Genomic DNA, 56627 nt, shown 5'->3' with positions numbered 1-56627 from the left:
CCCATCTCCTTCATGCCCTCGACGATGTCCGCCGGGTAGGCGTCCGCGTGCTCCAGCTCCTGGGCGTGCGGGATGATCTCCTTGTCCACGAACGAACGGACCGTGGACAGGATCTCTTGCTGCACGTCGGTGAGACCGGCGGTCCGAGCCAGACGGGCCATCTCAACTCCTCACTTTCGCCATGGCGCGGGCGAAATCCCGCATGGCTGGTTCCGGCACCGTGAAGTACGTGAAGCCGTACTTCTCCCGGTGCTGCTCAAGGGTGTCCGCCATCGCGCCCGGTGGCCCGGACAGGATGGTCGGCACGTCCGACACCTCACGGTGGTCCTCGAACCGGCGGGCCCCAGCGGCCGCGCGCCGACGGTCGCCGTCGGGGGCGACGGCGTGGAGGAGCAGGTTGAGCTCGAGGTCGGCGAACCGCTCCCCCGCGGCGTGCCGAACCTGGGCGACCCGCTCCCCCAGCGCGTCCGGCCCGAGAAAACGCAGACTGCCGGGGTTCGTGCCCGAAGTGGCGCCGCTGAACGCGACGATATCGGCACGCTGGGCCGCCAGCCGCAGCACCCGGTCGCCGTTGCCCGCGATGGCCAGCGGCGGCATCGGCTCCTGCACCGGCCGCGGCTCGTGCCCCGGGTCGGTGAGCAGCCGGCACAGCTCGCCCACTGTCCGTTCGAGATGGTCGACCCGCTGCCGCGCGCCGGACCACGGCAGCCCGGCGGCGTCGAACTCGGCCTTGACGTAGCCGGTTCCCAGCGCGACTTCCAGCCGTCCGTCGACGAGCCGGTCCGTTCCGGCGAGATCACGCGCGAGGAGCGCGGGACTGTAGAAGCCGGTGTTGAGCACGAACACGGCCAGCCGCGGGCGGGTCGTGGCCTCGGCAGCCGACACGAGCGCCGGGAACGGGGCGGGGAGGCCGAGGTGATCGGGCACGGCGATGACGTCGTACCCGAGGTCTTCGGCTTCCCGGCACCGGGCCTGCCATCCTGCCCGCGACGACGGCGTCAGCAGGTTGACGCCGAACCGGAAGGCGCGCTGGGTCATCAGCCCGCCTTCCGAATCGCGTACAGGGAATTCTCCCGGTCGGCGGTCACGTAAACGGTCCCGTCCGCGCCGACCGCCACGCCCCCGGAGCGGGCGTAGGGCTGGGTCAGGTACCCGACCGCGAGATCGTCGGCCAGGACCTGCTGCGCGCCGCCCGTGGTCACCGAGACCACGCGACGGCCACCGGCGTCGAGGACGATCGCCGCCCCGTCGGGCGCGACGGCGACCGCCCGGGGCGCGCCGAGTCCGCGGGCGATCTCGGTGACCGCCCCGGACGCCGGGTCGATCTCGAGTAGCCGCCCGCCGGTGGCATCGGCCGCCACGACCGTGCCCCGCGCGCTGAGGGCCAGACCTGTTGGCGCACCGAGGTTTTCCGCGAGAGGACGCAGTTGTCCGTCGACGATGTGCAGGAGCCGGCCGTGCGCGGGCTCGGAGACGACAAGACTGCCGTCGGCCAGTTCCACCGCGTCGGCGGGGCTGTCGAGCCCGTGCACCTCGCCGACCGGTTCGCCGGTCGCGCGGTCGAGGACCTGGACCGTGCCGATCAGTTCCGAGGTGAGCACGACGTGCCGGGCGGTGACGCTGATGCCCGACGGGAACTCCAGTTCGGAGGACAGCCTGCGGGCGAGTTCGGTGACCTTGCCGGTGCCGGGGTCGACGGTGCGCAACGCCGTGCTGTCCGCGACGTAGAGGGTGTTCCCGTCGAGGGCGATGTCCTGGGGGAAGGCGAGCGGGCTCGACGTCAGCGTCGTGGCGGCGCCGGTGCGCAGGTCGACCTCGGTGACCGAGCTGTCGGCCATGTTGCTGACGAAAGCGTGGTCCTGGGGCCCGATCACCATGTTGTCGGCGGCGGCGGGCAGGGTGGCGACGGTTTCCCGCGCGCCGCCCGCGGGGTCGATGCGCACGAGCTGCCCGGTCGCCCCGTCGAGCGCGTAGAGACGGCCACGGGAGTCGAACCGGACCGACACCGGTTGGCGGAACCCGGCGGCGACCGTGCTGCTCGCGCCGGTCTCCGGGTCGATGCGGGCCACCTCGCCGCGCTTGCCGAGCGGGCCGTAGATCATCCCGTCCGGCCCGAACGCGAACGCGTTCAACGAGCCGAGATCGCGGGCGACGAGCCGCGGCGCGGCACCGCCCCCGGGGTCGATTTCCCAGAGCCCGTCGGCGAAGAAGGTCTGCCCGACGTACAGGTGCTGCCGGGACCGGTCGAAGGCGATCGAGTTGACCCCGGGCAGGTCCTGCGCGACGGTCCGGATCCGGCCGTCGCGGTCGCGGCCCTTGACGGTGCCGGCGAGCGGGTCGGTCCAGAAGATCTCCCCGGAGGGGGCGACCACGAGATCATCGGAGCGGCCGTCCCGCTGGGGCACCAGGCCGGTGATCTTTCCGGTGGCGGGGTCGAGCGTGGACACGGTTTCCCCGGCGAGGTTGGCGGCGAGGATGGTGCCGTCGGGCGCGAGAGCCAGCCCGTTGATGGTGTGCAGGGCCGAGCCGGTGACGAGCCGTTCGAGGTGGTAGCCGGTCGTGCTGTCGGCGGTCGCGCAGGCGGTGGTCAGGACGAGTGCGGCGAGGAACGCGGCGGTGGTCACGCGTCGGTGGGTGAACAGGGCTCCTCCTCGCGAGTTCAGCGGGCGAGCCGGCCGGCGCCGGCGTAGATGGACTGGAACTCCAGGTAGTTGCCGAGCGCCTCGGGGCCGAGTTCCCGGCCGATGCCGCTGCTCTTCATGCCGCCGAAGGGCGCACCGAGGTCCTGCAGGTAGTAGTTCACGCCGATCGTGCCGGTGCGGACGCGCCGGGCGACGGCGATGCCGCGGTCCTCGTCCGAGGTCCACACCGAACCGCCGAGCCCGTACTCGCTGTCGTTGGCGAGGCGGACGGCCTCGTCGTCGCCGTCATAGGGCGTGATGGTGACGACCGGGCCGAAGATCTCCTCCTGGGCGATCCGCTCGCGGTTGTCGACGTCGGCGAACACCGTGGGCTCGACGAACCAGCCGCGCACGAGCCCGGCGGGACGGCCGCCGCCGGCCACGAGCCGGGCGTCGGACCGCAGGCCGAGGTCGATGTAGCCGCGCACGCGGTCGAGCTGCGCCTCGCTGGCCAGGGGGCCGCAGCCGACGTCCGGGTCGAGCGGATCGCCGACGGTCACGTTCCGCGCGTACTCCGCGACGGCCTCCACCACCTCGTCGTAGCGCGAGCGGGGAGCGAGGATTCGCGATTGGACGGTGCAGGTCTGGCCGTTGTTCTGGAAGCAGGCGTTGTCCAGCCCGGCGACGAAGGTGTCCAGGTCGGCGTCGTCGAGCACGATCGCAGCGGACTTACCGCCCAGTTCCAGGGTGCAGCGGCGGATCAGCCTGCCGCACTCGGCGCCGATGATCCGGCCGGCCGCGGTGGAGCCGGTGAAGGCGATCTTGTCCACCAGCGGGTGCGACACGAGCGCGGCACCGGCTTCGCGGCCCGCGACGACGATGTTGAGCACGCCCGGCGGCAGCCCGGCTTCGGCGGCGGCATCGCCGAGGACGTACCCGTCGAGCGCGGTTTCCGGCGGGGGCTTGAGCACGACGGTGCAGCCCGCGGCGAGCGCCGGGGCGATCTTCATCATCGCCAACACCTGTGGGTAGTTCCACGGCGTGATCGCCCCGACCACACCCACCGGCTCACGACGGACCACAGTGGACCCGGACGGGCTCGGCCGCACCTCTTCCAGCGGCAGCGTCTCGATCAGGTCGGCGTACATGTGCAGCAGACCGGCCGGCGCGTCGCCGTTGAAGGCGTTCGACAACCCGATCGGCATGCCGTTCTCGCGGCTGACCAGCACCGCGGTCTCGCCGGCGCGCGCGGCCAGCGCGTCGGCGAACCGGCGCATCACCGTCGCGCGTTCGGCGGCCGTGGTGCGGCCCCACGGGCCTTCGTCGAGGGCGCGGCGGGCGGCCCGGACGGCGGCGTCGATGTCGGCGTCCGTGCCGAGGGAGGCGACGCCGAGTGGCTGCTCGGTGGCCGCCTCCAGCGCGATCTGGGTCTCGGTTCCCCTCGGCGCGACCCACTGGCCGTCGATGAAGAACCGGGTCCGGTCCAGGCCGGTCGTCGATGCTGCCGTGACGCTCATCGTGTCTTCCTTTCCTCGGTGGTCGAACTTCCCGGGGGCGCGATGACCCGCCGGTCGTACAGGGCGCCGATCTCCGCGGCGGTCAGGCCGAGGACCTCGGCGAGGACGGCTTCGGTGTCCCGGCCCAGCTCGGCGCACTCGCCCGCGGGCCCGTGCTCGCCGTCGAACCGCAGGGGCGACCGCGCGGTGACCGCGGTGCCCCCGCGCGGCAGGGTCAGGTCGGCGAGCACGTCGTGCGCCCGCTCGCGGTGGTCGGTGACGAGATCCGCCATACCGCGGTAGCGACCCCAGAGCACCCGCGCGGCGTCCAGCTCCTTGGCGACCTCGTCGAGGTCACGCGCGGCGAACCACGGCCGGAGGATCGCCGCGAGGGTCTCGCGCAGCCGGTAGCGTTCGGACTCGTCGCGCAGGTCGGCGCTCAGAGCACCCTCGAGCGCCCCGAACACTGCGGCAGTTCCGGTCGCGGCCTGCAACGCCCGCCATTGGCCCCCGGTGAGGGCCACGACCATCACGCGCGCGCCGTCCCGGCAGGCGAAGTCGACGCCGAAGCTGCCGTAAACGTGGTTGCCGTGCCGGGGGCGGTCCCCTCCCCGGTCCGCGGCCTCGGACAACCAGCCGAGGTTGGCCACCCCCGCGAGCGCGACGTCGGACAGGGCGAGCTCGACGAACGTGCCCGCACCGGTGTGAGCCCGTCGGTGCAGGGCGGCGAGCACGCCCGTGGCGACGCTGAGACCGGCGACCAGGTCCCAGGCGGGCAGCACGTGGTTGACCGGGCCGGCCTGGTTCTCGGCGCCGGTGATCGACGGGACGCCGACCTCGGCGTTGACGGTGTAGTCGACCGCCGGCCTGCCGTCGGGATGGCCCTGCACCCGGACGTGGATCAGGTCCGGCCGCCGCGCAGCCAGCCGCTCGTGGGCCAGCCACGGCCGCCCGACGACATTGTCGATCAGCACGCCGCGGTCGGGCCCGGGCGCGGTGGCCAGCGCCAGGACCAGCTCCTGCCCTTCCGCGCTGCGCAGGTCGAGGGCGACCGAGCGCTTGCCCTTGTTGAGCGAGGCCCAGTAGTAGCTCTCCCCGCTGGGCGCCACCGGACGGCGGAGGTGGTCGCTGCCGCCGCCGACCGGGTCGATGCGGACGACGTCGGCGCCGAGCTGGGCCAGCGTCAGGCCGCCGGTGGGGCCGGCGACGAAGCTGGCGCACTCGACGACGTGCAGCCCGGCCAACGGTCTGGTCATGGTTCTCCTCGGCTCCGGCCGGGCACGACGACCGCCCGGCCCACGACGCGGCCCGCGTCGATGTCGGCGAAGGCGTGGGCGATGTCGTCGAGCGGGTAGGCGGTGACGACGGCCTTGACCCGGCCGTCGGCCAGCAGGTCTAGTGCTTCGGCGAAGGTGGACATCGCGGTGGAGCCGGAGCCGGTGATCACGGCCTCCTTCGCGAAGACGAAAGCCGGGTGGACCCGCAGCGGCTCCCCGGCGACCTGACCGGTCAGGACGTACCGGCCCGTGTGGGCCAGCGAGCGGAACGCCTGCCGGAACACGGCCGGGTGCCCGGTGTTGTCCAGCACGACGTCAGCGCCGTGCCCGCCGGTGGCGTCGCACACCCGCTGCCAGGCCGTGTCTCCCAGGGTCACCACGTGGTCGGCACCCAGGGAGCGCAGACGTCCTGCCGCGCGGCCATTTCCGGTGAGGGCGACGACCCGGGCACCCAGCGCGTGCGCGACCTGGACCGCGTGCAGTCCCAGGCCGCCGCCCGCGCCGGTGACCAGTACGGTCTCCCCCGCCCGGACCCGCGCGATGCGGCGCAGCGCCTGCAGACCGGTTCCGACGGCACACGCGGCCACGGCGGCCTCGGCCGGGTGCACGCCCGGCGGGACCGGCAGCAGCGACGATTCCCGGAGCACGGCGTACTCCGCGAACCCGCCGTAGGTGAACGCCCGTTGCGCGCACCGCAGCTCGTTGCCGCTCGCGCACGGCTCGCAACGCCCGCAGGTGCGGAACTGTTTCGCCGCAACGCGATCCCCGACGGCGAAGCGGGTCACGGCCGGTCCGGTGTCCACCACGGTGCCCGCGATCTCGTGTCCGAGCACGGCGGGCATCGGGAGTTTCAGCAGTCCGGCGCGGTCGGCCTGGTCGTGTCCGCACACGCCGCAGGCGGCGACCTCGACGAGGACTTCGTCGGCGGCGGGCACCGGCTGGTCGAGGTCGGTGACTTCGACGGCTCCCGGGGCGGTCAGCACTGCGGCGCGCACGCGGCGATCACCTTGCCCGGGTTGAGGATTCCGTGCGGGTCGAGCGCCAGTTTCACCGCGCGGTGCAGGTCCAGCACCGGTGCCGGCAACTCGCGCCGGAGCCCGTCGCGTTTGAGCAGTCCCACGCCGTGCTCGCCGGTGACGGTGCCCCCGAGGGCGATCGCCTCGTCGAGGATCTCCTCGAACGCGGCCTCCGCCCTGGCCCGTGCCGCCGCATCGCCCGCGGGTACGAGCAGCAGCGGATGCAGGTTGCCGTCTCCGGCGTGCGCGACGTTGGCGATGTGCACGTCGTGCCGCTGTCCGATGTGCTCGATCCTCGCGAGCATGTCCGGCACCGCGGCGCGGGGCACGCAGACGTCCTCGGTCAGCACCCGCCCGAGGCGTTCGAGCGCCGGGTAGGCCAGCCGCCGCGCGGTGAACAGGGCCTCGGCTTCGTCCACATCAGACGAGACAGCGGCCCAGGTGGCTCCGGCGCCGGTGAAACAGGCGAGCATCGTGTCGGCTTCCTGGTCACCGGTCTCGCCCGGCGCGTCGGTGCGACCGAGCAGCACGGCGCCGGCTTCGGCCGACAAACCCATGTTCTTCCAGGCGTCGACGGCCGCGAGGGTGTGCCGGTCGATCAGTTCGAGCGCCGACGGGACCAGGCCGGCAGCACTGACGGCGGCGACAGCGCGGCCGGCGTCGGTGAGGGAGGCGAAGAAGCCGGCGACCGTGCGTTCGGGCTCGCGCGCGGGACGCAGCCGCACGGTGACCTCGGTGATCACGCCGAGGGTGCCCTCGGAGCCCACCACCAGCCCGGCCAGGTCGTAGCCGGCGACGCCCTTCGCGGTGCGGCGGCCGAGGCGCACGAGTTCCCCGGTACCCGTGACCACCTGCAGACCGAGCACGTAGTCGCGGGTCACCCCGTACTTGACGCAACAGAGCCCGCCCGCGTTGGTGGCGACGTTGCCGCCGAGGGTCGACCAGGGCGCGCTCGCCGGATCGGGCGGGTACCACAGCCCGTGCTCCGCGCAGGCCGCCCGCAGGTGGTCGTTGACCACGCCGGGTTCGACGACCGCGAGCCGCTCGGCGACGTCGATCTCCCGGATCGCGGTCATCTTCTCCGTGGACAGCACGATCCCGCCGTCGACCGCGTTCGCGCCGCCCGACAGGCCGGTGCCCGCGCCGCGCGGCACGACGGGAACGCGATGCCGCACGCACGCGCGCACCACCTGCTGGACTTCTTCGGCGGTGTGGGGACGCACGACCGCCACCGGCTTGCCGTGCGCAGCCCACACGGCCTCGTCGTGCAGGTACCCGGCGGGGTCCTCGAGCAGCCGACCCGCGGGTAGCGTCCGGGTCAGCTCCGCCAGCACGCTCACGAGGCACCCCCGCTCGCCGCACGGAACTTGGCCATCCGCTCCCCGAGCTCGGCGCGGTACTGCTCGACGGTGGCGAGTTTGACGTGCTCGTAGCCGCGGACGAGGTCGGGCAGCCCGGCGATGTCGACCGCGAGGGCGTGGGTGTCCAGCCGGAGGGACGACGCGAGTTCCGCGGTGACGCGCTCGTACTCGGCGGCCAGTTCGCGTTCCAGTCTGCGCATCGCGGTGTGGCCGAAGGGATCGAGCCAGGTCCCGCGGAGCCGCCGGGCGGCCACCAGCATCCGGAAGACCGGCCGGAACCACGGGCCCAGCTCCAGCTTGCGGCGCATGCCCAGCGCCCGCAGCACCGGTGGGTGCAGGCGGTAGGAAACCCGGGCGTCGTCGCCGAACGTGGCGCGGACGAGGCGCTCCTGCGCGGGGTCGAGCGAGAGCCGCGCGACCTCGTACTCGTCCTTGTAGGCCATCAGCTTGTACAGGTTGCGCGCGACCGCCTCGGTCAACGCGGTGGCGCCCGGCACCGCCGCGGCTTCCGCGCGGCGCACCCGCTCGACGTGCTCGACGTAGCGGCGGGCGTAGGCGGTGTTCTGGTAGGCGATCAGGTCCGGCACGCGGATGCGCAGGAGTCGCGCGAGTTCCCCGTCCTCGTCGGCGCCGACGGTGGCCAGCAGTGCCCGCGCCGCGGTGCCGGGCACGCGCGGTGGTTCGGGCTCACCGCGCAGGGCGCGCAGCGTCGCGTCGAATCCCGCGCGGTCGGCCACGAACTGCCGCCCGCGCCGGAACGCCTGGAGGTTCGTCTCCACCTTCGTGCCGTTGAGCGTGATCGCTTCCTCGATCGCCTCGGCCGGGATCGGCAGCCCGCCGAGCTGGTAGGCGACGCCGGTCAGCAGGAGGTTCGCGTACTGGTCCTGGCCGAAGAGCGACTCGGAGAGGTCGCGCGCGTCCAGTGCGGTCATCGTCGCGGCGTCGGTCGTCTCGCGGATGCGGTCGAGCAGCGCGTCCTCGTCGGGGAACGCGACGCTCGTGTCGGTGACCATCGCCCCCGTCGGCACCCGCGCCGTGGAGACCACGGCGACCGTCCGCTGGGGATCGGCGACCGCCAGGTAGCGGGGGTCGGCGGCGACGAGTACATCCGCGCCGAGGTACAGGTCGCACTCCCCCGCGGCGGCCTTGTTGGCCTCGGCCTCGCCGATCTTGACATCGGAGACCACGGCACCGCCCTTCTGCGCGAGCCCGGTCTGGTCCAGCGAGCGGACGGGCAGGCCCGCGACGGTCGCGGCCGTGCCGAGGATCTGGGACAGGGTCACCACACCCGAACCGCCGACGCCGGTGATCCGCACGGTGAACCGGTCGGCCGAGGCGATCCGCGACGGCTCAGGCAGCTCGGCCGGGATCGGGTCCGCGACCGGTCGCCGCGCACCGCCCTTGCCGGGAACCACGGTGAGGAACGACGGGCAGTCTCCGGCCAGGCAGGAGAAGTCCTTGTTGCACGAGGACTGGTCGATGCGGGTCTTGCGGCCGAACTCGGTGGGCACGGGCTGGACGGACAGGCAGTTCGACTTCTCCCCGCAGTCGCCGCAGCCCTCGCACACCCGCTCGTTGATGACCACGCGTTCCGCGGGGTCCGGGGCGAGGCCACGCTTGCGCTTGCGGCGCAGTTCGGTGGCGCATTCCTGGTCGTGGATCAGCAGGGTGACGCCGTCGACGCGGGCGAGGGTTTCCTGGGCCTCGGTGAGCCGGTCGCGGTGCCACACCTGGACGCCCGGCGCGAGCCGGACCCGCCGGTAGCGGCGCGGATCCTCGGTCGTGACGATGATCCGCCGCACGCCTTCGGCCCGCATGACCTGGGTGATCCGCGGGATCGTGAGCACACCCGCCGGCTGCTGGCCGCCGGTCATGGCCACGGCCGAGTTGTACAGCAGCTTGTAGGTGATGTTGATGCCCGCGGCGACAGCGGCGCGGATGGCCAGGCTGCCGGAGTGGTGGAACGTGCCGTCACCCAGGTTCTGCAGCAGGTGGTCCCGGGTGACGAACGGGCTCATGCCCACCCACTGCGCGCCCTCGCCGCCCATCTGCGTCAGGCCGGTGATCTCCCCGCTCTGCTGCGGGCTGGTCATCAGCACGAGGCTGTGGCAGCCGATGCCGGCGCCGACCAGCGACCCGTCCGGTGTCTTCGTGGAGGTGTTGTGCGGGCAGCCGGAGCAGAAGTACGGCGTGCGGGTGGCCAGCGGGAGGGCAACGGTGCGCCGCGGCGGCCGCCACGCTTCGACCGACGGGAAGTCGCCGTGCGCGCGGAGCCGCACCGCCAGTGCCCCGGCGATGGTGTCGGGGTCCAGCTCGCCGTCCGCCGGGACGAGGGCGGCGCCGTCCGGGCCGCGTTTGCCGCTGACCGCGGGCGTGTCCGGGCGGCCGTAGAGCAGGTCCTTCAACGCGGCCTCGACGAAGGACCGCTTCCCCTCCACGACGATGATTTCGCGCAGCCCCGTGGCGAAGCGCTCGATGACCGTGGGCTCCAGTGGGTGCACCATCGCCAGGTGCAGCAACCGCACGCCGCGGCGGGCGAGCTCGGCGTCGTCGAGTCCGAGGATGCGCAGCGCCTGCCGCAGGTCGTGGAAGGTCTTGCCGGGCGCGACGATCCCGATCCTGGCGTCGCCGCGGCCGGTGATCGTGTCGAGGCGGTTGGCCGCGGCGTAGCGGCGCGCGAGTTCGAGCCGGGCGCCGTCCCGGGTGCGTTCGAGCCGGCCGAGGTCCGGTTGCAGCATCCGGGCGGTCATCTCGTGCGTGAACGGCCTGCCGTCCACGACCGGATCCGGTGCCACCGGGCGGATGCGGTCGGGATGGACCTGCACCGGACCAGCGCCGTCCGCGACGTTTGTAGCGATCTTGAAGCCGACCCACAGCCCGCACGCGCGGGACAGGGCGACAGCGTGCAGCCCGAGATCGAGCACGTCCTGCGGGTCGGCCGGGTAGAGCGTGGGCATGCCCAGGTCGGCCAGCAGCGGCTCGGAGCTGCCGGGCACGGTCGAGGACTTCGCCGCCGGGTCGTCGCCGACGAGAGCCAGTGCGCCACCGGACGGGTGGGTGCCCATCAAGTTGTTGTGCCTGAGGGCATCCGAGGCGCGGTCGAGGCCCGGGGACTTGCCGTACCAGTACCCGGTCACGCCGTCGACGCGGCGGTGCGGTGAGGCCGCCGCCAGCTGAGCCCCCTGCACCGCGGTCGCGGCGAGCTCCTCGTTGACCCCCGGCCGGAACACCACCTCGTGCTCGGCCAGCAGGCCGGCCTGCCTGCCCAGTTCGAGGTCGTAACCGCCGAGCGGCGATCCTTCGTAGCCGGACACGAAGGCCGCGGTGCGGAGTCCGGCCCGGCGGTCGGCGCGGCGCGCGTCGACCGGCAACCGGGCCAGCGCCTGCACACCGGTCAGGTGGAGGACGCCGTCGGTCACCAGGTAGCGGTCCTGCAGACGTGCGGTCATGGGGTGGTTCCTCCGTGCGGCAGGGACAGTGCGGGGGCGAGGTTTCGGAGCTGGCCGAGGACGGGTGCGAGGCCCTCGCCCCGCGCGGTCAGGGGGTGGATCGCGACGTGGTCGGCGCCCGCGTCGAGGTGCGCGCGGATCCGCCCGGCGACGGTGTCCGCGTCACCCCACGAGATGAGCGCGTCGACGAGCCGGTCGCTGCCACCGCCGGCGAGGTCGTCGTCGGTGAAGCCGAGGACACGCAGGTGGTTGACGTAGTTGCGCAAGGCGAGCCGGGTGGCCACGTGTTCGCGGGCGAGGGCGCGAGCGCGTGTCGCGTCACTGTCGACGACCACCGCTTGCTCGGGCACGAGCAGCGGGCCGGGGCCGAGGCGCTCGCGCGCAGCCGAGGTGTGCGAGGGCGGGACGAAGAACGAGTGCACGCCGTCCGCCCGGCCTCGGGCCAGATCCTGCATCCGTGGCCGCAGCGCCGCCAGGACCCGGGGCACGGACACGGCCGGCCGCAGTCCCCGGTAGCCGGCGGCGTCCAGCGCGTCGAGGTACTCCGCCAGCGCGGTGCGGGGCCGATCGTGCCCCTGCCCGCGCCCGGCCTCGGCGTGGCTGACGCCCAGGCCCAGCACGAACCGGCCTGGGAAGGCCTCGCCAAGGGTGTGCGCGGCCGCGCCGGCGGCGATCGCGTCCCGGGCCCAGATGGTGGCGACACCGGTGGCGACCGTGATCCGGGCGGTGGCGCCGAGCAGGAGTGCGGCGTGGGTGAAGACCTCCTTGTGCACCGGCGATTCCCCGATCCACAGGGCGCCGTAGCCGAGCTCCTCGATGGCGGCGGCCGCAGAAGCACCCTGCGCCGCGGGGACCTCGCCGAGCACCGACAGCCACACCCCGGCCGGCCCGATCCGGGCCGCCGCCTCCCGCGCGGTGGTCACGCCGGGCCTCCGGGCCCGAACTCCGGCAGGAACACCGAGTCCCCGACCTCGCGGAAGGACACCACGACCGGTTCGCCGATCACCGGATCGGCCCGGCCCGTCCACGTAGTGGTCAGGTTCGGGCCGCTGTCCAGGCGGACCTGCACCACGACGTAGGGCACCTCGTCGCCGGCGAAGTACCGCTTGTGGAACCGGACCCACGTGTGGACGCGGCCGGTCCCGGTATCGGTCACCCAGCCGATGTCGGTGCCGAAATCGCGGGGGCAGACGGGTCCCGGCGGCCAGAAGCGCTGCCCGCAGGCGCGGCATTCGGGGATGCGCAGCTCGCCCCGGGCCGCGCCGTCGAGGTGCTCGACGTCTTCGGGGTAGCGGATGGGCAGTGGTCGTGCAGCGGTCATGGCGGTCACCGGTCCTTGCAGAAGATGAGCGAGTCGCCGAACGGGGTCGCCCACTGGACGACCTCGCAGCCGGGCACCTGCCGCGGCCCGGCCTGGCCCCGCAGCTGGCGGGTGGCTTCGATCAGGTGCCCCCACCCGCAGATGTGGGCCTCGGAGAGCAACCCGCCGGCGGTGTTGGTCGGCAGGTCGCCACCCAGCTCGATCCGGCCGTTCTGCAGCCACTCGAGCGCTTCGCCTTCGCCGGTGAAGCCGAAGCGTTCGAGCACGAACACGACGTTGGGCGAGAAGGCGTCGTAGAGCTGGAGCGAGTCGACGTCGCCCGGTCCGCTGAGGCCGGCCATCGCGTAGACGGGGTTGGTCTCGGCGCGGCGGGTGTCGCCCTGGGAGAAGACTCCCAGCCCGGGTGGGGCGAAGATGAACTCGTCGCGTCCGGCGTGCAGTCCCTGCATCCCGCCGACGATCACCGCGGGCTGGCGCAGATCCCGCGCGCGCTCGACCGTGGTCACCAGGAGACAGCCACCGCCGTCGCTGAGCAGCGCGAAATCAGGACGGCGCAAGGGTTCCACCACGTATGGCTGAGCCACGTAGTCCGCCGGCTCGAGCGGTTTGGTCAGCTGCGCGTTCGGGTTCAGCCGGGCGTGGCGTCGGAAGGCCATGGGCACCGCGGAGATCAGCTCGGGGTCCTGGCCGTAGCGGGCGCAGTACCGGCGCAGCGCCATCGCCGCACCCGCGCCGGGTGCCGTCATCCCGTAGTGCGGCAGTTCGCCGTGGGACCCGCCGCCCTGGCGCAGCCCTTCGAGGTCGTCGGCGCCGCCCACGACGCCGAGCCCGGAGAACGCCACCCCGGCCGCGCAGGCGGCGACCTCCGCAGTGCCGAGCGCCACCGCCTGCACGGCGGCCTGCAACGCGGGACCGACGAACCGGCCGTGCGTCCAGGTCTGCAGGGCGGCGCGGATGCGCAGGCCGAACGCCTCCGCCATTCGGTCGTAGTCGACGGCCAGCGGGTAGCCGACGTTGGTGAACAGGCCGTCGACGTCGTCCGGGCCGAGGCCGGCGTCGTCGAGCGCGAGCCGGAGTGCCTCGGCGGCGAGGTCCAGGCCGCTGCGCTCCGACGCCCGCGACAGTTCCGTGATCCCGATTCCGACGATGGCCACCTGGCGCAAGGGCCCGAGGGGCATGATGTGTCCTTTCGCGACGACACGCTCAGACGAGCGCGTGGGCGTTGGCCGGGCTGCCGACTCCACGCGGCAGCGGCAGAACGCCGGAGAAGAGCAGGAAGTCGTAGCGGCCGCGCTCCGCGCACGCCCGGGCCAGGCGGGGCAGGTGCCACAACTCGCCCAGCGGCATGCCCTGCAGCGCGATCAGCCTGCGGTGCAGGAAGCCCTTGGCGCGGTCGACCGGGAACACCTCGACGCCGACGTTGTCCACCGCGACGGCCGCGAACTCGTTGTCCCACAGGTGAGCCGCCATGTCCTTCGACGACTCCAGCCCAGGGCAGGCGAATCCCGAACCTATCGTGCCGCGCAGGCGGGCCCGGTGTTCCGCCGGCAACGCCCGGTACCACTCGGTCCACCCGGTGCGGACCACCAGGATGTCGCCCGAGCGGAACTCGGTGCCCTGGGCCGCGGCGACCTCGTCGAGCATCGCCGCGGTGATCTCGACCGGCTGGTCCGGCGCGAGCGGGGTGCCGCGCGCGGCGAGGTGACCCGCGACGTCGACGAGGACACCCCGGCCGCCGAAGCCGTGTCGCGCCCACCGGTCGATCCCCAGCACGTCGCTGGTCGCCAGGTCCTCCTCCGACCGGCCGCCCCAGTAGCCGTGCCGCCCGGCCTTGATGTGCCGCAAGCCGTCCCACTGCGAAGACCCCTGCAGGTAGAAGGCATCGAGCTTGTCGTCGTGCCCGGCGGCGGTGTCCTCGACGACGTGGCGGTAGGTGCCCCGGTCGTCGAACAGGCCGGGATCCGGCTCGTTCAACGGCAGGGTCAGCGGGATCATCTCCCCGGTGCGGACGGCTTCGACGGCCGCCAGCCGCTGCTCGCGCCCGATCAGGTTCAGCGTCCCGATCTCGTCGGCTCGCCCCCACACGTCCCAGGCGTGGTGCTCGTCGCGGCCGGCGAGGGTGGGCAGGTCGGTGAAGGCGGGTGTGCGACGCACCCGCGTCCCGGTCATCGGGCGGTCTCCAGCATCTCGCGCAGCTTCACCTTGCTGACCTTGCCCGTGTCGGTCTGCGGCACCGACCGCGGATCCATGACCACGAACCGCGCGGGCACCTTGTAGCTGGCGGCCCGGCCGCGGATGTAGGCGTCCAGCCGCCGCACGAGCTCGTCCCCGCCCGCCGACCAGCCGGCGTCCGGCACCACCACGCAGGCCATCTCCTGATCTCCGTCCGGAGTGGACAAGCCGATCACGTAGGCCTGGTCGACGTGGTCGTGCTCGCTGACGATGCCCTCGATCTCCAGGGGCGCGACGTTGATGCCCTTGATCTTGAGCATTTCCTTCCACCGGCCGCCGAACGCGAGCCGGCCGTCCTCGTCGATCGACCCGAGGTCGCCGGTGCGGAACCAGCCGTCCGCCGAGCGGGTGCCGGCGTTGATCTCCGCCGAGCCGAGGTAGGCGTCCATGACGCACCCGCGCACCTCGATCTCGCCGGTCACGCCGGGCGGGCACGCGGCGCCCGTGGCGTCGACGATGCGGATCCGCTGGGTGTCCAGCACGGTGCCCTGGGTGTGCAGCTTGATGTCCAGCGCGTCGTGGGCGTCGGTCATCGTGACGAAGCCGTAGGACTCGGTCAGCCCGTAGGCGCTGCACGCTTCGGTGATGCCGAGGCCCTCGATCGCGAGCCGCTTGTCCTCGGCGTTGAACCCCACGGGCCCGGTGCGCAGCGACGAGATGTCCCTGGTGCCGAAGCTCGGGGCGGCGAGCAGCGCGCGCACCGCCGTGGCCAGGCCGTAGCTGACCGTGCAGCGCTCCCGCTCGATGAACTCCAGCGCCGCGTCCCCCTCGACCTTTTCCTGGACGCACAACGCGGCGCCGTGGCTCAACGCCACCGGAAGCGCGTTGCATGCGCCGTAACCGAAGAACAGCGGCATGGCGAACCAGATCCGGTCGCCCGGCCGCACGTGCATCCGCTCCCCCATGGCGCGGCCGTTGCGCAGCAGCTTCCCGTGTTCGAGCGGCACCGGTTTGGGCAGCGCCGTGCTCCCGCTGGTGTAGAGGATCATCGCGAGGTCGTCCGGGGTCGCGACGTCGGCGGGCGGCGGTCCCGGCTCCGCGCCGGGCGGGAGCGGTTCGGAAGCGGGCCACAGCAGCGCACCGAGGTACCCGCGGGTGCGACGGCCGGGAGTGAACACCTCGCCGTGCCCCGCGGCCGCGAGCTCGGCCGGCATGTTCTTGCCGAAGACCTCCTCGTCGGTCACGACCAGCCGGAGTTCCGCGGTGCCCATCAGGTGCGCCAGCTCCGCCGAGCGGTACCAGGTGTTGATCGGGACCGCGACCAGCCCGGCGCGGTGGGCGCCGAGCATGGCCACCAGCCACCGCAGCCCGTTGGGCAGCAGGATCCCGACCCGCTCCCCCGGCCGCAGCCCGGCGGCGGCGAAAGCCCCGGCGAGTTCGTCGCAGCGCCGGGCGAACTCGGCGAACGTGATCCGCCCCTCCGGTGCCACCACGGCTTCCTGGTCGCCGAAGCGTTCCGCCAGCGCCGCAAGCGCTCGCGGGAACGTGCCGGGCCACCCACCGTCGTGTTCGGTCACAGTGCTCATGTCCGTCCTCGTGTCGTCGATACGGGTCATCACTCACCGGTCCGCACGACCACGTCGGCGCGGACCAGCGCGCCGGTGTCGGGGTCGGCGTACTCGACGAGCTGGACTCCTGGCCGGGCGTGGCACCACTGCCCGCGTTCGGCCAGCCGCTCGTGGGCCGCGCTCCGGCGCACCACCAGTCCGTCCTCGCGGGCCCAGCCCCGACGCAACCCGCGGATCCGCTCACGCTCGGCGCTCGTGGCGGCGTGATCGGGACGCCCTGCGTCGTCGAGCACGACTCCGTAGGAGACCCGCGCCGCATCGGCGGTCACCACACCTGATCGCACGTCCGCCGCCACCAGGGCGGGGTCTCGCTCGAGCGGATCGCCGAACCCGCCACCACCACCGACGCGCAGGACGACCACGTCACCCGCGCCCACGGTCAGCCCGAACTGCTTGCCCTGCAACGGTGTCGCCGGCGCCGCCAGGTCGCCAACCGCGCGCGGGATGCGGCCCTGGGCGAGCGCCTCGTCCGCGCGAGCCCCGCTCACCAGGGCCGAGCCGCTCGTCGAACCCGGGTAGCCGCCGAACACCCCGGACGGCGGGACCTGCCAGCACGCCGCCATCACGTGCTCCTGACCGCCCGGCGTGTACCAGGGCATGAACGCCAGGTCGATCCCCGCCCCGCCACGGGTGCGGCCCGGTCCGCCGGAGTTCGGGTTGATCCGCCGCCAGAGGTACAGCGCCGGGTAGACGAGCTCGTTGATCTCGATGTCGGGGATGCTGTTCTGGGGCTGCGCGAGAACACCGCTGACGTCCATGCCGTCGGCGACGGCCTGCGCACCCGCCCCGCTGCCGCCGCCGTTCATGTCCGGGAACGGGACCAGGCGGCCGTCCTCGTCGGGCGCGTAGAAGAAGCTGGCGCTCCACGAGTCCTGCCACGGCGCCATCACGTGGTCGCGGACGAAGGCGTTGTCGCTGCCGGCCTGCAGGTCGGCGAGCAGCCGGGTGACCAGCTTGCCGATCCGGAAGCCGGTCTCGATGTGCCCGGCGCCCATCGGCGCCGGCATCCGCGCGTCGCAGATGGTGCCCGGCTTGGTGACGACCTCGATCGGGCGCAGCGTGCCCTGGTTGATGGGCAGGTCCGGCAGCAACGTGATCAGCAGCGGGGACACCACCGCGCCGAGCGTGGTCGCGGCGCTGACGTTGATGAAGCCGTCGGTCTGCGGCGCGGATCCGGTCAGGTCGAACCGCAGCTTGTCGCCGGTGACCGTCAGCGTGCACCGAACCGGGTACAGCTCGTCGGTGTGCCCGTTGTGTTCGGCGAACTCCTCGCCCGTGTAGGTCCCGTCGGGCAGGTCCGCGATCCGGCGGCGGACGGCTTGCTCGGCGAGGTCCTTCGCCGCCTCGACGTAGGTGCGGAACGTGCCGGGGCCGTACTGCCCGATGAGCGCCTGCAGCCGCTCGTCGCAGCGGTGGCAGGCGGCGATGAAGCAGCGGATGTCGTTGAGGACCAGTTCCGGGACGCGGATGTTCGTCTCGATGATCCGCCACACGTCCTCGACGAGCCGGCCCTGGTCGACGATCTTGACGCCGGGCAGCCGCAGCGCCTCGCCGTAGGCCTCGGTGGCGATCGGGTTCATCCCGCCCGGCGCGAACCCGCCGAAGTCGTTCACGTGCGCCTCGGCCCAGCACCACGCCATCAGCTCGTCACCGAAGAAGATCGGGCGCACCACGCCGACGTCGACGGCGTGCGCGTTGCCGGTGGTGAAGGGGTCGTTGCACAGGAACATGTCCCCCGCGCGGATCTCCGAGCGCGGGTAGGTGGCGAGGATGTGCCGCACGGCCTGGCGCGCGGCCCCCAGGTACATGGTGATGTACCCGGCGTAGCTGATGATGTCGCCCTCGGCGTCGGCGATGAAGGTGGAGAAGTCGACCGCCTCGGCGATCGCCGGGCTACCCGAGGCGCGCATCATCACCGTGCCCATCTCGGCGGCGACGTTGTCCAGTGCCTTGGCGAGGATGTCGACGTCGACCGGGTCGAGCCGGATGTCGTTGCCCGCGGTCATGCCGCAACCTCCGTGTCGGTGAGCAGGTAGTTGCCCCAGCCGTCGACCCGCAGCTCCCAGCCGGCGGGGAGCAGGATGGTGGTCAGCGGGTGCTCGAGCAGTGCCGGGCCGGGCACGACGGCGCCGGACGGCACCGCCGCGTGGACGTCGACCTCGGTCTCCCCGCCGTCAGGGAGGTGGACCCGTCGGCGCGCGACCGGCCGGAGCACCGCCCCGGTTTCCGGCTCCTGCCGGGCGAGGTCGACGGGGTCGACGCGGCCGGTGGCCGTGACCCGCACCGCCATCAGCACCACCGGGCTGCCGACCCACGCAGTGCCACTGCCGTATTCCTCTTCGTACTTCGCGGGGAAGCCCACCTGGATCGCGGTGAGGTCCGCCTCGGCGAGGTCGTCTCGGCGCGGGATCGGGATCCGCAGTTCCCACTGCTGCCCGGCGAACTTGAACTCCCCCTCCCAGCGGACCTCGATCCGGTCGTCGGGATACCCTGCAGCCCGCAGCGCCGCGACCAGTTCCGCGTCGAGCTCGCGCAGCGCGTCGACGACCGCGCTCGCGTCGCCGCCCTGCCACATGGCCGACCGCGCCCTGGTGCGGACGTCGTCGCTGGAAAGCAGGCCACGGGCGGAGAACACGGCGGCGTCGGCCGGGACCACGACCCTCCGGATGCCGACCGATCGAGCGATGGCGGCCGCGAAGAGGCCCAGCGCGCCACCGAAGGCCACCATGGCGAACTCGCGCGGGTCGTGACCGCGTTCCACGGTCACCCCGCGCACGGCGTTGCCCATGTCGGCGACCACCATCCGGTGCACGGCCACGGCCGCCTGCACGGCGTCGACGCCGAGCGGTTTGCCGATCTCCCGCGCCAGGGCCTCCCGCGCGCCGTCGACGTCGAGCGCCCGGCGTCCGTCCAAGAAGGACATGGGATCGAGGAGCCCGAGCACGGCGGACGCGTCGGTCACCGTCGGCTCCGTGCCGCCCTTGCCGTAGCAGATCGGTCCCGGTTCGGCACCCGCGCTGCGCGGGCCGACCTGCGGCACGCCGCGCGCGTCGAGCCAGGCGACGCTGCCGCCGCCGGTGCCGATTGGCAGGACGTCGATTTTGGACAGAGCGGTCAGGAAGCGCCCGCCCAGTGTGACCCGCTGGGTGACCTGGGGCGTCGCGTCCCGCAGCACCGACACGTCGAAGGACGTGCCGCCCATGTCCGCGGTGACGATGTCGCGGATGCCCAGCCGGCGCGCGAGCGCCCGTGCGCCGATGACGCCGCCCGCGGGTCCCGAGTCGATCAGTGTGATCGGCCGCTCCCGGGCCTCCGCGGCGCTCACCGTGCCCCCGAAACCCTGCATGAACGCGATGGGCACGCGCAGCCCGCGCGCGGCGAGCTCCCGCTCGATCCGCGCCGTGTACTCCGCGACCCGGATGCCGGTGAACGAGTTGAGCACCGTGGTCATCGTGCGCTCGTACTCGCGGATGACCGGGTGCAGCCGGGAGGAGACGCTCAGGAAGAGTTCCGGGTGTTCGGCCTCGATGATCGAGGCGAGCAGGTCCTCGTGCACGGGATTGGCGAAACCCCACAGCAGCGAGACGGCGATCGAGTCGACGCCGGCGGCGACCAGCCCGGCGATCGCGCGTCGCGCCTCCGCCTCGGCCAGCGGCACGATCACCCGGCCCTTGCGGTCCACCCGCTCGGCCACCTCGGCGACGTGCTCGCGGGCGACGATCTGGGGGATGTTCAGCTGCTTGTGGTGGTCGCGGTGCGCGTTGCGAGCGGAGCGCGCGATGAGCAGGTTGTCCCCGAAGCCCTGCGTGGTGATGAGGCCGACCGTGGCGCCGCGCAGCTCGGCGACCGCGTTGGTGACCACGGTCGTGCCGTTGACGAAGCGCGTGGTGGCGGCGAGCAGCTCGGACAACGGCAGGCCGATCCTGGCGGCGAGGTTGTCCAGCGCCGCGAGGAGGCCGATCGTGAGGTCGCCGGGGGTGGTGTCGGACTTGTCCGCATAGGACCGACCAGTCGAGTCGATCGCGGCCACGTCGGTGAACGTGCCACCGATGTCACAGCCGATCTGGAACGTGACTGAGGAACGCAACGTCATTGTCCTTCCTGGGCCGGGCGCGGGAGGAATCGGCGCACCGCCTGCGCCTGACATTAGAGACGACATGGCGTCGAGTCAAGCAACAGTATGTTGTCTATTTCGCGCGGACCGCGGGTGTCAGCGCAGCCGCGCCACGAGATCCGCGGTGTCCGGGCAGGATCCGGGTTCCCGCACGGTCCGGACGACGCCGGCCGCCGCGGAACCGAGCACCGGGTCCGCGTAGGTGCGGAACTTCTCCCCCACCTCCGCCGCGGTCAGGTTCACGGTGTCGCGGCTGGTCGCCGAAGCGATACCGCCGCCGGCCAGCCGGACGGTCACCCGCGCGTCCCTGCGCACGGGAAAGGCCCGGTCGGCGACCGGATCGACGCCCACCTCGATCCGGGCGGCCAGGTCCGCGAGCGCGGGGTCGAGCGGACCGGAGTACCGGTGGGGCCGCAGTGCGCCATCGGTCAACGCGGCGGCCACCGCGAACTGGAGGCTCATCTGGCGGGAGATCGTCGTCGCCAGGGAAGTTCCGTTGTCACACCCGGGATAGCGCGCCGCGGCACCGGAGGTGTGGATCGTCGCGCCGGCCACCGCGCCAGGCTCGATCCCTTGCGCGGCCAGCTGTCGCGCGGCGTCGATCGCCTCCTGGGTGAGGGCGCAGGAGGGATGGGCTTTGAAGAACGTCGCCGAGATCGCCATGCGGTCCGGCCGGACGCGTGGCTGTCCGGCCGGATCGCGGGCACCGCCGAACGCTTGGCGCAGACCGAACACGCCCTCGACGGCCGATGCCGCACCCGTCGCCCCCTCGCGCGCCAGGAGGGCAGCGACCAGCCCGGCACGGCAGGCGTTCGCGTTCTGGAAGAACACTTCCGTGGTCCCGTCCGGCGCCCACTGGCAGATCCCGGCCGACGAACTGGCGGCCATCCCGAGCGCGTGCACTGTGGTGGCCCGGTCCAGCCCGAGCAGGTGCGCCGCGGCGGTCGCGGCGCCGAACGGGCCGAACACGCTGCTGGCGCGCCATCCCCGCGCGACGAAGTCCTCGGTCAGCACCGCCGCCGCGACCTGGGCGATGGTCTCGTACCCGAGGACGATCGCCCGGAGCACGTCCAGCAGCGGTGTCCGGAGCCGCTCCCCGACGGCCAGTGCCGCGGGGATCACCACGGTTCCCGGATGCACCCGGCTCTCGGCGTGGGTGTCCTCGTGCAGAAGTGCATGGCAGGCCACCGAATTGGCGAAAACGGCGTCCGCCGGACCGCTCCGCTGCCCGCCGGCCGCCCAGATCGTGCTGTCGTCACCACTGCCCGCGATCGCCCTGGCCTGCTTGACCCACGGCATCTCCCGTCCGCCGTAGACGCAGGCGAGGGCGTCGAGCAGGCAGGTGCCGGCCTGCTCGACCACCTCGGGCGCGAGCTGGGGCGCGACCTCGTCGAGCTGCGCGGCGAGGTCGGCGAGGAACACGGTCACACCCCTTCGGGCGAGCGCTTCCCGGTGGCCACCGCAACGTCCGGTGCGAGGAGTTGCGGGCGCCGCCGGCGCACGACGAGGGCCGCCACGACGCTCAGCAGCGCGCCGAACATCAGGAACAGCGCCGGCGACCGGTTGTCACCGGTCACCCGCACGAGGGTCTGGCTGATGTAGAGGGCTGGGCCACCGAGCAGGGCCGCGGCCAGCGCGAACCCGACCGCGAACACCGTGGCGCGCACCCGCGCCGGGACGACCTCGATGTAGGTGGCGGGCGCGACCGAGGTGTACAACGCCGGCATCACGCCGAGCAGCACGGTGACCAGGATCGCCGTGCCCAGGCTCGACGCCGAAGACAGGGCCAGGAACAGCGGGTACGCCGCCACCAGCGTCGTCGCGGAGACGCCGAGCAGGATCGGCCAGCGCCCCCACCGGTCCGACAGCGGGCCGCCCACGGCGACGAGCACCACCGCCACGGCGATGCTGACAACCGTGGCCAGCGTCGCCTCCTTCTGCGTGAAACCGAGCTGGATGAGGTAGGACTGCGCGTAGGTGAACGCGACGTAGTAGCCGATCTGCTGGAACGCGGCGACGCCGAAGATCAGCACGATCAGACGCCAGTGCTTGGTGAACGACTCCTTGGCGGGTGACGTGGTGACCTGCGCCTGGTGCTCGAGCGCGCGGAACTCCGGCGATTCCTCGAGCCGGGAGCGGATGTAGAGGCCGACGAGCCCGAGCGGCAGGGCCAGGAGGAACGGGATCCGCCAGCCCCACGACGCCAGCGCCGCCGGTGTCAGCGTCGCGCTCAACAGCAGCACGACACCCGCGGCCAGCAGCAGGCTCGCCACACTGCCGATCTGCACGCGGCTCGTCATCGCGCCACGTTTGCGCTGCGGGGTGAACTCCGCGGCGTAGGTCATGGCGGTGCTGTACTCGCCACCGGCGGCCAGCCCCTGCAGCAACCTGCAGACCACCAGCAGGATCGGCGCCCACAGGCCGACGGAGGCCGCCGTGGGCAGCAAGCCGATGACCGTGGTGGCGCCGGCCATCAGGACCAGGGTCGCCACCAGGGAGGGTTTGCGCCCGATCCGGTCGGCGATCGAGCCGAAGATCAGCGAGCCCAGGGGCCGCACCACGAAGGCGACCCCGAAGACCGCGAACGCCGACAGCAGGGCGACGCCGGGCTGCGCGCCGGGGAAGAACAGTTTCGAGATCAGGACCGTCAGAAAGCCGTAGACCGCGTAATCGTAGGTCTCGACGGTGTTGCCGACGGCGGCCGCGAAGGTCACGCGCCGCATCAGGCCGGGAGGCGGGGCGGCGGGGGTGGTGGACATGCGAGGCTCCCAAGTCGTCGTTGACGTGAAGAACGAGACCGGCGAACCGGCGCGCCTTCCCTGGCGACGCCCCGGCGGCCGACGACGAATGCAAGCCGGACCGCACAGGGTTGCGGGCCGCTCGCGTGACCTGCCCGCACGAGTGAGTCAGGCCACGCAAGGAGCGTAAAGACGACATCCTGTCGAGTCAAGCGTCAGCTTGATGTCCGAGTGTTCTTCCGTCCGGCGCCGGCGAGGCCGAGCGCGTCCACCCACATCCCGGTCACGACGTCCAGCAGCTCCTCCCGTTCGATCACGAACACCTTCTGCACGATCGCACGGAAGCAGAGCTGGTCGAGCTGCACCATGAGCAGTTCCACCCGCAGCCGCTGCGTCTCGCGCCGCCTCGGGGGGAACTTGGCGAGGTATTCGCCCAGCCCGGCAGCCAGCTGGTCCAGCTGATCCTTCCACCGGGCCGCGACCTCGAGGTCGCTCGCCATGGCCTCGTGGATGGCGGGCAGGAGGGGCGCCTGTTCCTCCCACCAGACCAGCGCCCGGTCGAGCCATTCGCGCACGCTCGCAGCCGTGCCCTCGGCGAGTGCTGCCCCGAGCAGCGACCAGTACTGGGCGCTCTGCTGTTCCCGCACCGTCCGGTACACCTCGGTGAAGACCTCGGCCTTGTTCGGGAAGTGCAGGTAGAACGTCGCCCGGTTGACGTTCGCGGCCTTGGTGATGTCCCCGATGGACGCCTGCCCGTACCCTCGCTCCTCGAACACGCGCCGCGCCGCACCCACGATGCGCTGCCGCGTCATCCGCCGCTGCTGCTCCCGAACCGACAGCAACTCCGTCGACTCACTCGACACCATGTCGTCCACAATTCGATGATAGGCCAGACAGGGGCACCGGAACTCCCGTGCCACCCCGATCGGCGAGTGGTTCACCTTCGTCCTCCATCGCACTCGACGCCCGGCCGTGGGCCGGCCTGCACCGGGTACAGCCCCGAGGCGCGGGCGCAGCCGTCCTGCCCGGACTGCGCTCGCCGGGCCAGCCGTGCACCAGCACCGGCGTCACGTCCGGCTCCGATGAGCGCACACGCAGGAATTTGATCCGATGCCCGTCCACGGCGGGGATGAACTGCGGATGCTTGTGCAGCTCGGCCTCGCACGCCCGCGAGCCGTAGCCGGTGCGCCAGCACTCGGCCAGCTCCTTCAGGCAGCCGATGGGACGCCGCGGCTCCAGCCGACGCCGGGCAGTTCGGCCACCTGGTGTTGGCCAGCCTCGCGCGCAGACGTCCGGACTGCGACTGCGGGATGTCGATGGGAACGGGCAGATGCCCGGCTGCGTGTTCGTCACGGCCGCAACGCTATGAGCCGGACAGGGCTTTTCCGTTCCTGAGCATCAGGCCGCGACATCGCGCACCTCGCGAAGATTCCCCTTGACTTCCAGTTAACTGGAGGTTTCATGCTGACCACATGGCACACGACAGAACCGCGGTCGTCACCGGAGCCTCCCGCGGGCTCGGACTCGCCCTGACCGCGGCGCTCGCGCGGCGCGGCTGGCGCGTGATCGCGGACGCGCGCGACCGGGACCGGCTCCAGCGCGCGCTCGCCGGCGTTTCCGGCGTCACCGCGATCGCGGGAGACGTCGCCGACCCCGCGCACCGGACGGCCCTCGCCGAGGCCGCCCCGGACGGGGTGGACCTGCTGGTCAACAACGCGAGCGCGCTCGGCCCCAGCCCGCAGCCGCCGCTGGCCGGCTACCCGCTCGCCGAACTGGAACGCGTCTACGCCGTCGACACGATCGCTCCCCTGGCACTCATCCAGCTGCTGCTGCCGGGCCTGCGCCGCCGCCGCGGCCGCATCATCGACATCAGCTCCGACGCCGCCGTCGAACCGTACGCGGGCTGGGGCGGCTACGGCTCAGCCAAAGCCGCGCTGGACCAGCTCACCGCCGTCCTCGCCGCCGAAGAGCCGGACGTCCGGGTCTACGCCTGCGACCCGGGCGACATGAACACCGACCTGCAGCAGCAGGCGTTCCCCGGCGAGGACGTCTCCGACCGGCCGGCGCCGGAGACGGTCGTGCCCGCGCTCCTGCGGCTCATCGAGGGCGACCTGCCGAGCGGGCGCTACGTGGCGCGGGACATCCTGCCGTGACCATCCCCTTCACGCTGCCGCCGGACAGCGAGGCGACGGCGCCGCCGGAACGCCGGGGCGTGCCGCGCGACGCGGTGCGGCTGCTCGTCGCCCGGCCGGGCCGGATCGAGCACCACCGGTTCCGCGACCTGCCGGACCTCCTCCAGCCCGGGGACCTCGTCGTGGTCAACACCTCCGCCACCGTACCGGCTGCCCTGGATTCGGTGCGCGGCAACGGAAAGCCGGTGCCCGTGCACCTCTCGACGACCCTGGACGACGGCGGCTGGGTGGTCGAGGTGCGGCTCGCGGACGGCAGCGGCCCGGACCTCTCGGTGCACCCGGGCGAGCGGATACGCCTGCCCGGCGGGGTCACGCTGACGCTCGTCGAGCCGTTCACCAGCGCCCGGCTCTGGCGCGCGGCGGTGACGCCCGCGGTGCCCGTGCGGGACTACCTGGCCCGGCACGGCCGCCCGATCGGCTACGGCTACCTCGCCGGGCGGTTCCCGCTGCGGGACTACCAGAACGTGTACGCGACCGAACCGGGCAGCGCCGAGATGGCCAGCGCCGGGCGGCCGTTCACCGCGCCGCTGCTGGTGCGCCTGATCACCCGCGGCGTCGTCGTCGCCCCGCTCGTCCTGCACGCCGGGGTATCGAGCCCGGAGCTGCACGAACCACCGGCCGCCGAACGGTTCACCGTGCCCGAGGCGACCGCGCGCCTGGTCGAACTGACGCGCGCCACCGGCAGGCGGGTGATCGCGGTCGGCACCACCGTCGTCCGGGCGCTGGAGAGCGCCGCCGGACCCGGCGGCGCGGTGCACGCGGCCACCGGGTGGACCGAGCTGCTGCTCGGCCCCGCGCGGCCACCGCGGGTGGTGACCGGGCTGGTCACCGGCCTGCACGCGCCCGAAGCCAGCCACCTCGCACTGCTCGCCGCGGTCGCCGGACGCCCCCTGGTCCAAGCGGCCTACGAGGCGGCGCTCGAACACCACTACCTGTGGCACGAATTCGGCGACTCCACGCTGTTCCTGCCCTGACCCCGGCGCACCGCGGCCACCTCAGCGACGCGGACCCGGCCGGGCGAAGGGGAACGCCAGGCTCTGCCGGATCGACGCCCCGGTCAGCATCATGACCAGGCGGTCGATCCCGATGCCGAGCCCACCGGTGGGCGGCATCCCGTGCTCGAGCGCCAGCAGGAAGTCCTCGTCGAGCTCCATCGCCTCGACGTCGCCGCTGGCAGCCCGCAGCGACTGCGCCTCCAAGCGCCGGCGCTGCTCGAGCGGATCGGTCAGCTCGGTGTAGGCGGTGCCAATCTCGGCGCCGAAGGCGATCAGGTCCCACCGTTCGGCGAGCCGGGGATCGCGGCGGTGGGCGCGTGTCAGCGGCGAGGTCTCGGCCGGGTAGTCGGTGTAGAACGTGGGCTCGACCGTGGCCGGTTCGACCAGGTGCTCGAACGCCTTCCCGACGAGGTCGCCGTGCCCCGCCCCGTCGTCGACGGGCACCCCGGCCGCCCGGCACCAGCGGCGCAGGTCGCCCGGCGAGGTGCCGGGGGTGACGGTCTCGCCCAGCGCACGGGACACCGCCTCGTACACGCCGACGACGGGCCACTCACCGGACAGGTCGACCTCGCCCACGTCCGAGCGGCGCGCCACCGGCGCGCCGTAGGCGGCGACGGCCGCGTCCTGGATCAGCGACCGCGCGAGCCCCCGCATCGTCTCGTAGTCGGCGTAGGCCTGGTAGGCCTCCAGCATCGTGAACTCGGGGTTGTGGGTGGCGTCCACCCCCTCGTTGCGGAAGTTGCGGTTGAGCTCGAACACCTTCTCCACACCGGCCACGCACAGCCGTTTGAGGTAGAGCTCCGGCGCGATCCGCAGGTACATGCGCTGGTCGTAGGCGTTGATGTGGGTGACGAACGGCCGCGCGTTCGCTCCGCCGTGCACGGCCTGCAGCATCGGGGTCTCGACCTCGAGGAAACCGCCTGCCTGCAACCCCTCACGCACCGAGCGCACCACCGCGCTGCGCAACCGCAGCATGTCCGCCGCCGCCGGGTTGACGATCAGGTCCAGGTACCGCTGCCGCACCCGCGTCTCCGGGTCGGTGAGGCCCTTCCGCTTGTCCGGCAACGGGTGCAGGCACTTCGCCGTCACCGTCCAGTCCGACACCATCACCGACAGCTCGCCCCGCCGCGTGGTCATCACCTCGCCCGTCGCGCCGACGTGGTCGCCCAGGTCGACCCCGTCCCGCCACAGTGGATCGTCGCCGAGGACCAGCTGGAGGTGGGCATCCTCGTCCTGGATCCGTGCGAAGCAGACCCCGCCGAGGTCCCGGATCGCCGTCACCCGTCCCGCGACGCGCACCTTGCGACCGGTGTGGGTGTCCGGCGGCAGGCCGCCGAACTCGCCGCGCACCGCGGCGAGCGAGGTGTCGCGGTCGAAGCAGGCCGGGTAGGGGTCGAGCCCCGCCTCGCGCAGGCGACCGAGCTTGGCGATCCGGACGCGCACCTGCTCGGGGCGGCGCACCTGGCCGTCGCGATCGTCGGTATCGCCGACCGCGCCTACCGCGCGGACGGCACCCTGGTCCCGCGTACCGCACCGGGCGCGGTGATCGACGACCCGGACGAGATCGCCCGGCGCACCGTGCGCATGGTGACCGACGGGGTGATCCGGACCGTCGACGGCACCGATCTCCCCGTCGAGTGCGACACCGTGCTGGTGCACGGCGACACCGCGGGCGCGATCGCGCTCGCCCGCCGGATCCGGGACGAGCTGACCCGCGCCGGCGTCGTCATCGCGGCCCTGACCGAGGTCCTCGCTGCCCGGGCCGGCGCGGGGTGGCGTCATGGCTGAGGGCACCCTGATCGCCGACTGCGGCGACGCCGCGATCGTGGTGAAGGCCCTGGACGGCGACGCCGAGCGCCGGTGGCAGCTCGTGCACAGCCTCGCCGACGCGATCGAAGACGCCGGGCTGGCCGGTGTCCACGGGGTCGTGCCGACCTACGACTCGCTCCTCGTGGAGTTCGACCCCGGCCTTACCGACCACGAAACCGTGCGGCGGATGGTCCGGGGCGCGGCGGGCGCACAGCACGGGTCGGGCCGTCGTCCCGCGCCGCAGCGGTTCGTCGTGCCGGTGGTGTACGGCGGCGAGCACGGGCCCGATCTGCCCGAGGTCGCGCGGCAGCTGGGCATCAGCGAGCGGGAGGTCGTGGAGATCCACTCCGGCACCGTCCTGACCGTACGGTGCCTGGGCGCCCCGGTGGGCGCTCCCATGATGGACGGTCCGCCGTTCCCCCGCCCGGTGCCCCGCCTGGCCTCGCCGCGCACCAGCGTCCCGCCCGGATCGATCGCCGTCGCGGGCAGGCAGGCCGTGATCTGCCCGCTGCGCTCCCCCGGCGGCTGGCCCCTGCTGGGCCGGACCCCGCTGCGGATCCTGGACCTGGGGTCCGAGCAGCTCACCCCCTACCGGCCCGGGGACGAGTTCCGGTTCGTGCCGATCGAGCCCGCGGAGTGGGACGACCACGCCGGCGCTCCCCTGGCGGCCGGCGATGGCTGACACCCTCACCGTCCGGCAGAGCGGCCACGCCACCGTCCAGGACCTCGGCCGCCCCGGCCGCTCCCGCTACGGCCTGCCCGTCAACGGCGCGCTCGACCAGTACTCCGCACGTGTGGCCAACGCCCTGTGCGGCAACGACGACACCGCTCCGCTCATCGAGATCACCGCCCTCGACTTCAGCTGCACACCGTCCACCGACGTGCTCGTCGCCGTCACCGGCGCCCCCGCCGACGTCACGGTCGACGGGATCCCGCAGCCCCAGTGGGAACCGCTCGCCGTCCGCGGCGGCCAGACACTGGCCGTCACCGGGATCCGGCTGGGCCTGCGCGTGTACCTGGCGGTCTACGGCTCTCTCCACGCCGAGTTCCTGCTCGGCAGCTGCGCGCCCGACACCATCCTGGGGTTCGGCCGCTTCCTGCGGCCCGGGGACGACCTCGCGCTCGGAGCGCAGTGCCCGCCGATCGGGCACCCGGAGTTCCGGCACCCGCTGTTCCGGATCCGGCCGCCCCGGCCCCGGTTCGGCGAAAGCTGGACGATCGACGTGACCGACGGCCCCGACGTCGCCGAGTTCGGCGACTCGGCCGGGCGTCTGCTGTCCTCCGCCTACGTCGTGACACCGTCGAGCAACCACATCGGGTTGCGGATGAGCGGCCCGGTGCCCCAGCGGGTCGCCTCCGGCGAGGTTCTCTCCCGCGGCGTGCCCGTCGGCGCCGTGGAAGTGCCCGCCGGCGACCAACTCCTGGTCCTGCACCGCGGCCGGGGCGTCACCGCCGGGTATCCGGTGCTCGCCGTGGTCACCTCGGCCAGTCTCTCCCCGCTCGGGCAGGCCAGACCCGGGCACACCATCGGCTTCCGCCACCGCACGGTCGCCGAGGCGGTCGCCGCCCACCAGGCCGAACGCGCCGTCATCCGCGCAGTCCGGCACCGCGCCGCCGCGGTGCTGCAGTCCCTCGACATCCCCGTCCTAACCCGCCGATGAAGGAGTCCACCATGAGTACCGTGGCGTCATCACCGTCGAACGTGGTCGATCCCCGGACCGCCCGCAAGGTCACCCTGGCCGGCTGCGTCGGCATCTTTGCCGAGCTCTACGACAACGGCATCTTCGGGTTCATGGCGGGCACGCTCGCCGCGGTGTTCTTCCCGGACTCGGCCAACGCCGTGATGCTGGTGTTCGTCGGCTACGCCATCTCGTTCTTCTTCCGCCCGCTCGGCGGGATCATCTGCGGCCACCTCGGCGACCGGATCTGCCGTCAGCGGATGCTGGTGTTCGTCATCATGCTGATCAGCGTCGCCACCGCCGCGATCGGCCTCCTGCCCACCTACGCCGCGATCGGGGTCGCGGCGCCGATCCTGCTGATCCTGTTGCGGGTCCTGCAGGGGTTTTCGGTCGGCGGTGAAGCCGCGGGAGCCATGACGTTCCTCGCCGAGCACGCCCCGCCGGGCAAACGCGGCCTCTACACCAGCTACGCCCAGATCGCGTCGTTCCTGTCGCTGCTGACCGGCACGCTGATCGCCGCGGCGATGACCAGCGGTCTGGGGGCCGAGCGGATGCAGTCCTTCGGCTGGCGGATCCTGTTCCTGCTCGCGATCCCGCTGGGCATCACCGGCCTCTACATCCGCCGCCGCATCTCCGACACCCCCAACTTCACGCGGCTGCAGGAGGAAGGCGGCCTGGCGCGCAACCCGCTGAAGGAGGCGTTCTCCTCGCCCCGGCACCGGCGCGCGATGCTGCTGGCCCTGTTCATCCCGCTGATGAACGGCTCCGGCTACTACGTCCTGTTCACCTACATGCCCACCTTCATGAGCAAGGAGCTGCACTTCGGCAAGGTCGAAAGCCTCCTGGTGACCGCGGTGAGCCTCGTGGCGATCTCCGTGGCGATCCCGTTCATGGGCGCCCTGTCGGACAAGATCGGGCGCAAGAAGGTCATCGCCGGCGCCGCCATCGCGATGGCCCTCGCGGGTGTCCCCTGCTACCTGCTCATCGGCACCGGCAACGTCGCACTCGCGATCGTCGGCGCCAGCGTCATGGCGGTCATCTTCGCCGGGCACACCGGCGTCATCCACATCCTGCTGGTCGAGCTCTTCCCCCCCGCGTGCGCTACTCCGCCTACGGGCTGGGCTACAACATCTCCTCCGCCGTCTTCGGCGGCACCGCGCCGCTGCTGATGACGTTCCTCATCGGACAGACCGGCGACGTCCACATCCCCGCCTACTACGCCGTCCTCACCGCGCTGGGCACGCTCGTCGCGGTGTCCCGGGTGCGCGACCGGGCCCACGAACCCCTGCACGACGCCTGACCCGACCCCACCAAGGAGCACTGGACAATGCCGTTTTCCGACTACAACACCGCCCTGGTCACCGGCGCCTCGACCGGCATCGGCGCCGAGGTCGTGGAACGACTGGCCAAACAGGGCCTGCGGGTCCACGCCGTCGCCCGCAACGCCGAACGGCTCGACGAGCTGGCCCGGCGCACCGGGTGCGTCCCGCACGCCGTCGACATCACCTCCACCGCGGCCCTGACCGAGCTCGTCGACGGTCTCGAGATCGACGTCCTGGTCAACAACGCCGGTGTCTCGCGCACCGGGAACATCCTCACCGCCGACGAGTTCGCCGTCGACGAGCAGATCGCCGTCAACATCCAGGCCGTCCTGCACCTCGTGCGGCTGGTCATGCCCGGCATGGTCGAGCGGGACCTCGGGCACATCGTCAACATCAGCTCGATCGCCGGTGTCTACAACTTCGGCGGCAACACCATCTACCACGTCACGAAGTCCGCCGTGCACACGCTGTCCCGCCAGCTCCGCGTCGACGCCTACGGCAGGCGCGTCCGCGTCACCGAGATCTGCCCGGGCCGGGTCGAGACCGAGATCTTCGGGCGCCTGCTCGGCGACATGGACCGCGCCCAGCGGGAGTACTACGACGGGTACGAGTCGCTCAAGCCGGAGGACATCGCCGACGCGATCGAGTTCGCCATCGCCTCGCCGCGCCACGTCAACGTCGGCCACATCGAGATCCTGCCGACCTTCCAGGTGCCCGGCGGGCTGAACTTCGAGAGGCGGGCGGACTGACATGACCACGGCCGCACGAGTAGCCCGGATCAAGCCCTCGCCCAGCTCGGCGGCGGCACAACGCGTGCGTGAGCTGACCGCCCGGGGACAGCGGATCCTCGACCTGACCGTCGGCGAACCCGACTTCGACACACCGGACCACGTCAAGGCCGCCGCGATCGCCGCCGTCGAACGGGGCGAGACCAAGTACACGCCCGTCAACGGCACCCCCGAACTGCGGGCGGCGATCCGGGCCAAGCTCGGCCACCGCCACGGCCTGCACTACCCGGACGAGGCGATCACCGTCGGCGGTGGCGCCAAGCAGGTCATCTTCCTCGCGCTGATGGCCACGGTCGACAGCGGCGACGAAGTCGTCATTCCCGCGCCGTACTGGGTGTCCTACCCGGACATGGTGCTGGCCAACGACGGGACACCGGTCATCGTCGACTGCCCCGAGTCCGACGGGTTCAAGCTCACCCCCGCGCGGCTGGAGGCGGCGATCACGCCGCGGACGCGGTGGCTGGTGCTCAACTCGCCCGGCAACCCGACCGGCGCCGCCTACTCGGCCGAGGAGTTGCGCGCCCTGGCCGGCGTGCTGCTCGCGCACCCCCAGGTGCACGTGCTCACCGACGAGATCTACGACGAGATCTGGTACGAGGCGGAGAGTGTGCCCACGCTCGGGTCGGTGGAACCGCGGCTGCGGGACCGGGTGTTCCTCACCAACGGCGTGTCGAAGACCTACGCGATGACCGGGTGGCGCATCGGCTACGGCGCCGGCCCGCGTGAGCTGGTCGGCGCGATCAACAAGCTGCAGTCCCAGATGTCATCCTGCCCCTCGTCGGTCAGCCAGGCGGCGGCGGTCGCGGCGCTGACCGGTCCGCAGGACTTCGTGGCCACGACGGTCGCCACCTACCGCGGCCGCCGGGACCGAGTCGCCAAGCTGCTGGCCGACGTTCCCGGACTGTCGGTCACCGCACCCAGCGGCGGGTTCTACCTCTTCGTCAACTGCGGCGGGCTGCTCGGCAAGCGCACTCCCGCCGGGGACGTGCTGCGCACCGACGAGGAGTTCACCCGCTACCTGCTGGAGTCCGAGCGGGTGGCCGTGATCCACGGCGCCGCCTACGGGACACCCGGCTACTTCCGGGTCTCCTTCGCCACCTCCACCGCCGTCCTGGACGAGGCGTGCGAGGCCATCGCCCGCGCGTGCGCCCGTCTGTCGTGAAAGGATTTCCCTTGCGCGTCACCACGAAATTCGACTGACGGACCCGGCCGGCGCTCGTCGAGCAGCTGGCCCGTTTCTCGTCCGCCACGATCCACGAAGCCCAGGGGCGCCTCGGCGCGCTGAGCTCGGCCCTCAAACCGGTCGACCCGGGGATGTCGTTGTGCGGCCCGGCGTTCACCGTGCGCTGCGCGCCGCGCGACAACCTGATGCTCCAGGTGGTGATCGCCCACGCACAGCCGGGCGACGTGGTCGTGGTGTCGGCCGGCGAGTACGCCGAGGCCGGTTCGTTCGGGGACGTGCTGGCCAACGCCTGCCAGGCCAAGGGGCTCGCCGGGCTGGTGACCGACACCGGCGTGCGCGACACCGCCGAACTGCGCAAGCTGGGATTCCCGGTCTTCTCCTACAGCGTGTCCATCAAGGGCACGGTCAAGGAGACCGTCGGCCCCTTGGCGGAGCCCATCCAGATCGGCGGCGAGCTGGTCCGCCCCGGCGACGTGATCCGCGGTGACGCCGACGGGCTGGTCGTGGTGCGCCGGGAAGACTTGGCGTACGCGATCGAGCAGTCCCGCAAGCGCGAAGAGGCCGAAGCCGCCTACATCGCCACATACCGTTCCGGCCGCAGCGTCATCGAGGTCAGCAACCTCGCCGGCGTCCTCGACGCGAAGGGGCTCGTCATCGAGGAGTGACCCGGCCGATGTCGCCGAGGACTCCACCGCCGGGCAGGCGGTGGAGTCCTCGGCGTTGGTGCGTTGAGAGCGCTCGACGCTTGACCACCGGCCCGCCGCGAAATCGCCGGGGTCACGGGCCGCGCAGGACAGGCCGATCCGGCCACCGGATACACGAACGAAACACGCGAGGCCTTGACGGCTCTTCGCGCGCTACCTAGCGTGTGTTTGCATCTTACGAAAGGCGTTCGTATATGTCAAACACATCGCGAACCTCCAGCACGGTGGCCACCGCTTTGCGCGTGCTGCGCCTGCTCGCCGACAACCCGGGCGGCATGGGCATCACCGAGGTCGCGCGGGCGCTGGACATCGCCAAGAGCAAGGCCCACCTCCTGCTGGCGACGCTGCTCGAACAGGACTTCGTCGAGCGCACCGCGGACAGCCGCTACCGGCTGGGCCTGACCGCGTTCGAGGTCGGCTCCGCCGTGCCGGACGCGGCCCGCTTCGGCGGGGACCTGATCACCCCGATGCGCGCGCTCGCCGACCTGTGCGGTGAAGCCGTGTCGCTCGCGGTCCTGCGCAACCGCGACGCGATCATGATCCAGCGCTTCGAAACGAAGCACGTGCTGCGCGCCGAGATCGGCGTCGGCACCCGGATGCCGTTGATCAGTTGCGCGTCCGGGAAGTTCCTCCTCGCCCACATGCCCGAGGAGCAGGTCGACAGCCTGTACCCGGACGAGGTGCTGCCGCACGTCACGGTGCACAGCATTCGCACCAAGTCGCAGCTCAAGGCCACCTTCCCGGAGATCCGCCGCCAGGGGTACGCCCTCAACGACGAGGAGTACGCCGAGGGGATCTCCGGCATCGCCACCGGTGTCGCGGACGGCAGCGGGCAGTACGTCGCCGCGCTCAGCGTCGCCGGGCCGACCAGCCGGTTCCGCGCGGACCAGTGGATCGAACCGCTGGCGGAGGCCGCGCACAAGATGACCGAACTACTGTCCAGCCGGCGCTGACCGGCTGAGGAAGAGGTTCACCCCCACATGGAGATCGTCGCTGGAATCGATGTCGGCGGCACGTTCACCGACGTGCTGCTCCACCACCCCGGGACGGGGGAACTCCGCCTCGCCAAGGTGTTCTCCACCCCCGGGCGCCAGGCCGACGGGCTGCTCACCGGGCTGCGGCAGTTCGATGTTCCGCTCGGCGAACTCGACGCCGTCGTGCACGGAACGACCGTGGCGACCAACGCGGTCCTGGAGCGCAAGGGATCGCGCACCGCGCTGGTGACCACGCGCGGTTTCCGGGACGTGCTGGAACTGCGCAGGCGCGACCGGCCCACGACCTACGGCCTGACCGGCGCCTACCGCCCGCTGGTGCCGCGGAGCCGGTCGTTCGAAGTGGACGAACGCGTCGACGCGGACGGCCGGGTCGTCGAGCCCCTCTCGGCCGGCTCGGTCCGGGCCGTGGCGGACGCGCTGCGGGCGGCCGAGGTGGAAAGTGTCGCGGTCTGCCTGCTCAACAGCTACGCCAACGCCGACCACGAGCGCACGCTCGCCCACGAACTGCGCCGGCTGTTGCCGGACGTCGAGGTCACGGCCTCCTACGAGGTGTGCCCGGAGCCCGGCGAGTTCGAACGGGCCACGACCACGGTGGTCAACGCGTTCGTCCGCGCGCCGATGTCGCGCTACCTCGGCGCCGTGCAGGAACGCCTGAAGCACGAGGGGTTCGCCCGGGACGTGCAGGTGATGCAGTCCAACGGCGGGCTGATCCCCGCCCGCCGCGCCGGCGAACTCGCGGTCCGCACGCTGCTGTCCGGTCCCGCCGCGGGCACCGTCGCCGCCGCGGCGTTCGGCGAGGCCGCCGGCCTGCCCGACGTCATCTCCTGCGACATGGGCGGCACCAGTTTCGACGTCGCCCTCATCCCGGGCGGGCGGCCCGCGGTGACCGCCGAGAGCGCGATCGACTACGGCATCCCGATCAAGGTCCCGATGATCGACATCACCACCATCGGCGCGGGCGGCGGGTCCATCGCCTCGGTCGACCGCGCCGGGATCCTGCAGGTCGGGCCGGAAAGCGCGGGCTCCGATCCGGGTCCGGCCTGCTACGGCCGCGGCGGCACCCGCCCGACCGTCACCGACGCCAACATCGTGCTCGGCCGCATCTCCGCCGAACAGCGCCTGGGCACGCAGGACGGGTTCACCCTCGACCGCGACGCCGCCGTCGAAGCCATCCGGGTGCACGTCGCCGAACCGCTCGGGCTCGACGTCACCGCCGCCGCGCTCGCGATCATCCGCTTCGCCAACGAGAAGATGGCCAACGCGATCCGCATGGTCAGCGTGGACAAGGGACACGACCCCCGCGAATTCGCCCTGGTCGGCTTCGGCGGCGCCGGCCCCATGCACGTCGCCGAACTGGCGAAGGCCGTCGGCGCCACCACCGTCCTGGTCCCCCCGCACCCCGGCGCGCTCTCGGCCTACGGCTGCCTGATCGCCGACGTGAAGTACGACTACGTCACCGCCGTGGGATCCGAAGTGGACGACTGCACCGCGGGCGGGATCGAGCGGATCCTGGCCGACCAGGCCGAGCTGGGCCGCAAGACCCTGGAAGCCGACGGGTTCGGCGACCAGGACATCGCCGTGGAGCACATCGCGGAAATGAGCTTCGCCAAGCAGCTCTACTCGATCCGCGTCCCGCTCGGCGGCGAGCGCGAAGACTGGACCCCGGCGAAGCTCACCGAGGAGTTCCACCGCGAGTACCTCGCGATCTACCAGGGCCGCAACCCCTCCGGCTCGATCCGGCTGATCAGCCTGCGCACCGTGGTGACCGGCAAGCGCAAACCCGTCCAGCAGGTGGTGACCACGCCGGGCGGACACCCGGAACCCCGGGAACGGACCGTGGTGTTCGCCGACGGCAGCCACCCGGTTCCCGTGCTGCGGCGGGAACACCTCCGCCCGGGCGAGATCCTCGCCGGGCCGGCGATCGTGGAACAGAGCGACACCACGATCGTGCTCCCCCCGGCGACGACCACGACCGTGCACTCCAACGGCAGCCTCATCGTGAAGGTGGCATCATGACCGAGCTCGACCCGTTGTCCATCGCCGTCATCCGCGGCAGGCTCGAACAGATCGCGGACGAGATGGACACCGTCTTCGAACGCATGGCGTTCTCCCCGGTCATCTCCGACGCCTGGGACCGCGCCGACGGCATCTACTCCGCGACCGACGGCAGCATGATCGTCCAGGGCAACCGGGGGCTGCCGATCTTCGTGGGCACCATGCAGTACACGGTCGCGAGCGTGATCGCAGGCGCGAGCGAGGTTCGGCAGGGCGACACGTTCATCGTCAACGACCCGTTCGCCGGTGGCACGCACATCATGGACACCAAGATGGTGCGGCCGTTCTTCTACCGCGGGGAGCTGTTCGCCTACCTTGCCAACACCGGGCACTGGCCGGACCTCGGCGGCCGCGTGCCGGGCGGGTTCGGCGCCGCGGCCACCGACTGCTACCAGGAAGGGCTGCGCCTGCCGCCGGTGAAACTGTTCAGCCGCGACGAGCTCAACACCGACATCGTCGCGATCCTGCAGACCAATTCCCGGCTGCCCGACGACGTTCTCGGCGACATCGACGCCCAGGCCACCGCGTTGCGCGCCGGCGAAACCCGGCTGACCGAGCTCCTCGACGAGTACGGGCCCGACCAGGTGCGCGCGGTCATCGACGCGCTGCGCGAGCGGTCGGCGCGGCAGATGCGCTCCTACATCGCGGAGATCCCGGACGGCACCTACTCCTTCGTCGAGGAGATGGACAACGACGGCATCACCGACGAGGTGCTGCGCATCGACGCGCGGATCACCGTAGCCGGCGAGGAGCTCACCATCGACTTCAGCCACTCCTCGCCGCCCTGCCAGGGCCCGATGAACTCCGTGTACGCCGCGACCGTCTCCAGCAGCATCGTCGCGATCAAGCACCTGTTCCCCGACATCCCGATCAACTCCGGCATCTTCGAACCGATCACGTTCATCATCCCGGACACCGTGTTCCTCAACGCCAAACCGCCGCGGCCGGTGGCCGGGTGCGCGGCGGAGACCAGCCAGCGCATCATCACCGCCGTCATGGGCGCGCTCGCCGAAGCCGCACCCGACCGGGTGCCTGCCGGGTCGTCGGCCACGGTCAACAACCTCTCCATCGGTGGTGTGCGCGAGGACGGCACCCCGTTCGTGCTGTACGTGTTCCTCGGCGGTGGCTACGGCGGTCACCCGGCCGGCGACGGGCTGTCCAATGGCTGCTCGCTGATGAGCATCGGGCGCGTCCAGTCGATCGAGACCCTCGAACAGCGCTACCCGCTGCGGTTCCGCAAGTACGGCCTGCGGGACGGATCGGCCGGGCACGGCAGGCACCGCGGCGGGTTCGGCGTGCACTTCGAGTTCGAGTTCACCGCCGCCGAAGGGCAGGCGAGCCTGCTCGGCGACCAGGCGAAAACCGCCCCGGTCGGGCGCGCCGGCGGCATGCCGGGACAACCGTCGTCGCCGTGGTTCCGCATCGGCGGCGAGCAGGTCACCCTCCCGATGATCAGCAAGGGCGAGAACGTCTCGCTGCGCGCCGGCGACATCGTGTGCCTGCGCACCCCCGGCGGCGGCGGATACGGGCCTGCCGCCGAACGCGACCCCGAAGCCGTCGCCACCGACCTCGAACACGGCTACCTCGACGACGAGACGGCACGAAGGACCTACGCGCACACCGCCTAGCCCGCCCCTACTCCCCCAGCTGGAGAAAGCCATGTCCGGAACCACCGCGGACACCCCCATCCGCAAAGCGATCCTCGGCAGTCTGGTCGGAACATCACTGGAGTGGTACGACTTCTTCCTCTACGGCTCCGCCGCGGCACTCGTGTTCAACGAGGTCTTCTTCCCCACCTTCGACCCGCTCACCGGAACCCTGCTGTCCTTCCTCACCTTCGCCATCGGGTTCGTCGCGCGCCCCATCGGCGGGATCGTCGCGGGCCACTACGGCGACCGGTTCGGCCGCAAGAAGGTCCTGCTGTTCACGGTGTCCCTGATGGGCGCCTCCACCGTCCTCATCGGACTGATCCCGAGCTACGCGACGATCGGCGTCACGGCCCCGATCCTGCTGATCGTCGTGCGGCTCGCCCAGGGGTTCGCGCTCGGCGGTGAGTGGGCAGGCGGTGCGCTGATGATCGCCGAACGCGCCCCGTCCGCGCGCCGCGGCTTCCTCACCAGCTTCGTGCAGGTCGGCGTCCCGATCGGCACGCTCGTCAGCACCGCCGTGCTGTACCTGATGTCGGGCATCCTCTCGCGCGACGCCTTCCTGCAGTGGGGCTGGCGGGTCCCGTTCCTGCTGTCCGTCGTGGTCGTCCTCATCGGCGTCTACATCCGGCGCCAGGTCGGTGAATCACCGGCGTTCGAAAAGGCCGCCCCCGAGCGCGCCCCGATCCTGACGTTGCTCAAGACGCAGCCGCTGGACGTGCTGCGGGTGGTCGGCATCCGCGCCGGCGCGGACATCCTCTACTACCTGCTGGTGACGTTCCTGCTCACCTACGTGACGACGAGGCTCGGCCTGCCCCGCGGCGTGGGGCTGCTGGCCGCGCTGGTCGGCGCGGGGATGCAGCTGTTCACCTACCCCGCGTTCGCGGCGCTGAGCGACCGGTACGGACGCCGCAAGGTCACCGTGTTCGGCGCGATCGGCGCGTTCGCGTGGATGTTCGCGTTCTTCCCGCTGGTCGATTCGAAGAGCACCGGCCTGATCGTGCTCGCCGTGGTCGGCGGCCTGTTCTTCCACTCCGCGATGTACGGGGTGCAGGCGTCCTGGATCTGCGAGCTGTTCGACACCCGGCACCGCTACAGCGGCGCGTCGCTGGGATACCAGCTCTCCGGGATCGTCGGCGGCAGCCTCGCCCCCACCATCGCCGTGGCGCTGCTGCGGGCTTCGGACTCGACCACCCTCGTGGTGGTGTACGTGTGCGCCGCGCTCGCTCTCGTGGCCGGGACCGCGCTGCTGACCCGGGAAACCCGCGGCGGCGAACTGACCGGCACCGGTGCCGCGACGAAGATGAGGAGCGCCTCGTGAGCGTCGTGGACCGCGCCCGCCGCGTACTGCCGGGCGGCAACACCCGGACGACCCTGTTCGTCCCGCCCCACCCGCCCTACGCGGTGCGCGGCGAGGGCGCGATCGTCACCGACCACACCGGCCACCAGGTCGTGGACTGCAACAACAACTACACCTCGCTCATCCACGGGCACGCCCACCCCGACGTCCTCGACGCGGCGTTCGATGCCGCGCGCGGCGGAACCGCGTTCGGCCTGCCCACGGCCTCGGAGGTGGCGCTCGCCGAGCACCTGCGCGACCGCACCGGGATCGAGCAGTGGCGCTTCTGCAACTCGGGCACCGAGGCGGTGCTCATGCTCCTGCGCGCGGCCCGCGCCCACACCGGGCGGGAGCTGATCGTGCGGTTCGAGGGCAGCTACCACGGCACCGGCGACGCCGTGGTCTCGTCCGGCGCGCCCGGCGTGGTGCCCGGCTCGGTGCTGGTGTTGCCGCAGAACGACCTGCCGGCGTTGCGGGCGGCGATGCGCGACCACGGCGACCGGGTCGCGGCCGTGCTGATCGACCTCATGCCCAACCGCGCCGGGCTGACCCCGGCCGACCCCGCCTACGTGGCCGAACTCCAGGCCCTCACCCGGCAGTACGGCGCGCTGCTCGCGGTCGACGAGGTCATCACGTTCCGCCTGCACGAGGGCGGGCTGCACCAGCGGTACGACATCCGGCCCGACCTCGTGTCCGTGGGCAAGGTCGTCGGCGGCGGCTTCCCGGTCGGGGCGATCGGCGGCCGCGCCGAGGTCCTGTCGCCGTTCGACCCGCAGACACCCGACGGCGTGTCCTGGGGCGGGACCTTCAGCGCCAACCCCGTCACCATGGCGGCCGGGCTCACGGCGCTGCGCCTGTTCGGCCCCGCCGAGATCGCCGAGCTGAACCGCCACGGCGACGAGTTGCGCGGCCGGCTCCACGACGCCGGAGTGGCGGTGCGCGGCTCCGGCTCCCTTCTCCGGCTGATGGCCGCGGACACCACGAAACTGTGGTGGAGCCTCTACGAGCGCGGCGTGCTGGCCGGCACGAACGGACTGCTCGCCCTGTCCACGGCGATGACCCCGGCGCACCTGGACCACGTCGCCGACGCCGTCATCGCCACCCTCCGATCCGGCCCCGCCGAACCCCGGTAACCGTCCGGCCGGGGGCCGCGATGCTCTGGCATTGCGGCCCCTGGCCTGCTCGGGAGCCTCCGCGACGGATGCTCGGCCTGGCCCGCTTCGCCCACGGGACGCCGCGCAGCGCCGCCGCCGTCCGCACCAGCGTGTACGGCCGGTCGTGCAGCAGATCCTCGACAGCATGACCACCACCGCCGCGTTCGTCCGCAACGGACATCCTCGGCACCAACCCGCACGAAGCGATGGAGCTGACCGCCGACGCCGGACTCACACTCACGGCCTACGCGGCCGAGCCCGGCTCCCCCTCCGCCGAACGGCTCCAGCTGCTCGCCAGCTGGGCGGCCACCGGCGGAGGCGGCCACGCGGGCGCTGACACACGCAGGACGGCTCGGCGGGCGTCAGCGGCCGTCGGTGAGGAAGTCGGCCAGCGCCTCGGCGACGGCGTCGGGCTGCTCGTCGGGGATGAAGTGCCCGGCGCCCGGCACGACGATTCCGGTGGTGTCCTCGGCCCAGGGGCTGAGGGAGGCCGCCATGTCCGGAATGGACCCGTGGCTGCTGGAGATCCCGAGGACGGGCACCGTCAGGCGCCGCCGTTGGAGCGCCTCGCGGTTCTTGCGCGCCGACTCCGCGGCGTCCCGGTAGTAGGCGAGGGAAGCACGCAGTCCTCCGTCTGCGGCGACGGCGGCCGCGTAGTGGTCGAGCTCGGCGTCGTCGAACGTGCCGGGAGACAGGGCCTTCGCGGTCAGGAACCAGCCGACGTAGTCCCGTTCGCGGCCGGCGAGCAGCACCTCGGGCAGATCGGGCACGGTGTGGAACGCGAAGTGCCACGTCTTCCACGCCCGATCCGGATCGGTGGGAATCGTCTCCGGGAGCGTGATCCCGGGGATCCCGGCGTCGAGCAGCGCGACCCGGTACAGGTGGTCCTCGAAGCCGACGGCGAGGGAGAACGCGACCCAGGCGCCGATGTCATGGGCGGCCAGCGAATAGCTCGACACGCCAAGGGCAGCCACGGCGGCATCGACGTGCGCGGCGACCGTGTGCGTGTCGTAGCCGTCCTCCGGACGCTCGGAGTGGCCCTGGCCCGGCAGGTCGATCGCGATGACGTGGAACCGGCCGGCGAGGCGGGGCATCACTTTGCGCCAGGCCCACCAGGTTTGCGGGAATCCAGCGAGCAGGACGACAGCCGGACCGTCCGACTGTCTACCCTGGACGGCGTGCAGGCGCACACCGTCCGCGTCGACCCAGCGGTGGGTGAATCCGGTCAGATGCTGCAGGGGCAGATCGTTCATCAGCACGCCGGCGACGCTAACATCTTGAACTGATCGATCCAAGATGTGTTAGCGTGGTCGCGTGGCAGGCAAGAAGCAGTTCGACGTGGGCGCCGCGCTCGACGCGGCGATGATCCAGTTCTGGCGCGCCGGCTACGCCGACACCTCACTCGACGACCTGTCCAGAGCGACCGGCCTGAACCGCAGCTCCATCTACTCTTCCCTCGGCGACAAGGACACGCTGTTCCTGCGCTGCCTGGACCGCTACGCCGCGCGCTACGGCGACAAGTACGACGCCGCCCTGTCAGGCGCGGACTCCGACCCGGTGGCCGCTGTTCGCGCGTTCTTCGACGTCACCCTCGACCGCATCGCCGATCCCCGGCTACCCGACGGATGCCTGATCGCCCAGTCAACGATGGCCATCCCGGCCCTGAGCCCGCGCGTCGCCGCACACCTCAAACAAGCGCTCGGCCGCCAGCGCCTGCGCCTGCGCGCCGCCCTGAAGACCAGCAGGCTGACCGACCGGGACGCCGACACCTTCGCCGTCCACGCCGCGGCCGTGAACCAGTCCCTCGCCGTCATGAGCAGAGCCGGAGCGAGCCCGGCGCAGCTGCGCGCCATCGTGGGCGTGACCATCGACGCGCTGTCGCAGACTCTGCGCGCGTCAGTGTGATCCGGCGCGCCTGGTCGCGGTGATCCCCGCGGCGGCCACGATCGCCGCGGCGCACACCGCCGCGGTCGCGGTCCAGCCGAACCAGTCCACCGCGGCGGCGCCCGCCGCGGTGCCGAGACTGCCGCCGACGAAGTAGACGACCATGTAGGTGCTGTTGAACCGCGCCGGTGCCGCGGGATCGAGCGCGAGCACGGTGCTCTGGTTGGCCACCTGCGCGGCGAACAGCCCGGCGTCGAACAGGCCGAGGCAGACCAGCGTGAGGGGCGTGTTGGACAGGCAGAGGCCGAGGGTCAGCGCCGCCGCGGCGGCGAGCGCGAGTCCGATGAGGATCACCCGCCGCGCTCCGATGCGGTCGGTCCACACCCCGGCGATCCGGGTGGCGGCGATGCCGAGCAGACCGGCCGCCCCGTACAGGCCGATCCGTTCCGGCAAATACGAAAACGGCGGCTGGGACAGCGCGACCGCGATGCCCGCCCAGACCGCGCAGAACGCGAAGAACCACAGGACGCCGCGCCCGGCGGCCAGCCGCAACACCGGGAACCTCAGGTACAGCCCCGGAAGTCCGCGCAGCGTGGCCAGGTACCCGGCCTCGGCGCGGCCGGGCGTGGCGGGCAGCGCCGCACGGGCGGCGACCGCGATGACCGCGCACGCGAGCGCGAACACCAGGAGCATGGCACGCCAGCCGATCAGCCCGGTCAGCCAGCCGCCCCCGATCCGCCCGGCGAGGATGCCCGCGGAGATCCCGGCGGTCACCACGCCGAGCACCGTCGCCCGCCGCCGCGGCTCGGCGAACCGTCCTGCCACCGAACTCAGCTGCGCCCCGACCGCGGAGCCGGCGCCGATCACGGCGAGCACGAGCCCGAGCAGCGCCGCGGAACCCACGGCGGTGGCCAGGGCCAAGGCGACGGCGAGCGCGGCGAACTGCGCGGCCACCACCGTTCTCGGCGGGAACCGGTCCACCAGCGGAACCAGCACCGCGAGCCCGGCGAGATACCCCAACGGGCCGCAGGCGAGCACCGTGCCCACAACGGCGGCCGGGACGTCCAGCGACCCGGCGACCTCCGCGATAGAGGGTTGCAGCGGATACAGGGTCGCGGTGCCCAGCGCGGCAGCGAACGTCAGTAATGCCACCACCGGCGCGCGCAGCACCGGCCGGGCCGTCGAAAGATCAGTGTCCACGACGACGACGGTAGGAGCGGCGCGGCAGCGACGCTGGCGGGAAACCGACAGCACCGTGATGCGTGAGGTTGGCTCCAGCGCTGATGTCGAGCGCCGCTGCGTGAGCATCAGCACCACCACTCGGCACCAGTGTCGAGGCGGCGATGACCGTGCCGTTCTGCGCTGTCGCGCTACTGGTGGCCATCGGCCGGATCCGGCGGTTCGGGATCCGCCAGCAACCGGAGCTTCGCCATCTACCGCGCCAGCCACGAGGACAACGACAATTCGATCCTGTCCAGCGGCTACCCTTCGCCACCCCACCAGAAGCACGCGACTGCGCCTGCGGGCTCTACCTCAACGACAGCACCGCATGGCCGAAACCCCCGACGAACTAACGGTCCCGACCGCTAGTTACAGCGTTTGCACGGTTCCTTGGCGTGCCGGTGCCTCGTAGCCCGAACCAGGTCACCCCCAACGCTGTATGCGCTGTGTTGGCAGGCCGGTCGAAGGTCACCGCGTGACGTCCACCAGGACCTTACCGACCGCGCCGTTCTCCACCGCTCTGTGTGCGTCGGCGGTGCCGTCCAGCGGAAAGCGGATCAGCGGCAGCCCGTGCTCCTCGCCGACCGGCAGGGCGCCGTCGCCGATCGCGGCGGTAATGTCCTCGGCGGCGGCGGTGAGCGCCTGCTGGCCGACGGTGTTCAGCACCAGGAACTGCAGGCGTGTGTTGAGCACCATGTTGTGCAGCACGTTCAGTTCGACCGGCTTGCCACCGTCGTTGGCGTAGGTCGAGATTGTGCCGCGTGTTCGCAGGACAGCCAGGTCCAGTGCGAGGTTCGCGCCGAGTGCCACCTCGGCGACGATGTCGACGCCGTCCGGGGCGATCTTGCGGATTTCGGCGGCCGGGTCGTCCTCGCGGTAGTTGATCACGTGGTGAGCGCCGGCGGCGGTGGCCAGCCGGGCCTTCTCCGGGCCGCTGATCGTGCTGATCACCGTGGCGCCGGCCCATCGGGCGAGCTGGATCACCGCGTGCCCGACCGCCCCGGCCCCGCCCGGGGCGAGCACCACCATGCCCTCGAGCGCGCCGGGCCGGAGACGGCGTGGGCCGTCCTCGGCGACGGTGAGTGCGCGGTGCGCGGTGAGCGCGGGGATGCCGAGTGCGGCGCCGAGGTCGAAGCCGGCCTCGTCGGGCAGCGGCACGGCCTGCTCGGCGGACACGACAGTGAACTCGGCCGCGGTGCCGGTGGGCCGTCCGGCGGCGGCCATGAACAGCCAGACCCGCTGACCGACGCGGCTCCGGTCGACCCCCTCTCCGACGGCGTCGATCGTGCCCGCGCCGTCGAAGTGCGGAGCAATCTCCGGGAATCCCTTTGGGCCGGCGGCGCCGGAGCGCGCGTGACAGTCGGCCGGATTGACTCCGGACACGGCGACCCGGACACGAACCTCGCCGGGACCGGGCATGGCCACATCACGGTCGACGAGCCGGAGAACGCCGGGGCCGCCGTTGTCGCGGTAGACGATCGCCTTCATTGATTCGTCCTTACTCCACTCGGTCAAGTCTGCCGAGTCGTTGATCATCACTACACCGGACCGACCATGCGCTAGGCATCAGGGCGTAACGGAACGGGCGAAGGGCCTGGGATGACGCGGGCGTCGATGGAGCCGAGCCCGTCGGCCTCGAGGTGGACATGGTCGCCAGCGTGCAACCACGGATAGGCTTCGCTCCCGTGGACACGGGAGAGTTCGAGCAAACAGCCGGTACCGACCGTTCCTGAGCCGATCAGGTCGCCGGGAACCACGCGGGTGCCGCGGGACGCGTAGGCGATCATCTGGCCGAAGCTCCAGTAGAGGGAGTTGAGCCGACCGGCGGAGCACGGACGTTCGTTGACCGATGCGGTCATCCGAGCATCGGGTGGGAGTTCGTCGGGGGTGACCATCCACGGCCCGCAGCTCGAGGCGAAGTCCTTGCCCTTGGCGGGCCCGAGGTTGAGACGCATCTCGGCGCCCTGCAGGTCGCGGGCGCTCCAGTCGCAGAACAGGATGTAGCCCGCGATGTGGTCGACCGCCTCCGCCGGGGACAGGTCGCTCCCCTCGCGCCCGATCACCGCGGCGATCTCGAGTTCGTAGTCCAGGGCCTCGCTGCCTGGCGGTATCGCGACGTCGCTGGTGGCGCCCAGTAGCGAAGCCGGGTTGGTGAAATAGAAGACAGGCTGGGAGTACCAGAGCGGATCCACGGTCAGCCCGATCGCCGCGCTTGCGGTGACCACGTGCTCCTCGAAAGCCATGAAGTCGCGGATCGCGGGTGGTCGCGGGATCGGGGGAAGCAGCGTGACGGCGTCGCGATCCGGTACCGGCCGTCCCTGGGCCGCGGCCTCGACGAGCCGGTCGTCGGCGATCAACTCGACCAACGATACGTTGCCGGGCACCGCATACAGCTGCCCGTCGTGCCACACGCCAACGCGTTCATCCCCTTCGGCGGAGCGGAACGTGCTCCAGCGCATCGGTCCTCCTACCCTTTCCTCATGTCGTCGGCAGGCGTCGGTCTGGCCGAGCCGCGCTCATGCGGTCCGCAGCTGGCGCAGGATCGGGGCGACCCTGGCGAGAGCGTCGAGCATGGCAGTCGCACCGTCTTCGATCTCGGCGTTGGGCGTGAAGCGGCGATCCCCGCTTTCCCCGTCGAGGAACGTGGCGACGAAGGGGACGGTCACGCTCTCGCCCATCGGGAACATCTTCAGGATCGAGAATGTGGGTTTGAGAGAGTGCACCGCGCGTGCGCCGCCGGCCACGCCGCCGTAGCCGACCAGGCCTGCCGGCTTGTGAGCCCATTCGTGCACCAGATAGTCGAGGGCGTTCTTGGTCGCGGCGTTGACGCCGTGGTTGTACTCGGGGACGACGAAGACGAACGCGTCGGCGCGGTCGATGGTGGCGCTCCATGTCCGAGTGTGATGGTGGACGTAGCGACGCAGCCGGGGATGGTGGGGCTCGTCGAGGAGGGGCAGGCCGACTTCGGCGAGATCGACCAGCTCCACCCTGAACGTGCCCTGCTTCTCGGCGTGCTCGCTGATCCATCGTGCCACGGCGATGCCCGCTCGTCCCGGGCGGGTGCTTCCGGCGATCACCTGCAGGAGGGGTCGGTCCGATGCCGACATGGTGGTTGCTCCGTTCATCGTCACGGGATGGCGGACCGGCGGCTGGTCGAGCCGGCCCGCCACATGTCGCCGGTGATCCACGCCGTCGTGATCATCGTGCGGCGACTCGCGGGAACAGGAGCTCGGCGTGTCCCCGCAGGACGTCGCGGTACCTGCCGGACAGGTGCTCGGTGGTGCTCAGCTGCTCCGCGAGCGGGATGAGCGCCTCCACTGGAGTGAACGTCATGTCGGAGCCGTACAGCACACGATCGCCGCCGACCCACGACAGCAGCGCGGGAAGCTGGGTGGGTAACACTGTGCCTGCGAGGTCGTAATGCAGCTTCGCGAACTCCGCGTGGACGTCGGCGCCCGCAACGTCGCTCGAAAGCAGCCGTGACACCCAAGCCACGCGCTCGGCAAGGACCGGAAGTGCGGCGCCGGCGTGCGAGACGATCCACCGGATGCGGGGGAACCGGCGGGTGCTCCCACCCAGCACCAGGTCGGTGAACGCCCTTGTCGTCTCGAACGGGAACTCCAGCATCGGGATCATCCGGCCGAACGAGACTGCCTCGTGGTTCGGCGGCGCGGTCGGGTGCACGAGGACGACGGCCGCGCGGCGGTCGAGCTCCTCCAACACGGGACGGAACATCGGATCGCCGATGTAGCGGCCCGCGTAGTTGGTCAACATGGTGATCCCGTCGGCACCAAGCTCGTCGAACGCCCGCTCGAGCTCACGCACCGAGTCCTCGACGTGCGGCAGCGGCAGCGACGCCAGGTGGCCGAACCTGTCGGGCCGGCCGCGCACGATCTCGGCGCCGGCGTCGTTCACCGACCGCGCCAGCGCCACCGTGGCCTCCCGTTCGGGCAGGAGCACCCCCGGCGAGGAGATCGACAGGATCGCAGTGGCGATGCCGAGGGTGTCCATGCCGGCGATCTGCGCGGCCGCGCTCCAGGTCGGCAGGCTCGGGATGTTGTCGGGCAGATCGCTGCCGAGCCCGGTCAGCGCCTGGCGGTACACCAGCGGCAGGAAGTGGCTGTGCACGTCGACGGCGCCCTCGGCGACGCCGAGAACGCCCCCGGCGAGGGTTGTGGCTTCACTGCTGGTCATCGAGCCTCCACACGGGTTGCAACGGGCGCGTTCTTGCCGGTCAGGAGTTGGTCGCGGAGGTCGGCGAGGAGCGCGGGCACGTCCGCGGTGGTGGGCGCGCAGCCGAACACATAGAAGTCGGGGCGGACGAGGACGGCCTCGACTCCCGTCTCACTGAGCCAGCCCGTCAGCCGGCCGTCGAGATCGGTGCACCCGTCCGGCTGGGCCGGGTCGAGGCAGAGCAGGCGGATCCCGAGCGCGTTGACGGTGCGCAGGTCGTCCTCGGCGAGATCGACGCCGTGCCGGGTGATCAGGCAGAACCCGTCGCCTACGACGGCATCGGCGAGCCCGCGCCGGCCGTCGCGGCCGACCAGCCCCTGCACGGCGAGGGATCCGGCCAACGGGTCCGAGCCCGTGCCGGCCGGTCGGCGGCGGATCCCGCCCCGCAGCCCCGGCATCGGCTCCGGTGGCGGTGTCCGGCCGGTCCGGAACGCCTCGTCGCGGTTGCGCGCGGCTGCGGGGTCGAGCGTGCAGCTGACCCGGCCCATCCGCATCGACACCTCGATGGTGCGCCGGTTCTGCTCGTACCGCTCCGCGGTCAGCGTGTCGAGCAACGCCTCGTCGCTGATCCCGCGGAGGACGAGATCGAGCTTCCAGGCGAGGTTGGCCGCATCCCGCAGACCCGAGCACAGGCCCTGCCCCATGAACGGGGGCATGACATGGGCGGCGTCGCCGATCAGCAGGGTACGGCCCACCCGCATCCGCTCGGCGAGCGAGGAGCTGAACCGGTAGACGACGTGTCGCTCCAGCACCGCGTCTGCGGGTCCAACCCAGCGCTCCAGCATGCGCCACACCACGTCGTCCGCGGCGAACTCGGCCGGGTCCTCACCGGGCAGGAGCATGAACTCCCAGCGGCGGTGGTACCGGCCAACCTGCACGGACATGTGCGGACGGCGTGGATCGCACCACTGGCAGGAGTCGCCGAGCTGGGCCCAGAGCCGCTCGGCGACATCGTGATCAGGGAAACCGACGTCGACGACGAGCCAGTGCTCGGAGAAACCCAGGTCGACCTCGCCGATGCCGGAAAGTGTCCGCAGCCGGGAATTCGCGCCGTCGGCGCCGACCACGAACCGGCCGCGCAGCTCGATGCGCTCCCCGGTGAGCTCGAGCTCACCGGCACCGGCGGGACGGGTGCGCTCGCCGATGGCCGTCACGATCCCGTCGGTCTCCGCGACCGAGACCATCTCCCAGCCGCGCAGGAGGTCCACCGACGGTGCGCGCAGTGCCCGCTCGTGCAGGGCCCGCTCGAGGGCGGGCTGGTAGAAGAGGTGGCTGAACACATAACCGCTGGCGGCGAGCATGTCGGCCTCGAGATCGAGGATCAGCTCACCGTCCGCGCCCCGCCATTCGTAGCTGCGCATCCCCACCACATCCTCGCCCAGCTCGGCGACCACACCGAGCCGGTCAAGGAGACGGCGGATTTCATGGTCGAAGTGGGCTGCCCGGGGCCGCGGGTAGAGCTCCGGCCAGCGCTCGATCACGGCCACCCGGTGACCGTCCTGCGCCAGGAGGTTGGTGAGGACCTGCCCGACCGGCCCGTAGCCGACCACTATGACGTCGTACAGGGGCGTCGCTTCGTCGAAACTCATGTGTCTCTTCCTCGCTTCTTCAGCCACAGACCAGCCCAGCCGTCCATCTCGCCGGGTGATCACCGTGCGCCACTCATGTGGTCAGGACGGCATCAACGGTGGTCATCCCAGCCCCCGGTTTGACCGCACGGGCGAGACGCTTCAGCTGGGCCGGCCGAATGCCGTAGTTCAGCGCCATGACGCAGTACGCGACACCCGAAGCCCGCCACACCAGTAACGCCGAGCGCCGGTCGAGGGACCCCGCGACGACTTCAGGTATCCCCGCCGGACCGAGGTGACCGGACATCTTCACGTCAAGGCCGAACTGCTCCGTCCAGTGATAGTTCGACGGCCTGTATGCAGGAGCCTCGCTGCCCCGCAGCAGGACGCGCGCAGCAGACCGGGCCTGTTCAACGGCGTTGCTCCAACTTGGTGTCCGCCTCGCCGGACCGCTTGTCGCGGCTACTGCAGCCACATCACCGGCCGCGACGATCTCCGGGCTGGCACGACACCACGCGTCGACGCGGACGCCTCCATCAACGGCCAACCCGCTCTCAGCGAGCCACTCGACATTGGGCACATCGCCGACCGCGGACACAACGACATCGGCTTCCAGAACCTCGCCATCCCCCGTACGGACCGCGCTCGGAGCCGACGCCGATCTCCCGACGAGCTCGACCCCCTTGGGAGCGATATGAAATCTGACTCCGGCCTCGCCGGCGGCTTGGCGAACGCACTCGCCGACCAGGGGACCAAGCAGCCGTTCGAGTGGTGGCTCTCGATCGACGACGGTGACCGCCTTGCCGAGCTCACGGCAGGTTGATGCGATCTCCATTCCGAGGAAACCGCCGCCGACCACCAGCACCGACGAAGCCGTGGCGAGGTCGGTGCGAAGCGCGGAGCAATGCTCAAGATCGCGCACGACATTCTCAGCCCGGCCCGGCGGACCGATTCGTCGAGCACGTGCTCCTGTTGCGATAACAAGACCGTCGTAGGGAACTGGACCGTCACCGGTGTAGACGAGTCGACTGCGCACGTCCAATCCTTGGGCGCGCGTGTGGAGCCTCAGATCGACTTCGCTCGACAACGGTGGCAGCATCACGTCCTCGAGTGACACATTCCCGGCGAGCGCTCCCTTCGAGAGGGGCACTCGGGTGTACGGCGGCACAGGCTCACCACTGAGCACAGTGATCGACCCGTCGAATCCCTCGACGCGCAACGTCTCGACCGCCGTCACCGCGGCGATCGACCCACCGACCACCACGATCCGATCGAGCGTCATCGGATGACCTTCAGCGCGGCTACCGGGCACGCGTGTGCGCCCGCCTCGGCCTGCCGCTCAAGCGTTGGGGGGACCTCTTCGTGCAGCACGACCACCACCGCGTCATCGTCGAGTTCAAAGACCTCAGGGGCGACCTCCTCACACAATCCGTGCCCCTCACACCTCGATGTGTCGGCGCCAATCCTCATGACCTTGCTCCTAGTCGGCTACGGCGGCGGTGTGGACACGCACGGGCAAGGACTCGTAGGCACGGGTCATGCTGTTCAGCAGGAGCTTGGGCTCGCCGACGAGTTCGAATCGCGTGACGACTTGGGCGAGCCGGGTCATCAAGCTGCTGAACTCGAGGCGAGCGAGGCCCTGCCCCGCACATCCGTGGACTCCGTGGCCCATCGCGACGTGGTCGGCGTTGTCGCGCGAGATGTCGAACTCGTCGGCGTTGTCCCACTTTCGCTCGTCCCGGTTCGCCGAGCCGAACAGCACGAACACGCGCGCACCAGCAGGGACGCGTACTCCTCCAACGTCGGTGTCCCGGACGGCGACTCGGGTGAATCCGCGGATCGGGGACTCGAGCCGCACCACCTCGTTGAACGCGCCGCCCATCAGATCGGGCCGGTCCCTCAGCAGTTCCCACTGGTCCGGGTGCCGGGCGAACAGCGCGATGGCTGAGCCGATCGCGCTCACCGTCGTCTCCAACGACGGCCCGAAGTAGTCGAGCAAGAGCGCTGGGCACTGCTGCCACTCGACCTCACCGCGGTCGGCAGCCTGGAGCAGGTCGTCACCCAAGGAATCCTTGAGCAGGCCGCGGTTCTCGACGAGCTTGCGGACGTACTGCACCAGCTCCATGGCGTGCTCTGCAGCGGCGGGTGTCCGCTCGCTGATCGGCCCGCCCAGGTCGGCACCGGACTTGGCCCAGCCGAGAAGGTGGGGACGGCATTCGTCCGGGAAGCCGAGGAAGTCCGGGACGACCGCTAGAGGCATGGCTTCGGCGATGACCGGGACCGCATCGACCACGTCGTCGGCTTGCGCGAGCACAGCCGCCACCACCGTCGCGGCGCGCGAATCGATGTCGTCCCGCTGGTCCCGGAGCGCCCTGGGCGTCAACCGATGTGCGACGACCTGGCGCAGGTGTTCATGCAGCGGTGGGTCGCTGGCGAGTGTGGTTCCCCGACTCAGCTCGTTCGATTGATCGTTGAGCATCACACCATGACTCGAGACGAACGTCTCGTGGTCACCCAGGACAGCCCGTACATCGTCGTAGCGCGCGATCGCGAAGACGTCCAGCCCGGGCAGCCACACAGCGGGCCCTAGGTCACGGATCTCGCGATAGCGCTCATACGGCTCCAGGATCCCCTGCTCACTGAACAGGTCGCCGTCGTACTGCGGGGCGTTCATGCGTCCACGCTCCGGGCGACGGACGACGAGATGTCGTCAACCGGCGGTAGCTTCGCGGCCCATGCTGTCAAGACCTCGGCATAACGGGCCGGGTCGAAGGTGTGCATCATGTGTGCAGCATCGGGGAACGATTCGTAGGTGACCTGGGCGCCTGCGGCGTGGATGATCGCCATTGCCCGCTCGGCCTGCACGTCCGACAACGCGCCGATCAGCTCGTCCGTCTCCGGGTCGATCTCGTGCGCGTGATGAGTGATCAGCACGGGCGTCTTCACCTGCGACAGCATCCGGTCGTGCGGACAGTGAAGCGCGACAGTTCCTTCGAAGAACACGCGGCCCCACTCCGGGTCGTACTCCTTGAGGTTCTGCGGCGGCTCCTCGGACATCGGGAACAAGCTCAGGATCTTGGACGGCGACGCCTTGGCGGCTGCGACGAATCCGGCCCAGTCGCCCACTGACCACTGGTCGCCGAGGTAGTTGCGGTACAGCTCGAACGCCGGTCCTGCGCCCTGGCGGATCGTGTGCCCATAGGCCGGGACGAGTTCGGAGGCGAAGAAGGGCGTGTCCTCGCAGAGCGCGCCACGGATCTGGCCGGGCATCGCGTAAGCGGACAGCCAGGCAGCGAGCAGTCCGCCCGAGGAGCAGCCCGCCACGATGACCGGCCGCTGGACGACGAGCGCGATGAAGCGCACCAGATCGTTGCCGAAGTTGTCGAGGCTGTACCGCTTGGGCGTCCAAGTGCTTCGCCCTTGGCCCCGAAGGTCGACCGCAAACACGTGGAATTTCTCTGCGAGCATGCCCATGACGGGCTCGTAGCTCCACCACGACCCTGTCTGCTCCGGGATCAGGAGCAGCGCGGGCTTGTCGGGCCCGCCGGCCTCGGCATAGTTGAGAACAACCTCGCCGAGGTCGACCTGCTTCTCGGGGAACGCGTGCGGGACGAAGACGTTTCGCGCCGATGGCGTAACCTGCTCGGTCATCGGGTTCTCCTTACTGGTTGCGAGGACGACGCTCCGGCAGTCATGCTGAATGCGATCCGGTCATGAGCCCGGCCAGGTCCTCGGGTGCGAGGAACGACGGCGGCGGCGGAGGCCCCCAGTCGTAGAGCGATCGCGCCCCCTCCCATACGCGCGCTTCCCACAGGGCGTCATCGACAATGCAGTCGATGTCGGAGTAGTACTCGGCGAAGTTGCCGGCCGGGTCCTTGAGGTACCAGAAGAAGTTGGATCCGATCGTGTGCCGGCCGAGTCCCCAGACGTGCCGCTCCGGATCCTGCTCGAGCATCGCCGTAGCACCGCGCCCAACCTCATCGACATCGTCGACCTGCCACGACGTGTGGTGCAGCAGGTTGATCGGCGCGCTCTGCACAAGAACGTTGTGGTGGTCGGTTGAGCACCGCATGAACGCGGCGAGGCCCTTGACCGTGTCACTCACTTTGAAGCCGACCCCCTCGGTGAAGAACCGTTGCGACGCCTCCTGGTCAGTGGAGCCCAGGACGACGTGGCCGAGCTTGCGCGGCCGGACTCGGCCTTCGCGCAGGACGGCGTCGGCTCGCGCGTTCTCGCGGGCTGTCACGCCCGGTGTGTTGTAGGCAGGAGCGGGGGTGGGCTCGGATTCCACGTGCGGGGCGATCTCCACTCGCACCCGGACCTGGGTGCCGGAATCGATGGCTTCCACCGACGTCGAAGAGCGCACGATCTCGATCCCCAGCCGCTCCATCGCTCGCGCCACACGGTCGAGGTCGTCCGGATCGTCCACTCCGACACCGAGGTCGAGCAGTCTGCGACGCGGCGCGTAGGCGATCGCCAGCTGCTCGCCGCCGTCGACGGTGCTGAACCGCGCGACGTTCGGCGCACCAAGGGGCGGGGCGACGGGCGTCAGGCCGAAGTCCGCGTAGTAGGCAGCGGTGCTCCGGACGTCCGGCACGCCCAGTGTGATGCTGGTCAGTCTGTGCAGCGGCATGACAGGTTCTTTCGCAATCGGGTTTTCAGTGGGCGGTGACGCAGACCTGGCGCAAGGCACCGATGCCTTCGATGGTCGTCTCGACCACGTCGCCGGCCTTGAGGAACCGAGCGGGCTTGCGGGCACCGCCGACACCGGCGGGCGTGCCGGTGAAGATGACATCGCCCGGAGTTAGCGGCACGACCGACGACAGCCGCTCCACCAGGCTCGGGACCGAGAAGATCAGCCGATTGGTCGCGCTCTTCTGCATGGTCTCCCCGTTGATCCGGCACTCGATCGCGAGATTGTCGGGGTCGCCGACCTCGTCCGGGGTGACCAGCCACGGACCCTGTGGCGCGAACCCCGGGAACGACTTGCCGAGCGAGAACTGCGGAGCCGGACCAGAAAGCTGTAGGGCGCGTTCGGAATAGTCCTGGCCGACGGTCAGTCCGGCGACGTATGACCATGCGTCGGCCGCGGCGACACACGCGGCGCGACGCCCGATGATGACGACGAGCTCGGCCTCCCAGTCGACGGTTGTCGCGGGAAGCGCGAGGTCGCCCACCGGACCGGCGAAGCTCCCGACCCACTTGGTGAAGGTCGGAGGCACGTCCGGGTATTCCAGACCCGCCTCGTCGGCATGGTCGCGGTAGTTGAGACCAATCGCGAAGATCTGCCGCGGCTCGGGCGACGGCGGGCCGAGCTCCTCGAGCAATACCGGCACGCCGTCTGCGGTGAAGTCGATCGAGGCACCCCCGGCCCAGTCGAGGAACTCCTCCCACGCGTCGTACACCCCGCGCGGGTCGGGCCCGAACCGCCCTCGCGACGCTTCGGCGACGTCGACCAGGGACGTGGTGTCGGGAGAGATGATGACCGTCCGACCGGACCGTGTTGCGATGCGCACGCGCTCGCCTTCCTGTGACGAGGTCGTCAGTACGACCCGAGACTGTGGCACCACTCACACAAGCAGGTCGTATTCGAGATGTCAAGAATATTGCGAAATTTGGCCCTCGCGCGCGGTCCGGCGCAACTTTCGGAACTTTGCTAGCATGTCGACATGGCACGCGCCCGATCCTCGAGCCCCACCCGCGCAGACGTGGTCCTCGCCCAGATCCGAGCCGACATCCTCAACGGCCGGCTGACCCCGGGCTCCCGGCTCGGGTTCAACGGTCTCGGCGAGCGCTACGCGGTAAGTACCGGCGTGCTGCGCGAGGTGCTGCCCCGACTCGTCGAGCAGGGACTGGCCACGTCCGAGGCGCAGCTCGGGTTCCGGGTCATCGACGTCTCGGTCGAGCGCCTGTCCCAACTCACCGAGGCACGCGTCGCCATCGACACGCTGGTCACGCGGCAGGCGGTCACCCATGGCGACATTGCGTGGGAGGCCAACGTCGTCGCCAAGCACCATGCCCTGGCCCGCATCAGCGCCGAAGCCTCGGCCGCGGACATCTCCGAAGACTGGCTAGCCGCGCACGAAGCGTTCCACGTCGCCATCCTCGAGGGCTGCGAGAATGCATACCTCGTCGACACCGCGGCTCGACTTCGCTCGATTTCCGAGGTGTACCGCTGCTGGTCGTGGCCCGAGCAAAACCGCACTCACCGCGACATCGCCCGTGAGCACCGCGAGATCATGGAGGCGGCCATCGCCCGCGACGCCGACCTGGCCGCGCAGCTCACCGAGGCCCATATCCGCCGCACCACCGAGCTGCTGCTCTCAGGCCGCGCCGCCGCTGACCGGTCCGCTCCGTAGTCAATGACTCAGGCCTGGCGCCGCTCGCCGCAGACGACCCCCACGATCGCGCGTCATCCACGAGTACTCGTATCCCGGATCACCCGCGCTACAACATTGCTTCCCCCTCCGCAAAGAGTGGCTCGAACGGCACGGAGACCTGATTCCGGTGGCCCTGATTCAAAGCGGGGGCTCGCGCAGCCAGCCCCCGCGAGTCCTAGGCGGCGAGCGCGGCGGCCCAGACACCGACCATGACGAGGAGCGGGACGAGAGCCATGACCGGGAACGGGCGGCGCAGCCGCGCGTACGGCGGCGCGAAACCGATCGGC

The 56627-nt window shown here is 71.4% G+C and carries 49 protein-coding genes and 2 pseudogenes (1 of these 51 cut by a window edge); 17 read left to right on the top strand and 34 right to left on the bottom strand.

The features are described 5' to 3' along the window. The 19 genes from ABZ193_RS02370 to ABZ193_RS02280 form a co-directional block, all read right to left on the bottom strand. A partial coding sequence (locus ABZ193_RS02370; RefSeq protein WP_354708558.1) for an acyl-CoA dehydrogenase family protein occupies window positions 1–161 on the bottom strand: 161 nt, incomplete at its 3' end. Between the two features lies 1 nt (window position 162). Further along, window positions 163–1038, bottom strand: a complete 876-nt coding sequence (locus ABZ193_RS02365; RefSeq protein WP_354708551.1) for a TIGR03621 family F420-dependent LLM class oxidoreductase — start codon at window positions 1036–1038, stop codon at window positions 163–165. After that, window positions 1038–2624 carry a PQQ-binding-like beta-propeller repeat protein gene (locus ABZ193_RS02360; protein ID WP_354708549.1) on the bottom strand — a complete coding sequence of 529 codons (1587 nt, stop codon included), beginning with the start codon at window positions 2622–2624 and terminating at the stop codon, window positions 1038–1040. Before ABZ193_RS02360 ends, ABZ193_RS02365 begins: the two co-directional genes overlap by 1 nt. Before the next feature lie 35 nt (window positions 2625–2659). After that, window positions 2660–4138, bottom strand: a complete 1479-nt coding sequence (locus ABZ193_RS02355) for an aldehyde dehydrogenase (RefSeq protein WP_354708548.1) — start codon at window positions 4136–4138, stop codon at window positions 2660–2662. Continuing rightward, a complete protein-coding gene (locus ABZ193_RS02350; RefSeq protein ID WP_354708546.1) occupies window positions 4135–5373 on the bottom strand; it encodes a CoA transferase in 1239 nt (412 codons plus the stop codon). The genes ABZ193_RS02355 and ABZ193_RS02350 overlap by 4 nt, the downstream gene beginning before the upstream one ends. Further along, window positions 5370–6389, bottom strand: coding sequence for an alcohol dehydrogenase catalytic domain-containing protein (locus ABZ193_RS02345; protein ID WP_354708545.1), 1020 nt, complete (start codon window positions 6387–6389; stop codon window positions 5370–5372). The genes ABZ193_RS02350 and ABZ193_RS02345 overlap by 4 nt, the downstream gene beginning before the upstream one ends. Next, window positions 6371–7750 (bottom strand): FAD-linked oxidase C-terminal domain-containing protein, encoded by a 1380-nt coding sequence (locus ABZ193_RS02340; protein ID WP_354708544.1) that lies wholly within the window; start codon window positions 7748–7750, stop codon window positions 6371–6373. The genes ABZ193_RS02345 and ABZ193_RS02340 overlap by 19 nt, the downstream gene beginning before the upstream one ends. After that, window positions 7747–11220: an indolepyruvate ferredoxin oxidoreductase family protein gene (locus ABZ193_RS02335; RefSeq protein WP_354708543.1), complete on the bottom strand. Its 3474-nt coding sequence runs from the start codon at window positions 11218–11220 to the stop codon at window positions 7747–7749. The genes ABZ193_RS02340 and ABZ193_RS02335 overlap by 4 nt, the downstream gene beginning before the upstream one ends. Next, on the bottom strand, window positions 11217–12143 hold the full coding sequence (locus tag ABZ193_RS02330) for a TIGR03620 family F420-dependent LLM class oxidoreductase (RefSeq protein ID WP_354708542.1): 927 nt from the start codon (window positions 12141–12143) through the stop codon (window positions 11217–11219). The genes ABZ193_RS02335 and ABZ193_RS02330 overlap by 4 nt, the downstream gene beginning before the upstream one ends. Further along, entirely contained in the window at window positions 12140–12541 is a 402-nt protein-coding gene (locus tag ABZ193_RS02325; protein ID WP_354708541.1) for an OB-fold domain-containing protein, read from the bottom strand. Before ABZ193_RS02325 ends, ABZ193_RS02330 begins: the two co-directional genes overlap by 4 nt. 5 nt (window positions 12542–12546) lie before the next feature. Then, window positions 12547–13719, bottom strand: a complete 1173-nt coding sequence (locus tag ABZ193_RS02320; RefSeq protein ID WP_354708540.1) for a thiolase family protein — start codon at window positions 13717–13719, stop codon at window positions 12547–12549. A 25-nt stretch (window positions 13720–13744) separates the two neighbouring features. Then, on the bottom strand, window positions 13745–14710 hold the full coding sequence (locus ABZ193_RS02315) for a cyclase family protein (protein WP_354708539.1): 966 nt from the start codon (window positions 14708–14710) through the stop codon (window positions 13745–13747). Next, window positions 14707–16299 (bottom strand): class I adenylate-forming enzyme family protein, encoded by a 1593-nt coding sequence (locus ABZ193_RS02310; RefSeq protein WP_354708538.1) that lies wholly within the window; start codon window positions 16297–16299, stop codon window positions 14707–14709. The genes ABZ193_RS02315 and ABZ193_RS02310 overlap by 4 nt, the downstream gene beginning before the upstream one ends. Window positions 16300–16328: 29 nt before the next feature. Next, complete coding sequence (locus ABZ193_RS02305; protein ID WP_354708537.1) at window positions 16329–18347, bottom strand: hydantoinase B/oxoprolinase family protein; 2019 nt, start codon at window positions 18345–18347, stop codon at window positions 16329–16331. After that, a complete protein-coding gene (locus ABZ193_RS02300; protein ID WP_354708536.1) occupies window positions 18344–20428 on the bottom strand; it encodes a hydantoinase/oxoprolinase family protein in 2085 nt (694 codons plus the stop codon). The genes ABZ193_RS02305 and ABZ193_RS02300 overlap by 4 nt, the downstream gene beginning before the upstream one ends. A 123-nt stretch (window positions 20429–20551) precedes the next feature. Beyond that, window positions 20552–21877, bottom strand: a complete 1326-nt coding sequence (locus tag ABZ193_RS02295) for an MmgE/PrpD family protein (RefSeq protein ID WP_354708535.1) — start codon at window positions 21875–21877, stop codon at window positions 20552–20554. 2 nt (window positions 21878–21879) lie between these two features. Then, entirely contained in the window at window positions 21880–23214 is a 1335-nt protein-coding gene (locus ABZ193_RS02290; RefSeq protein WP_354708534.1) for an MFS transporter, read from the bottom strand. A gap of 194 nt (window positions 23215–23408) precedes the next feature. After that, complete coding sequence (locus tag ABZ193_RS02285; protein WP_354708557.1) at window positions 23409–24059, bottom strand: TetR/AcrR family transcriptional regulator; 651 nt, start codon at window positions 24057–24059, stop codon at window positions 23409–23411. Further along, the gene (locus tag ABZ193_RS02280; protein ID WP_354708533.1) at window positions 24046–24546 is read right to left on the bottom strand and encodes an epoxide hydrolase N-terminal domain-containing protein; all 501 of its coding nucleotides are present in this window, start codon (window positions 24544–24546) and stop codon (window positions 24046–24048) included. The genes ABZ193_RS02285 and ABZ193_RS02280 overlap by 14 nt, the downstream gene beginning before the upstream one ends. A gap of 119 nt (window positions 24547–24665) precedes the next feature. Between ABZ193_RS02280 and ABZ193_RS02275 the strand changes: the two genes are divergently transcribed. Together ABZ193_RS02275 and ABZ193_RS02270 are read left to right on the top strand one after the other, a co-directional pair. Beyond that, on the top strand, window positions 24666–25346 hold the full coding sequence (locus tag ABZ193_RS02275; RefSeq protein WP_354708532.1) for an SDR family NAD(P)-dependent oxidoreductase: 681 nt from the start codon (window positions 24666–24668) through the stop codon (window positions 25344–25346). Continuing rightward, window positions 25343–26359: an S-adenosylmethionine:tRNA ribosyltransferase-isomerase gene (locus ABZ193_RS02270; protein WP_354708531.1), complete on the top strand. Its 1017-nt coding sequence runs from the start codon at window positions 25343–25345 to the stop codon at window positions 26357–26359. Before ABZ193_RS02275 ends, ABZ193_RS02270 begins: the two co-directional genes overlap by 4 nt. A gap of 21 nt (window positions 26360–26380) precedes the next feature. On the opposite strand, the pseudogene lysX reads toward ABZ193_RS02270, so the two are convergent. Continuing rightward, window positions 26381–27841, bottom strand: a pseudogene (gene lysX, locus ABZ193_RS02265) (bifunctional lysylphosphatidylglycerol synthetase/lysine--tRNA ligase LysX); the annotation flags it as partial. Here lysX and ABZ193_RS02260 point away from each other — a divergent pair. From ABZ193_RS02260 to ABZ193_RS02200, 13 genes and pseudogenes are all read left to right on the top strand, one after another. Further along, window positions 27824–28168 carry a LamB/YcsF family protein gene (locus tag ABZ193_RS02260; protein WP_354708556.1) on the top strand — a complete coding sequence of 115 codons (345 nt, stop codon included), beginning with the start codon at window positions 27824–27826 and terminating at the stop codon, window positions 28166–28168. The pseudogene lysX and the gene ABZ193_RS02260 sit on opposite strands and share 18 nt — an antisense overlap. Further along, complete coding sequence (locus ABZ193_RS02255; RefSeq protein WP_354708530.1) at window positions 28161–28871, top strand: carboxyltransferase domain-containing protein; 711 nt, start codon at window positions 28161–28163, stop codon at window positions 28869–28871. The genes ABZ193_RS02260 and ABZ193_RS02255 overlap by 8 nt, the downstream gene beginning before the upstream one ends. Continuing rightward, window positions 28864–29850: a biotin-dependent carboxyltransferase family protein gene (locus tag ABZ193_RS02250; protein WP_354708529.1), complete on the top strand. Its 987-nt coding sequence runs from the start codon at window positions 28864–28866 to the stop codon at window positions 29848–29850. The genes ABZ193_RS02255 and ABZ193_RS02250 overlap by 8 nt, the downstream gene beginning before the upstream one ends. A gap of 11 nt (window positions 29851–29861) precedes the next feature. Next, window positions 29862–31037, top strand: a complete 1176-nt coding sequence (locus tag ABZ193_RS02245) for an MFS transporter (RefSeq protein ID WP_354708528.1) — start codon at window positions 29862–29864, stop codon at window positions 31035–31037. Further along, entirely contained in the window at window positions 30965–31168 is a 204-nt protein-coding gene (locus ABZ193_RS02240; protein ID WP_354708527.1) for a hypothetical protein, read from the top strand. Before ABZ193_RS02245 ends, ABZ193_RS02240 begins: the two co-directional genes overlap by 73 nt. Window positions 31169–31195: 27 nt before the next feature. After that, window positions 31196–31939: an SDR family oxidoreductase gene (locus ABZ193_RS02235; RefSeq protein ID WP_354708526.1), complete on the top strand. Its 744-nt coding sequence runs from the start codon at window positions 31196–31198 to the stop codon at window positions 31937–31939. Between the two features lies 1 nt (window position 31940). Continuing rightward, a complete protein-coding gene (locus ABZ193_RS02230) occupies window positions 31941–33140 on the top strand; it encodes an aspartate transaminase (RefSeq protein WP_354708525.1) in 1200 nt (399 codons plus the stop codon). 50 nt (window positions 33141–33190) lie between these two features. Next, a pseudogene (locus ABZ193_RS02225) lies at window positions 33191–33826 on the top strand (4-carboxy-4-hydroxy-2-oxoadipate aldolase/oxaloacetate decarboxylase); the annotation flags it as partial. A 263-nt stretch (window positions 33827–34089) separates the two neighbouring features. Next, window positions 34090–34818 (top strand): IclR family transcriptional regulator, encoded by a 729-nt coding sequence (locus ABZ193_RS02220; protein WP_354708524.1) that lies wholly within the window; start codon window positions 34090–34092, stop codon window positions 34816–34818. 27 nt (window positions 34819–34845) lie between these two features. Beyond that, window positions 34846–36876, top strand: a complete 2031-nt coding sequence (locus tag ABZ193_RS02215) for a hydantoinase/oxoprolinase family protein (protein WP_354708523.1) — start codon at window positions 34846–34848, stop codon at window positions 36874–36876. Then, window positions 36873–38543, top strand: coding sequence for a hydantoinase B/oxoprolinase family protein (locus ABZ193_RS02210; protein ID WP_354708522.1), 1671 nt, complete (start codon window positions 36873–36875; stop codon window positions 38541–38543). Before ABZ193_RS02215 ends, ABZ193_RS02210 begins: the two co-directional genes overlap by 4 nt. Before the next feature lie 31 nt (window positions 38544–38574). Further along, on the top strand, window positions 38575–39882 hold the full coding sequence (locus ABZ193_RS02205; protein ID WP_354708521.1) for an MFS transporter: 1308 nt from the start codon (window positions 38575–38577) through the stop codon (window positions 39880–39882). Further along, complete coding sequence (locus tag ABZ193_RS02200; protein WP_354708520.1) at window positions 39879–41033, top strand: aminotransferase class III-fold pyridoxal phosphate-dependent enzyme; 1155 nt, start codon at window positions 39879–39881, stop codon at window positions 41031–41033. The genes ABZ193_RS02205 and ABZ193_RS02200 overlap by 4 nt, the downstream gene beginning before the upstream one ends. A gap of 383 nt (window positions 41034–41416) precedes the next feature. Here the strand turns inward: ABZ193_RS02200 and ABZ193_RS02195 are convergent, their stop codons facing one another. Then, window positions 41417–42307 (bottom strand): alpha/beta hydrolase, encoded by an 891-nt coding sequence (locus ABZ193_RS02195; protein ID WP_354708554.1) that lies wholly within the window; start codon window positions 42305–42307, stop codon window positions 41417–41419. A gap of 61 nt (window positions 42308–42368) precedes the next feature. Here ABZ193_RS02195 and ABZ193_RS02190 point away from each other — a divergent pair, with 61 nt between their 5' ends. Next, window positions 42369–42959: a TetR/AcrR family transcriptional regulator gene (locus tag ABZ193_RS02190; protein ID WP_354708519.1), complete on the top strand. Its 591-nt coding sequence runs from the start codon at window positions 42369–42371 to the stop codon at window positions 42957–42959. Here the strand turns inward: ABZ193_RS02190 and ABZ193_RS02185 are convergent. The 12 genes from ABZ193_RS02185 to ABZ193_RS02130 form a co-directional block, all read right to left on the bottom strand. Next, a complete protein-coding gene (locus ABZ193_RS02185) occupies window positions 42951–44138 on the bottom strand; it encodes an MFS transporter (protein WP_354708518.1) in 1188 nt (395 codons plus the stop codon). The genes ABZ193_RS02190 and ABZ193_RS02185 overlap by 9 nt on opposite strands. Before the next feature lie 489 nt (window positions 44139–44627). Then, entirely contained in the window at window positions 44628–45647 is a 1020-nt protein-coding gene (locus ABZ193_RS02180; protein ID WP_354708517.1) for an NADPH:quinone reductase, read from the bottom strand. Window positions 45648–45718: 71 nt separating this feature from the next. Next, complete coding sequence (locus ABZ193_RS02175) at window positions 45719–46618, bottom strand: fumarylacetoacetate hydrolase family protein (RefSeq protein WP_354708516.1); 900 nt, start codon at window positions 46616–46618, stop codon at window positions 45719–45721. 57 nt (window positions 46619–46675) lie between these two features. After that, window positions 46676–47347 (bottom strand): NAD(P)H-dependent oxidoreductase, encoded by a 672-nt coding sequence (locus ABZ193_RS02170; protein WP_354708515.1) that lies wholly within the window; start codon window positions 47345–47347, stop codon window positions 46676–46678. Between the two features lie 10 nt (window positions 47348–47357). Beyond that, window positions 47358–48353: an amidohydrolase family protein gene (locus ABZ193_RS02165; protein WP_354708514.1), complete on the bottom strand. Its 996-nt coding sequence runs from the start codon at window positions 48351–48353 to the stop codon at window positions 47358–47360. Next, a complete protein-coding gene (locus tag ABZ193_RS02160) occupies window positions 48350–49981 on the bottom strand; it encodes a bifunctional 3-(3-hydroxy-phenyl)propionate/3-hydroxycinnamic acid hydroxylase (protein ID WP_354708513.1) in 1632 nt (543 codons plus the stop codon). Before ABZ193_RS02160 ends, ABZ193_RS02165 begins: the two co-directional genes overlap by 4 nt. Window positions 49982–50054: 73 nt before the next feature. Next, window positions 50055–51242, bottom strand: coding sequence for an FAD-dependent oxidoreductase (locus ABZ193_RS02155; RefSeq protein ID WP_354708512.1), 1188 nt, complete (start codon window positions 51240–51242; stop codon window positions 50055–50057). Then, window positions 51239–51430, bottom strand: a complete 192-nt coding sequence (locus ABZ193_RS02150) for a ferredoxin (protein WP_354708511.1) — start codon at window positions 51428–51430, stop codon at window positions 51239–51241. The genes ABZ193_RS02155 and ABZ193_RS02150 overlap by 4 nt, the downstream gene beginning before the upstream one ends. Before the next feature lie 10 nt (window positions 51431–51440). After that, window positions 51441–52634, bottom strand: coding sequence for a cytochrome P450 (locus ABZ193_RS02145; protein WP_354708510.1), 1194 nt, complete (start codon window positions 52632–52634; stop codon window positions 51441–51443). Continuing rightward, a complete protein-coding gene (locus ABZ193_RS02140) occupies window positions 52631–53611 on the bottom strand; it encodes an alpha/beta hydrolase (RefSeq protein WP_354708509.1) in 981 nt (326 codons plus the stop codon). Before ABZ193_RS02140 ends, ABZ193_RS02145 begins: the two co-directional genes overlap by 4 nt. A gap of 40 nt (window positions 53612–53651) precedes the next feature. Next, window positions 53652–54593 (bottom strand): VOC family protein, encoded by a 942-nt coding sequence (locus ABZ193_RS02135; protein ID WP_354708508.1) that lies wholly within the window; start codon window positions 54591–54593, stop codon window positions 53652–53654. Window positions 54594–54618: 25 nt separating this feature from the next. Continuing rightward, window positions 54619–55476 carry a fumarylacetoacetate hydrolase family protein gene (locus ABZ193_RS02130; protein ID WP_354708507.1) on the bottom strand — a complete coding sequence of 286 codons (858 nt, stop codon included), beginning with the start codon at window positions 55474–55476 and terminating at the stop codon, window positions 54619–54621. Between the two features lie 153 nt (window positions 55477–55629). On the opposite strand from ABZ193_RS02130, the gene ABZ193_RS02125 reads away from it, so the two are divergent. Beyond that, window positions 55630–56319 carry a GntR family transcriptional regulator gene (locus ABZ193_RS02125; protein ID WP_354708506.1) on the top strand — a complete coding sequence of 230 codons (690 nt, stop codon included), beginning with the start codon at window positions 55630–55632 and terminating at the stop codon, window positions 56317–56319. Between the two features lie 196 nt (window positions 56320–56515). Here the strand turns inward: ABZ193_RS02125 and ABZ193_RS02120 are convergent, their stop codons facing one another. Beyond that, on the bottom strand, window positions 56516–56627 hold the 3' portion of the coding sequence (locus ABZ193_RS02120) for a hypothetical protein (RefSeq protein ID WP_354708505.1). Its footprint extends 968 nt past the window's final position; only the last 112 of its 1080 coding nucleotides appear in the window; its start codon lies beyond the right edge, outside the window; the stop codon is at window positions 56516–56518.

The organism is Amycolatopsis sp. NPDC006125 (assembly GCF_040614195.1).
Taxonomy (GTDB): Bacteria; Actinomycetota; Actinomycetes; order Mycobacteriales; family Pseudonocardiaceae; genus Amycolatopsis_E; species Amycolatopsis_E tucumanensis.
This window is presented reverse-complemented; position numbering and strand designations above follow the sequence as displayed.

Coding starts and splice junctions, on each gene's coding strand:
- ABZ193_RS02365 (WP_354708551.1), bottom strand. CDS start 1,038: ATGACCCAGCGCGCCTTCCGGTTCGGCGTCAACCTGCTGACGCCGTCG.
- ABZ193_RS02355 (WP_354708548.1), bottom strand. CDS start 4,138: ATGAGCGTCACGGCAGCATCGACGACCGGCCTGGACCGGACCCGGTTC.
- ABZ193_RS02350 (WP_354708546.1), bottom strand. CDS start 5,373: ATGACCAGACCGTTGGCCGGGCTGCACGTCGTCGAGTGCGCCAGCTTC.
- ABZ193_RS02335 (WP_354708543.1), bottom strand. CDS start 11,220: ATGACCGCACGTCTGCAGGACCGCTACCTGGTGACCGACGGCGTCCTC.
- ABZ193_RS02325 (WP_354708541.1), bottom strand. CDS start 12,541: ATGACCGCTGCACGACCACTGCCCATCCGCTACCCCGAAGACGTCGAG.
- ABZ193_RS02320 (WP_354708540.1), bottom strand. CDS start 13,719: ATGCCCCTCGGGCCCTTGCGCCAGGTGGCCATCGTCGGAATCGGGATC.
- ABZ193_RS02315 (WP_354708539.1), bottom strand. CDS start 14,710: ATGACCGGGACGCGGGTGCGTCGCACACCCGCCTTCACCGACCTGCCC.
- ABZ193_RS02310 (WP_354708538.1), bottom strand. CDS start 16,299: ATGAGCACTGTGACCGAACACGACGGTGGGTGGCCCGGCACGTTCCCG.
- ABZ193_RS02305 (WP_354708537.1), bottom strand. CDS start 18,347: ATGACCGCGGGCAACGACATCCGGCTCGACCCGGTCGACGTCGACATC.
- ABZ193_RS02290 (WP_354708534.1), bottom strand. CDS start 23,214: ATGTCCACCACCCCCGCCGCCCCGCCTCCCGGCCTGATGCGGCGCGTG.
- ABZ193_RS02285 (WP_354708557.1), bottom strand. CDS start 24,059: ATGGTGTCGAGTGAGTCGACGGAGTTGCTGTCGGTTCGGGAGCAGCAG.
- ABZ193_RS02275 (WP_354708532.1), top strand. CDS start 24,666: ATGGCACACGACAGAACCGCGGTCGTCACCGGAGCCTCCCGCGGGCTC.
- ABZ193_RS02255 (WP_354708530.1), top strand. CDS start 28,161: ATGGCTGAGGGCACCCTGATCGCCGACTGCGGCGACGCCGCGATCGTG.
- ABZ193_RS02250 (WP_354708529.1), top strand. CDS start 28,864: ATGGCTGACACCCTCACCGTCCGGCAGAGCGGCCACGCCACCGTCCAG.
- ABZ193_RS02245 (WP_354708528.1), top strand. CDS start 29,862: ATGAGTACCGTGGCGTCATCACCGTCGAACGTGGTCGATCCCCGGACC.
- ABZ193_RS02235 (WP_354708526.1), top strand. CDS start 31,196: ATGCCGTTTTCCGACTACAACACCGCCCTGGTCACCGGCGCCTCGACC.
- ABZ193_RS02230 (WP_354708525.1), top strand. CDS start 31,941: ATGACCACGGCCGCACGAGTAGCCCGGATCAAGCCCTCGCCCAGCTCG.
- ABZ193_RS02215 (WP_354708523.1), top strand. CDS start 34,846: ATGGAGATCGTCGCTGGAATCGATGTCGGCGGCACGTTCACCGACGTG.
- ABZ193_RS02210 (WP_354708522.1), top strand. CDS start 36,873: ATGACCGAGCTCGACCCGTTGTCCATCGCCGTCATCCGCGGCAGGCTC.
- ABZ193_RS02205 (WP_354708521.1), top strand. CDS start 38,575: ATGTCCGGAACCACCGCGGACACCCCCATCCGCAAAGCGATCCTCGGC.
- ABZ193_RS02195 (WP_354708554.1), bottom strand. CDS start 42,307: ATGAACGATCTGCCCCTGCAGCATCTGACCGGATTCACCCACCGCTGG.
- ABZ193_RS02180 (WP_354708517.1), bottom strand. CDS start 45,647: ATGAAGGCGATCGTCTACCGCGACAACGGCGGCCCCGGCGTTCTCCGG.
- ABZ193_RS02175 (WP_354708516.1), bottom strand. CDS start 46,618: ATGCGCTGGAGCACGTTCCGCTCCGCCGAAGGGGATGAACGCGTTGGC.
- ABZ193_RS02165 (WP_354708514.1), bottom strand. CDS start 48,353: ATGACCAGCAGTGAAGCCACAACCCTCGCCGGGGGCGTTCTCGGCGTC.
- ABZ193_RS02160 (WP_354708513.1), bottom strand. CDS start 49,981: ATGAGTTTCGACGAAGCGACGCCCCTGTACGACGTCATAGTGGTCGGC.
- ABZ193_RS02155 (WP_354708512.1), bottom strand. CDS start 51,242: ATGACGCTCGATCGGATCGTGGTGGTCGGTGGGTCGATCGCCGCGGTG.
- ABZ193_RS02150 (WP_354708511.1), bottom strand. CDS start 51,430: ATGAGGATTGGCGCCGACACATCGAGGTGTGAGGGGCACGGATTGTGT.
- ABZ193_RS02145 (WP_354708510.1), bottom strand. CDS start 52,634: ATGAACGCCCCGCAGTACGACGGCGACCTGTTCAGTGAGCAGGGGATC.
- ABZ193_RS02140 (WP_354708509.1), bottom strand. CDS start 53,611: ATGACCGAGCAGGTTACGCCATCGGCGCGAAACGTCTTCGTCCCGCAC.
- ABZ193_RS02135 (WP_354708508.1), bottom strand. CDS start 54,593: ATGCCGCTGCACAGACTGACCAGCATCACACTGGGCGTGCCGGACGTC.
- ABZ193_RS02125 (WP_354708506.1), top strand. CDS start 55,630: ATGGCACGCGCCCGATCCTCGAGCCCCACCCGCGCAGACGTGGTCCTC.